General features: G+C 62.3%; 50 protein-coding genes and 2 tRNA genes (1 of these 52 running past the window's edge). 20 read left to right on the top strand and 32 right to left on the bottom strand.

The window, feature by feature from the left end:
* From nusA to JAO85_RS01045, 3 genes are all read right to left on the bottom strand, one after another.
* Positions 1–1087 carry the 5' portion of a transcription termination factor NusA gene (gene nusA, locus JAO85_RS01055; RefSeq protein WP_003063156.1) on the bottom strand. It extends 401 nt beyond the left edge of the window, so 1087 of the gene's 1488 nt are visible here — the first part of the coding sequence; the start codon lies at positions 1085–1087; the stop codon falls past the left edge of the window.
* A gap of 83 nt (positions 1088–1170) precedes the next feature.
* The gene (gene rimP, locus JAO85_RS01050) at positions 1171–1749 is read right to left on the bottom strand and encodes a ribosome maturation factor RimP (RefSeq protein ID WP_087864385.1); all 579 of its coding nucleotides are present in this window, start codon (positions 1747–1749) and stop codon (positions 1171–1173) included.
* A gap of 180 nt (positions 1750–1929) precedes the next feature.
* Positions 1930–2310, bottom strand: a complete 381-nt coding sequence (locus JAO85_RS01045; protein ID WP_034349992.1) for a thioredoxin family protein — start codon at positions 2308–2310, stop codon at positions 1930–1932.
* Between the two features lie 230 nt (positions 2311–2540).
* Here JAO85_RS01045 and JAO85_RS01040 point away from each other — a divergent pair, with 230 nt between their 5' ends.
* Together JAO85_RS01040 and JAO85_RS01035 are read left to right on the top strand one after the other, a co-directional pair.
* Entirely contained in the window at positions 2541–3521 is a 981-nt protein-coding gene (locus JAO85_RS01040; RefSeq protein WP_034361624.1) for a DnaJ C-terminal domain-containing protein, read from the top strand.
* Positions 3522–3532: 11 nt separating this feature from the next.
* On the top strand, positions 3533–3865 hold the full coding sequence (locus JAO85_RS01035; RefSeq protein ID WP_202787254.1) for a chaperone modulator CbpM: 333 nt from the start codon (positions 3533–3535) through the stop codon (positions 3863–3865).
* Between the two features lie 102 nt (positions 3866–3967).
* Here JAO85_RS01035 and JAO85_RS01030 read toward each other — a convergent pair whose 3' ends face one another.
* From JAO85_RS01030 to JAO85_RS01010, 5 genes are all read right to left on the bottom strand, one after another.
* The gene (locus JAO85_RS01030) at positions 3968–4129 is read right to left on the bottom strand and encodes a hypothetical protein (RefSeq protein WP_003056362.1); all 162 of its coding nucleotides are present in this window, start codon (positions 4127–4129) and stop codon (positions 3968–3970) included.
* 197 nt (positions 4130–4326) lie between these two features.
* Positions 4327–5982: an ABC transporter ATP-binding protein gene (locus JAO85_RS01025; RefSeq protein WP_202787253.1), complete on the bottom strand. Its 1656-nt coding sequence runs from the start codon at positions 5980–5982 to the stop codon at positions 4327–4329.
* The gene (locus tag JAO85_RS01020; protein ID WP_054074075.1) at positions 5979–7079 is read right to left on the bottom strand and encodes an ABC transporter permease; all 1101 of its coding nucleotides are present in this window, start codon (positions 7077–7079) and stop codon (positions 5979–5981) included. The genes JAO85_RS01025 and JAO85_RS01020 overlap by 4 nt, the downstream gene beginning before the upstream one ends.
* A gap of 48 nt (positions 7080–7127) precedes the next feature.
* Entirely contained in the window at positions 7128–8156 is a 1029-nt protein-coding gene (locus tag JAO85_RS01015; protein ID WP_012837909.1) for a microcin C ABC transporter permease YejB, read from the bottom strand.
* Positions 8157–8454: 298 nt separating this feature from the next.
* Positions 8455–10269: an extracellular solute-binding protein gene (locus JAO85_RS01010; RefSeq protein WP_202787252.1), complete on the bottom strand. Its 1815-nt coding sequence runs from the start codon at positions 10267–10269 to the stop codon at positions 8455–8457.
* Positions 10270–10389: 120 nt separating this feature from the next.
* Between JAO85_RS01010 and fabI the strand changes: the two genes are divergently transcribed.
* From fabI to JAO85_RS00995, 3 genes are all read left to right on the top strand, one after another.
* Complete coding sequence (fabI, locus tag JAO85_RS01005; protein ID WP_003063172.1) at positions 10390–11190, top strand: enoyl-ACP reductase FabI; 801 nt, start codon at positions 10390–10392, stop codon at positions 11188–11190.
* 172 nt (positions 11191–11362) lie between these two features.
* On the top strand, positions 11363–11884 hold the full coding sequence (locus JAO85_RS01000; protein WP_012837907.1) for a superoxide dismutase family protein: 522 nt from the start codon (positions 11363–11365) through the stop codon (positions 11882–11884).
* Between the two features lie 179 nt (positions 11885–12063).
* Entirely contained in the window at positions 12064–12969 is a 906-nt protein-coding gene (locus tag JAO85_RS00995; RefSeq protein ID WP_255538856.1) for a DNA ligase, read from the top strand.
* A 61-nt stretch (positions 12970–13030) separates the two neighbouring features.
* Here the strand turns inward: JAO85_RS00995 and JAO85_RS00990 are convergent, their stop codons facing one another.
* Positions 13031–13759, bottom strand: coding sequence for an IclR family transcriptional regulator (locus JAO85_RS00990; RefSeq protein ID WP_202787251.1), 729 nt, complete (start codon positions 13757–13759; stop codon positions 13031–13033).
* Positions 13760–13900: 141 nt separating this feature from the next.
* Between JAO85_RS00990 and JAO85_RS00985 the strand changes: the two genes are divergently transcribed.
* The 3 genes from JAO85_RS00985 (at position 13901) to JAO85_RS00975 (ending at position 17218) form a co-directional block, all read left to right on the top strand.
* Complete coding sequence (locus tag JAO85_RS00985; RefSeq protein WP_202787250.1) at positions 13901–14836, top strand: hydroxymethylglutaryl-CoA lyase; 936 nt, start codon at positions 13901–13903, stop codon at positions 14834–14836.
* Positions 14837–14881: 45 nt separating this feature from the next.
* Positions 14882–16096 carry a CaiB/BaiF CoA-transferase family protein gene (locus JAO85_RS00980; RefSeq protein WP_202787249.1) on the top strand — a complete coding sequence of 405 codons (1215 nt, stop codon included), beginning with the start codon at positions 14882–14884 and terminating at the stop codon, positions 16094–16096.
* Positions 16097–16255: 159 nt separating this feature from the next.
* On the top strand, positions 16256–17218 hold the full coding sequence (locus JAO85_RS00975) for a tripartite tricarboxylate transporter substrate binding protein (RefSeq protein ID WP_237734694.1): 963 nt from the start codon (positions 16256–16258) through the stop codon (positions 17216–17218).
* A 91-nt stretch (positions 17219–17309) separates the two neighbouring features.
* Here JAO85_RS00975 and JAO85_RS00970 read toward each other — a convergent pair whose 3' ends face one another.
* Both JAO85_RS00970 and JAO85_RS00965 read right to left on the bottom strand, forming a co-directional pair.
* Positions 17310–17753, bottom strand: a complete 444-nt coding sequence (locus JAO85_RS00970; protein ID WP_202787247.1) for a VanZ family protein — start codon at positions 17751–17753, stop codon at positions 17310–17312.
* A gap of 89 nt (positions 17754–17842) precedes the next feature.
* The gene (locus JAO85_RS00965; RefSeq protein ID WP_202787246.1) at positions 17843–20338 is read right to left on the bottom strand and encodes an arginine/lysine/ornithine decarboxylase; all 2496 of its coding nucleotides are present in this window, start codon (positions 20336–20338) and stop codon (positions 17843–17845) included.
* 139 nt (positions 20339–20477) lie between these two features.
* On the opposite strand from JAO85_RS00965, the gene JAO85_RS00960 reads away from it, so the two are divergent.
* The 4 genes from JAO85_RS00960 (at position 20478) to JAO85_RS00945 (ending at position 22255) form a co-directional block, all read left to right on the top strand.
* Positions 20478–20903 (top strand): NfeD family protein, encoded by a 426-nt coding sequence (locus tag JAO85_RS00960; RefSeq protein WP_063660854.1) that lies wholly within the window; start codon positions 20478–20480, stop codon positions 20901–20903.
* 90 nt (positions 20904–20993) lie between these two features.
* Positions 20994–21914: an SPFH domain-containing protein gene (locus tag JAO85_RS00955; protein ID WP_003063190.1), complete on the top strand. Its 921-nt coding sequence runs from the start codon at positions 20994–20996 to the stop codon at positions 21912–21914.
* A 92-nt stretch (positions 21915–22006) separates the two neighbouring features.
* Positions 22007–22097 (top strand) — tRNA-Ser (locus JAO85_RS00950).
* A 67-nt stretch (positions 22098–22164) separates the two neighbouring features.
* Positions 22165–22255 (top strand) — tRNA-Ser (locus JAO85_RS00945).
* Between the two features lie 315 nt (positions 22256–22570).
* On the opposite strand, the gene JAO85_RS00940 is transcribed toward JAO85_RS00945, so the two are convergent.
* The 6 genes from JAO85_RS00940 to JAO85_RS00915 all read right to left on the bottom strand — a co-directional run bounded on the left by JAO85_RS00940 (position 22571) and on the right by JAO85_RS00915 (position 32811).
* Positions 22571–24820: a TonB-dependent siderophore receptor gene (locus JAO85_RS00940; protein ID WP_370552183.1), complete on the bottom strand. Its 2250-nt coding sequence runs from the start codon at positions 24818–24820 to the stop codon at positions 22571–22573.
* Positions 24821–25169: 349 nt separating this feature from the next.
* The gene (locus tag JAO85_RS00935; protein WP_052263657.1) at positions 25170–26186 is read right to left on the bottom strand and encodes a FecR domain-containing protein; all 1017 of its coding nucleotides are present in this window, start codon (positions 26184–26186) and stop codon (positions 25170–25172) included.
* Between the two features lie 3 nt (positions 26187–26189).
* Positions 26190–26681 carry a sigma-70 family RNA polymerase sigma factor gene (locus JAO85_RS00930; protein WP_012837896.1) on the bottom strand — a complete coding sequence of 164 codons (492 nt, stop codon included), beginning with the start codon at positions 26679–26681 and terminating at the stop codon, positions 26190–26192.
* 328 nt (positions 26682–27009) lie between these two features.
* Entirely contained in the window at positions 27010–28425 is a 1416-nt protein-coding gene (locus JAO85_RS00925) for an efflux transporter outer membrane subunit (protein ID WP_202787245.1), read from the bottom strand.
* Complete coding sequence (locus tag JAO85_RS00920) at positions 28422–31568, bottom strand: efflux RND transporter permease subunit (RefSeq protein ID WP_054073993.1); 3147 nt, start codon at positions 31566–31568, stop codon at positions 28422–28424. The genes JAO85_RS00925 and JAO85_RS00920 overlap by 4 nt, the downstream gene beginning before the upstream one ends.
* Positions 31569–31632: 64 nt before the next feature.
* Entirely contained in the window at positions 31633–32811 is a 1179-nt protein-coding gene (locus tag JAO85_RS00915) for an efflux RND transporter periplasmic adaptor subunit (RefSeq protein WP_034393084.1), read from the bottom strand.
* 193 nt (positions 32812–33004) lie between these two features.
* Between JAO85_RS00915 and JAO85_RS00910 the strand changes: the two genes are divergently transcribed.
* Together JAO85_RS00910 and JAO85_RS00905 are read left to right on the top strand one after the other, a co-directional pair.
* Positions 33005–33568 (top strand): TetR/AcrR family transcriptional regulator, encoded by a 564-nt coding sequence (locus JAO85_RS00910; RefSeq protein WP_054073992.1) that lies wholly within the window; start codon positions 33005–33007, stop codon positions 33566–33568.
* Positions 33569–33697: 129 nt separating this feature from the next.
* Positions 33698–34090 carry a VOC family protein gene (locus JAO85_RS00905; protein ID WP_057092062.1) on the top strand — a complete coding sequence of 131 codons (393 nt, stop codon included), beginning with the start codon at positions 33698–33700 and terminating at the stop codon, positions 34088–34090.
* A 53-nt stretch (positions 34091–34143) separates the two neighbouring features.
* Here JAO85_RS00905 and JAO85_RS00900 read toward each other — a convergent pair whose 3' ends face one another.
* The 5 genes from JAO85_RS00900 to phaR form a co-directional block, all read right to left on the bottom strand.
* The gene (locus tag JAO85_RS00900; protein WP_237734649.1) at positions 34144–35400 is read right to left on the bottom strand and encodes a tetratricopeptide repeat protein; all 1257 of its coding nucleotides are present in this window, start codon (positions 35398–35400) and stop codon (positions 34144–34146) included.
* A gap of 420 nt (positions 35401–35820) precedes the next feature.
* Positions 35821–36213, bottom strand: coding sequence for a VOC family protein (locus JAO85_RS00895; RefSeq protein WP_003063209.1), 393 nt, complete (start codon positions 36211–36213; stop codon positions 35821–35823).
* Positions 36214–36362: 149 nt separating this feature from the next.
* Positions 36363–37127: an SDR family oxidoreductase gene (locus JAO85_RS00890; RefSeq protein WP_003063214.1), complete on the bottom strand. Its 765-nt coding sequence runs from the start codon at positions 37125–37127 to the stop codon at positions 36363–36365.
* Positions 37128–37271: 144 nt separating this feature from the next.
* Positions 37272–38654, bottom strand: coding sequence for a DUF1329 domain-containing protein (locus JAO85_RS00885; RefSeq protein WP_202787243.1), 1383 nt, complete (start codon positions 38652–38654; stop codon positions 37272–37274).
* Between the two features lie 215 nt (positions 38655–38869).
* Positions 38870–39415: a polyhydroxyalkanoate synthesis repressor PhaR gene (phaR, locus tag JAO85_RS00880; protein WP_012837888.1), complete on the bottom strand. Its 546-nt coding sequence runs from the start codon at positions 39413–39415 to the stop codon at positions 38870–38872.
* 262 nt (positions 39416–39677) lie between these two features.
* On the opposite strand from phaR, the gene JAO85_RS00875 reads away from it, so the two are divergent.
* Positions 39678–40169 carry a hypothetical protein gene (locus JAO85_RS00875; protein WP_003063220.1) on the top strand — a complete coding sequence of 164 codons (492 nt, stop codon included), beginning with the start codon at positions 39678–39680 and terminating at the stop codon, positions 40167–40169.
* A 60-nt stretch (positions 40170–40229) separates the two neighbouring features.
* On the opposite strand, the gene murB is transcribed toward JAO85_RS00875, so the two are convergent.
* Positions 40230–41327, bottom strand: a complete 1098-nt coding sequence (gene murB / locus JAO85_RS00870) for a UDP-N-acetylmuramate dehydrogenase (protein WP_039048477.1) — start codon at positions 41325–41327, stop codon at positions 40230–40232.
* Between the two features lie 103 nt (positions 41328–41430).
* Between murB and JAO85_RS00865 the strand changes: the two genes are divergently transcribed.
* The 3 genes from JAO85_RS00865 to JAO85_RS00855 all read left to right on the top strand — a co-directional run bounded on the left by JAO85_RS00865 (position 41431) and on the right by JAO85_RS00855 (position 43689).
* The gene (locus JAO85_RS00865; RefSeq protein ID WP_003063225.1) at positions 41431–41916 is read left to right on the top strand and encodes a YajQ family cyclic di-GMP-binding protein; all 486 of its coding nucleotides are present in this window, start codon (positions 41431–41433) and stop codon (positions 41914–41916) included.
* A gap of 135 nt (positions 41917–42051) precedes the next feature.
* On the top strand, positions 42052–42681 hold the full coding sequence (locus JAO85_RS00860) for a TIGR02281 family clan AA aspartic protease (RefSeq protein WP_237734648.1): 630 nt from the start codon (positions 42052–42054) through the stop codon (positions 42679–42681).
* A gap of 15 nt (positions 42682–42696) precedes the next feature.
* Positions 42697–43689, top strand: coding sequence for an HD-GYP domain-containing protein (locus JAO85_RS00855; protein ID WP_087864873.1), 993 nt, complete (start codon positions 42697–42699; stop codon positions 43687–43689).
* Between the two features lie 6 nt (positions 43690–43695).
* On the opposite strand, the gene JAO85_RS00850 is transcribed toward JAO85_RS00855, so the two are convergent.
* The 7 genes from JAO85_RS00850 to JAO85_RS00820 form a co-directional block, all read right to left on the bottom strand.
* Complete coding sequence (locus JAO85_RS00850; RefSeq protein WP_202787242.1) at positions 43696–45432, bottom strand: FAD/NAD(P)-binding protein; 1737 nt, start codon at positions 45430–45432, stop codon at positions 43696–43698.
* Positions 45432–46982 (bottom strand): polyamine aminopropyltransferase, encoded by a 1551-nt coding sequence (locus JAO85_RS00845; RefSeq protein WP_202787241.1) that lies wholly within the window; start codon positions 46980–46982, stop codon positions 45432–45434. Before JAO85_RS00845 ends, JAO85_RS00850 begins: the two co-directional genes overlap by 1 nt.
* A 196-nt stretch (positions 46983–47178) precedes the next feature.
* Positions 47179–47397 (bottom strand): DUF350 domain-containing protein, encoded by a 219-nt coding sequence (locus JAO85_RS00840; protein ID WP_003063240.1) that lies wholly within the window; start codon positions 47395–47397, stop codon positions 47179–47181.
* Between the two features lie 51 nt (positions 47398–47448).
* A complete protein-coding gene (locus JAO85_RS00835; RefSeq protein WP_202787240.1) occupies positions 47449–48975 on the bottom strand; it encodes a DUF4178 domain-containing protein in 1527 nt (508 codons plus the stop codon).
* 84 nt (positions 48976–49059) lie between these two features.
* A complete protein-coding gene (gene plsY / locus JAO85_RS00830; RefSeq protein ID WP_003063247.1) occupies positions 49060–49746 on the bottom strand; it encodes a glycerol-3-phosphate 1-O-acyltransferase PlsY in 687 nt (228 codons plus the stop codon).
* A 196-nt stretch (positions 49747–49942) separates the two neighbouring features.
* Positions 49943–50443 carry a Cys-tRNA(Pro) deacylase gene (gene ybaK / locus JAO85_RS00825; protein WP_003063251.1) on the bottom strand — a complete coding sequence of 167 codons (501 nt, stop codon included), beginning with the start codon at positions 50441–50443 and terminating at the stop codon, positions 49943–49945.
* Positions 50444–50512: 69 nt separating this feature from the next.
* Entirely contained in the window at positions 50513–51574 is a 1062-nt protein-coding gene (locus tag JAO85_RS00820; protein WP_202787495.1) for an aldo/keto reductase, read from the bottom strand.
* A 157-nt stretch (positions 51575–51731) separates the two neighbouring features.
* Between JAO85_RS00820 and JAO85_RS00815 the strand changes: the two genes are divergently transcribed.
* Entirely contained in the window at positions 51732–52712 is a 981-nt protein-coding gene (locus tag JAO85_RS00815) for an alpha/beta fold hydrolase (RefSeq protein ID WP_202787239.1), read from the top strand.
* A 127-nt stretch (positions 52713–52839) separates the two neighbouring features.
* Here the strand turns inward: JAO85_RS00815 and JAO85_RS00810 are convergent, their stop codons facing one another.
* The gene (locus JAO85_RS00810; protein ID WP_237734647.1) at positions 52840–55413 is read right to left on the bottom strand and encodes a penicillin acylase family protein; all 2574 of its coding nucleotides are present in this window, start codon (positions 55411–55413) and stop codon (positions 52840–52842) included.
* Positions 55414–55877: 464 nt separating this feature from the next.
* On the opposite strand from JAO85_RS00810, the gene JAO85_RS00805 reads away from it, so the two are divergent.
* Positions 55878–56270, top strand: coding sequence for a hypothetical protein (locus JAO85_RS00805; RefSeq protein WP_202787237.1), 393 nt, complete (start codon positions 55878–55880; stop codon positions 56268–56270).
* 29 nt (positions 56271–56299) lie between these two features.
* On the opposite strand, the gene JAO85_RS00800 is transcribed toward JAO85_RS00805, so the two are convergent.
* Positions 56300–56545 (bottom strand): hypothetical protein, encoded by a 246-nt coding sequence (locus JAO85_RS00800; protein ID WP_003063265.1) that lies wholly within the window; start codon positions 56543–56545, stop codon positions 56300–56302.
* Positions 56546–56591: the final 46 nt, after the last annotated feature.

Here is a 56591-nt window from a genome sequence, read left to right as displayed (position 1 = left end):
CCATGAACAGCTTGCGCGAGACAGCCGACTCGTCGGCCTGCTTCTGGGCAGACTCTGCAGCGTCCATGATGTTGATCTTCCAGCCTGTCAGCTCGGAGGCCAGACGCACGTTCTGACCGCCGCGACCGATGGCGATGGCCAGATTTTCCTCGTCCACCACCACGTCCATGGCGTGCTTTTCCTCATCCACAACGATGGAAGAGACATTGGCAGGAGCCAGGGCACCGATCACGAACTGGGCGGGGTCTTCGGACCACAGCACGATATCCACACGCTCGCCGGCCAGTTCGTTGGTCACGGCATTCACGCGGGTGCCGCGCACGCCGACGCAGGTGCCGATGGGGTCCACGCGCTTGTCGTGGCTGAGCACGGCGATCTTGGCACGAGAGCCGGCGTCACGGGCGCAGCTCTTGATCTCCAGCAGGCCTTGCTCGATCTCGGGCACTTCATTGCGGAACAACTCCACCATGAATTCGGGAGCCGAGCGCGACAGCAGGATGGGAGCGCCGCGCAAGGTGGCATCGACTTCCATGATCATGGCGCGCACGCGGTCGCCATTGCGCAGATTTTCCTTGGGGATCATCTCGCCGCGCTTGAGTCGGCCTTCCACACGGCCGGATTCGACAATGATGTCGCCCTTGTCCATGCGCTTGACGGTACCGGTGAAAATCTTCTCGCCACGGGCCAGGAATTCGTTGAGCAGCATTTCGCGCTCGGCGTCGCGAATCTTCTGCAGGATGACCTGCTTGGCAGCCATGGCACCGATACGGCCGATGGGCAGCGACTCGATCTGCTCTTCAATGAACTCACCAATTTGAATGCCGGGCACGCGGTCTTCCGCATCCATCAGCATTTCTTCGGCGTCGGGGTTCTGCAGACCGGCATCGTCAGACACCACCACCCAGCGGCGGAAGGTGTCGTAGTCGCCGCTTTCGCGATCGATGGACACGCGGATGTCTACTTCACCTTGGTACAGCTTCTTGGTGGCCTGTGCCAGTGCGGATTCCACGGCACCAAAAACCACATCGCGTTCCACGTTCTTTTCACGCGAAATGGCTTCAACCAACATCAACAGTTCGCGATTCATGCGACGACTCTCCTATTTCAATCACACAAAGAGGATTTGCATGCGACCTCTTTGCCCCAAAAGATTCAAACGCTTCAGCTGCCTCATTCGGGCTTGGCTGCGCGTCCTTTGAAATTCACAATCGGTGCCAGACGAGCTTCGCGCAACTCGTCAAGCGTAAAGCCCATCGCGTTCAACGGCGCAGGCTCACGCTTCTTGCTGACGCGCACGCCCGGCTTGGGAGGCGGCTCATCGCTCCAGACGATCTGCCAGCCACCTTCTTCAGTCCGCTCCAGCGTGCCACGAAATTTCTTGCGGTTTGCATTGATCTTGTCGCCACCCGCAGTCCCGATGGGAGCCTTGAGCGTCAGATCCACCTCCGAGCCTTCAAAGCGGATGAAGTCCTGCTCATGGCGCAGCAAACGATCAATGCCTGGAGAAGAGACCTCCAGGCGGGCGTAGTCCGCACCATCGACTTCCAGCGCAAACTGAAGCTGGCGCGTGACCTTTTCGCAGTCTTCCACTGTCACGAACTGCTCGGGCAGCTCAGGCGCACCTTCCTCCGGCGCCTGCCAAGGCAAATCAATCGTGATGCGCAGCAGGCCGCCGGCCGAGCGCTCGATTTCAACCAGGTCATAGCCCAGACCTGTCACGGTTTGTTCAACGATTTGCTGTAGTGCCACGTGTATTCAGTTCAATCCCGAAAAATCTGTCAAATCATGGACTTAGCTCTGCCAAAAACAGGTTTCGCCATGAATTGCCCAAAAAAAACGGGCGGTATGTACCCGCCCGTTTGGTCGTGAAGCCGTGATTGTAGCCGCAAACCACTGTTTTCGCAAAAAGTGTCTCGCATAAAACAGCGATCAACGCAAGACTTCCTGCAGGTCATCAGCGCGCAACAATCGCTGCAGCAAATCCTGGGCCTCCTGCACATCGGCGGGCCTCGCCGCCGCATCTGCGGGCAGGGATTGCAGCATCCGCGCCAGCACCCCCGTCTGCGGAAGCACAGGCCCCAGAAATCTGGCCTGCTCGCCCTGCGCCACCAAAATGGACGGAAAGGTTTCTATGTCCAGATCGCCAGCGACATCCTCACGGTCTTCCACATCGAGCCAGACAAAACGCATCTGTGGAAACTGGGCAGCAAGAGCCTCGAAGGGCTGCCGGTACTGTTTACAGGTACCGCACCAGTCAGCACAGAGGCAGACAACCAGCCATGCGTCTGCTTTTGTAATTTCTTGTTTCATTTCACGAACTCTGGGCAGGCCTTCGCACACGCCCCTGCATTGATCCCGGCAATGGTAGCGCCAGATGCCCCCAAGGACTCAAACCCCGGTCATCACCCCACCAGCGCGCATTGAGACCCTTGAAGCTGCCGCACTCTATCCCTATTATTTTCCTGAATGCGGGCGCAGCAATGGCAGCAGCCAAGGCAACAGTCTTGCGCCCATCTTTTGACAAGAAGATTGGTGACTCCATGGATTACAAGGACTATTACAAGATACTTGGCGTGGACAAAAAGGCCTCCACCGAGGACATCAAAAAGGCCTATCGCAAACTCGCCCGCAAATACCACCCCGACATCAGCAAGGAAAAAGACGCGGCTGCTCGCATGGCCGAGGTCAACGAAGCCAACACCGTGCTCTCCGACCCCGAAAAGCGCGCCGCCTACGACGCCATGGGCGACGAGATGCAGTTTGCTCAAAATGCCAGAGCTCAGGGCAAGGGAGGCTTTCGCCCGCCGCCCGACTGGGATCAGCAGGACTTTCACTTCAGCAGCCAGGGCGATGCCGGCAGCGACGCCGATTTCAGCGACTTTTTCTCGCAGATGTTCGGCCAGGCCGCTCGTGCACGGCGCCATCAGGGCCAGCAAGGCGCGCGCAGCACCCCAGACATGCGCGGCCAGGACCAGCATGCCAGCATAGAGCTGGATCTGCAGGACAGCTATAGCGGCGCCGTGCGCTCGCTGCATCTGCGCAGCACCGTGCTCGACGACCAGGGCATCCCCACCCACAAGGACAAGGAGCTGCAGGTCACCATTCCCAAGGGCGTGCGCGAGGGCCAGATGATTCGCCTTGCCGGTCAGGGCAACCCGGGTCTGGGCAAGGGTGCTCCAGGCGATCTGCTGCTGGAGGTGCACTTCCGTAGCGATCCGCGCTGGTGGTCCGAAGGCAAGGATGTCTACCAGCGAGTGCCGCTCGCGCCCTGGGAAGCCGAGCTCGGTGGCCCCGTCCCCTTCAAGACGCTGGCCGGGGAACTGGAAGTCACCGTGCCCGCCGGCTATCGCTCGGGTCGCAAGCTGCGCCTCAAGGGCAAGGGCCTGCCCGCCGCCACGCCGGGTGATCTGTACCTGGTGCTGGATGTGGTCTTCCCACCCGCGGCGACACCCGCGCAAAAGCAGGCTTATGCCGACTTTGCCAGGGCCTTCCCGCAGTTCGATGCCCGCAGCCTGAGTTGAAAGGTTTTCCCATGAGCCCCTCCCACTACCCTTTCTACGCGCCTGCCGAGCTGCTGGAACAGGCCGTGCTCGATCTGCACGAGCTGGCGCGCCATTGCTGCACCAGCCCGCAATGGGTGATCGAGCATGTGCAGACAGGCGTCATCAGCTACGACAACGAAGGTCAGCTGCGCGAGATCAGCCACGAGCAATGGCGCTTCAGCAGCCAGACGCTGGTGCGTGCACGCCGCATTGCCCAGCTGGAACACAGCTTCGACGCCGACCCTCAGCTCGCCGCCCTGACCACCGATCTCATCGAGGAAGTGCAGCAGCTGCGCCGCAAGCTGAAAAATCTTCAGGGATGAGCAAACCAACGATCTGAAGCCGTGAAAAGCAAAAAGCCCTCGCACCGAAGTGACGAGGGCTTTTTTGCGGGCCGCGCACCAGGGCGCAGCCTGCCGCAGGAATTAGCCGTGGCGCTTGCCGGGCTGCTTCTTGCTGCGAGTGTGCGAACCACGCTCCAGGCTCACGCGCTGGCCACGGCCGGGAGTGGGCAGGGTCACGCCATTGGGTGCCTGGGGACGGGGAGTGGCCTTGCGGTCTGCTTCGGTAACGATCTTATTGCCCATGTCGAATTCTCAATTGGGAGGTTGAAAAGGATCAATTAGGCCACAGCCAGAGAATTCGCGCCAAATAAATACAAACTTTCGAGTGCGGATTCAGTGTTTTTCAGCGAATGCCTGCCTCGCGAATCAGTGAACCGACAGCAATTGCAGGCATTCAAAGCCTCAAACCTTTGAAGGGAAGGCGCTGCTCGCCATCACATTCAGACCGCCGGAGGCTCGGCAACGACCCCGGCGGCCTCGACCAACTGGCGCGTGTATGCCTGCCTCGGCGCAGTCAGCACCGCCTGCACATCGCCCTGCTCCACGATCTGCCCGTCCTTCATGACCAGCACCTCATGGGCCATGGCGCGAATCACGTCCACATCGTGGGTGATGAGCAGATAGGCCAGGCCACGCTCCTTCTGCAGCCGCTGCAACAGGGCCAGCACCTGCTGCTGAATGGTGACGTCGAGTGCACTCGTGGGCTCGTCCAGCACCAGGACCTCGGGCTCCATGATGAGCGCGCGTGAAATCGCCAGGCGCTGCCGCTGCCCGCCCGAGAATTCATGCGGATAGCGCTGCAGCAGGCCGGGAAACTGGGCCTCGGTCAAGCCCACCTCTTCGAGCATCTTGAGCACGCGCTCGCGCCGCGGCCCGGCAGCGAGCTCAGGGGCATGGATCTGCAGGCCTTCGCCGACGATCTCCTCCACCGTCATGCGCGGCGACAGCGAGGAAAACGGATCCTGGAACACCACCTGGATCTTGCGCCGCAGCGCCAGATTGGCGGCGCTGTTGCGGATTGCCGGCTGCTGCCATTGCCTGCCGGCCACCTGCAGCCCCCCGGCCGCAGGCAACAACCCCAGCACGGCCTGGGCCAGCGTGGATTTACCGGAGCCCGATTCACCGATCACGCCCAGGGTACGGCCGGGCCGCAGCAGCATATCCGCGCCCTTGACCGCGACGAACGCGCCCTTTTTGAACCAGCCGCGAATGCCGGGCAAGGGCGTGGCATAGCTCACCTGCAAGGCCCGGGTCTGCACCACGGCAGCCTCACCGGCCGGCACGGTCTCATCCGCCACATTGCGCACCGGCCGGCTGGCCAGCAACTTGCGGGTATAGGCATGCTGCGGGTTCCGCATCAGCTCGGCCACCGCGCCCTGCTCCACGAGACGGCCTTTTTCCATGACGGCCACGCGGTCGGCAAAGCGGCGCACCAGGTTCAGGTCATGCGTGATCATCAGCACGGCCATGCCGGTCTGCCGCTGCAGATCGGCCAGCAAATCCAGGATCTGGCCACGCAGCGTCACATCCAGCGCCGTTGTCGGCTCGTCGGCCAGCAGCAGCCGGGGACGACTGGCCAGGGCCATGGCGATCATGGCGCGCTGACGCTGGCCACCGCTGAGCTGGTGCGGAAAGCTCTGCGCGCGACGCTCTGGCTCAGGGATGCCAGTAGTGGCCAGCAGCTCGACGGCCTGCTTCAAGGCCTGCGCCCGGCTCAAGGCCTGCTTGAGCTGCAGCACCTCCGCCACCTGCGCGCCGACAGTCATCAGCGGGTTCAGCGCCGTCATCGGCTCCTGAAAGATCATGGCGATATCGCCGCCGCGTATGCCCTGCATCTCGCGCTCCGAAAGCTGCAGCAGATCGCGCCCGTCCAGCAGGGCCCGGCCACCCAATTGCGCATCGCCCACCAGGCGCAGCAGCGACAGCGCCGTGACCGACTTGCCCGAGCCGGACTCCCCCACCAGCGCCAGCTTTTCACCGGCAGCCATCTCGAAGCTCACACCCTGCACCACGGGCTTGCCCGCAAAAGACACGCTCAGATCGTGCACGCTCAGCAACTGGCTGCGGCTCTCAATCCCATACTTTTCCTGGCTCATGGCTTGCCTCCTGCGCGCTTTGCAGCCCCGGTGTGCGCCTGCTTGCGCGGGTCCAGCGCATCGCGCAGGGCGTCGCCCATAAAGGTCAGCAACAGCAGCGTGATGACCAGCACGCCAAAGGTGGACAGGGAAATCCACCAGGCATCGATATTGTTCTTGCCCTGGCTCAGCAGCTCGCCCAGGCTGGGCGTGCCTGGCGGGACGCCCAGACCCAGAAAATCGAGCGAGGTCAGCGCCAGGATGGCCCCGCTCATGCGAAACGGCAAAAAGGTGATCACCGGCGTCATGCTGTTGGGCAGAATGTGGCGAAAGATGATGGAACGATTGCTGGCACCCAGGGCCTGGGCGGATTTCACATAGTCGAGCTGGCGATTGCGCAGAAACTCGGCTCTCACATAGTCGGCCAGCCCCATCCAGCCGAACAGGCTCAGCAGGATCAGCAGCAGCGAGACACTGGGCGCAAACAGCGCGCTGAAGATGATGAGCAGGTAGAGCTCGGGCATGGAGCCCCAGATTTCCGTCAGGCGCTGAAAGGCCAGATCCGTCTTGCCGCCAAAAAAGCCCTGCACCGCTCCCGCCAGCACGCCCAGCAGCACGCCCACGGCCGTCAGCGCCAGGCCGAACAGCACGCTGACGCGAAAACCGTAGATGAGCTGCGCCAGCAGATCGCGCCCCCGGTCGTCGGTGCCCAGCCAGTTGTCGGCCGACGGCGCAGAAGGATTGGGCGACTTGGCAAAGTAGTTGATGGTGGACTTGCCATAGCGGTTGATGGGGAAGATCGCCCAGTTGTCGCCCTCGCCGAGCCTTTGCTGGATGAAGGGATCGAGGTAATCGGTCGGCGTATGGAAATCGCCGCCAAACGTGGTTTCCGGGTAATCGTGCAGCAGCGGCAGATAGGTCTGCCCCTCGTAGCGCACGATGAGCGGCTTGTCGTTGGACAGCAGTTCGGCAAACAGGCTGAGCAGCACCAGCACCGAGAAGATCAGCAGGCTGACAAAGCCCAGCCGGTTGGATTTGAAACGCCGCCAGGCCCGGCGCCCCGGGGACTCGGATTTGGCAGCAGGCGCCGCCGGCACACGCTCCACTCCTGTATTCATAGCTTCTTGCGCTTGCAGGGCATTGGTTTGAGGCTTATTTTGCATAAATCAGTCAAACTTGACCCGGGGGTCCACCCAGACATAGCAAAGATCGCTGATGAGCTTGGTCACCAGGCCGATCAGCGTGAACAGATACAGCGTGCCCAGCACCACGGGAAAGTCGCGCCGGATCACGCTTTCATAGCTGAGCAGACCCAGGCCGTCGAGCGAGAACAGGGTCTCGATCAGCAGCGCGCCGGCAAAGAAGGCGCCGATGAAAGCCGAGGGAAAGCCCGTGACGATGGGAATCAGCGCATTGCGAAACACATGTTTGTAGAGCACCTGGCGCTCGGACAGGCCCTTGGCGCGGGCCGTCAGCACATATTGCTTGCGGATCTCTTCGAGAAACGAGTTCTTGGTCAGCATGGCCGTCACGGCAAAGCTGCCAGCCACCATGGCGGTCACAGGCAGCGCGATATGCCAGAGATAGTCCGCCACCTTGCCCATGGTGCTGAGTTCGTCGAAATTGGCCGATGTCAGCCCGCGCAGCGGAAACCACTGCAACTGCCCACCAAAGACGACCAGCAGCGCCACGCCCAGCACAAAGCCCGGGATGGCATAGCCGATGAGAATCACGATTGTGGTCGCCAGATCGAAGCGCGAGCCGGCCCGCACAGCCTTGGCCACGCCAAGGGGCACAGCCACCAGATAGCTGATGAAAAACGTCCACAGCCCCAGGCTGATGGAGACCGGCAGTTTTTCCTTGACCAGCGCCCAGACGCTTTTGTTCTGAAAAAAGCTGGTGCCCAGATCGAAGCGCGCGAACTGACCCAGCATCTGCACAAAGCGTTCTACCGGCGGCTTGTCAAAGCCGTACAGCGCCTTGATCTCTTCGAGCCGCTTGGGGTCCACGCCCTGGCCGCCCCGGTAGCTCATGGCAGCACCTTCGGCGCCGTGTCCGGCACCGGCCTTGGCCTCGGCCAGATACTGCTCCACCGGGCCACCGGGCACGAACTGGATGACCACAAAGGTCAGCAGCAGCACGCCCAGCAGCGTGGGGATCATCAGCAAAATGCGTTTGAGAATATAGGCAAACATCTTCGATCAACCCTTGTTTTCAGCCGCGGCGGCGATGGCCACAGCGCCGGGCCGCCCCAAGCAGGGCCAGCCCCCTTGGGGGGCAGCGACCCGTGCAACAGTGGAGCGTGAGGGCCACTTTACCTGGGCCGCAGCGCCGGGCCGCCCCAAGCAAGGCCAGCCCCTCGGGGAGCAGCGACCCGTGCAACGGCGGAGCGTGGGGGCCACTTTACCTAGGCCGCAGCGCCGGGCCGCCCCAAGCAAGGCCAGCCCCCTCGGGGGGCAGCGACCCGTGCAACGGTGGAGCGTGGGGGTCACCTTACTTGACCCACCAGGCATAGACGGCCCATAGCTCGCCCGGAGAATAGGCTGGAATCTGCCCCGGCAGCGCCAACTTCCAGGCGTCATAGACCATGCGATGCGTGCCCGAGTAATACTGGGGGATCAGGTAATGGCCGTGGACGATGATGCGCTCCAGCGCATGGCAGGCGGGCAGCATCTGCTGCTCGGACTTGGCCGCAGCCATCTGGGCGATGATGGCATCCACGGCCTTGCTCTTGAGACCGACATAGTTCGAGGCCCCCTCCACATCGGCGGCAGCGCTGCCGAACAGCTCGGCATATTCCTGGCCCGGATTGTGCGTGCCGGGCACGTTGAGCGTCACGATGTCGAAATCGTATTTGTCCATGCGCTGCTGATAGAGCGCGTAGTCCACATTGCGCACCTTGAGCGTGATGCCCAGCTTTTCCAGATTGCGCATCCAGCTGCTGACGATCTTGACACCGCTCTCGCTGCTGTCCAGATATTCCAGCACCATGGGCTCGCCCCCGGCATTGCGCAAGGCTCCATCCCTGACCGTCCAGCCGGCATCGGCCAGCAGCTTCTGCGCACGCCGCAGATTGCCGCGCAGGCCATCAGGCCCATCGGTGCGTGGCGGCTGGGCCATCTGCCCCAGCGTGCCTGGCGGCAGACTGCTCTCATAGGGCTTGAGCAGGGCCAACTCGGCATCGCTGGGATCGCCCGTGGTTTCGCAAGCGGTGTTGCCAAACAATCCATGCACGCGCTGATATGCGCCATAGAACATCTGACGGCTCATCCACTCAAAGTCATAAGCCAGGCCCAAGGCCTCGCGCACACGCACATCCTTGAGCAGCTCACGCCGCGTATTCAGGAAAAAACTCTGAAAGCCCGAGGGCAGCTTGTTCTCGAACGCGCCCTTGACCAGTTCGCCCGAGGCGAAGCGCCGCCCCGTCAGACGCCTGGCCCAGTCGCCCGCGCTGTTGATGCGCATGAGATCGAACTCACCGGCCTTGAGTGCCTCCAGCCGCGCCGTGTTGTCCTTGTAGATCTTGATGGTGATTCGGTCAAAATTGGCCAAACCGACACGCACCGGCAAGGCTGCCCCCCAATACTTAGGGTCGCGAACATAGCTGATGTCCTTGCCAAACTTGACCGGCCCTATCTTGTAGGGCCCGCTGCCGATAGGCGTGTCCATCACCACCTGATCGAAGGCCTTGGGCTTGCCATCCGCGCCCAGCCCCCAGTCACGGCTGAACACCGGCAACAGGGCGCCCACGGTCAGCGGCAGGTCTCGGTTGGGCTTTTTGAAGCGAAAGCGCACCGTGCGCTCGTCGAGCACATCACAGGCAGCCACCTCGGCAAACAGCGTCTTGTAGCCGGGCGAGACATATTTGCTCAGCAGCGTCTCGTAGCTGTGCTTCACATCCTGGGCCAGCACGGGCTTTCCGTTGTGAAAGCGCGCCTGCTTGCGCAGTTTGAAGGTCGCGGACAGGCCGTCGGCCGCCACCTCCACATCCTCGGCCAGCAGGCCGTAGCCCGTGGCCGTCTCGTCGAGACTGGGGGTCAACAGGGTCTCGAACAGCATGTCCGCCAGATAGGCAGGCGGCGAGCCCTTGATGGTGAAGGGGTTGTACTTGTCGAAGGTCGAATAGCGCAGATTGCTGACCATACGCAACTCGCCGCCCTTGGGCGCTTGAGGGTTCACATAGTCAAAGTGCCTGAAGTCGGCCGCGTACCTGGGCTGACCCCAGAGCGCATAGCCATGTGCTGCCAGGGCAGGTGTGGCAACTTGGCTGCTGACAATCAGGGCTGAGCAAATCATCCAATGGCGCATGCGACAATTCTGCCCTACCCCGACTGATTCGCACCCAGTTCGAACAGATACGTTTTCAAAGATGGCGCGTCTGCCACAGATGCAGCCATCGTCTCTTTCAATTTTCTTTGGAGAACAACAATGGGTTTTCTCGCCGGTAAAAAGCTGCTGATCACGGGCGTTCTGTCCAACCGTTCCATTGCCTACGGCATTGCCAAGGCCTGCCACGAGCAAGGCGCAGAACTGGCTTTCAGCTATGTGGGCGAACGCTTCAAGGACCGCATCACCGAATTTGCTGCCGACTTCGACTCCAAGCTGGTGTTCGACTGCGACGTGGGCGACGACGCCCAGATCGAAAAGCTGTTCGCCGACCTGGGTGCCACCTGGGGCAAGTTCGACGGCTTTGTGCACTCCATCGGTTTTGCCCCCCGTGAAGCCATTGCCGGCAACTTCCTCGACGGCCTGAGCCGCGAGAACTTCAAGATCGCCCACGATATCAGCGCCTACAGCTTCCCTGCCATGGCCAAGGCAGCCCTGCCTTACCTGAACGACAAGTCCTCGCTGCTGACCCTGTCCTACCTGGGTGCTCTGCGCTCCATCCCCAACTACAACACCATGGGCCTGGCCAAGGCATCGCTGGAAGCATCCGTGCGTTACCTGGCAGAAGCCGTGGGCCGCACTGCCGACGGCCGCGCCATCCGTGCCAACGGCATCTCCGCCGGCCCCATCAAGACCCTGGCTGCCTCCGGCATCAAGGACTTCGGCAAGCTGCTGGGCCGCGTGGCCGACGCCGCTCCTCTGCGCCGCAACGTGACCATTGAAGACGTGGGCAATGTCGCGGCCTTCCTACTGTCCGACCTGGCCTCCGGCGTGACCGCCGAGATCACCTATGTGGACGGCGGCTTCAGCCAGACTGCAGGCCTATCTGCCGATCAGGTCTGAGCCCCAGGCTTTTGACGACACCAGCCCCGCAGGCCTCAGCAGCCTGCGGGGCTTTGTTTTTTGGGGCCGTGCCCGACATCTTGGCCCTTGCCCTACAAGCGCGGCAAAGCACTGACGCTATGGTTCACAGTGTTTTCTCTATGGTTCTGACGAATATTCAAGAGGAGCTTACATGCCATATCGTTTTCTCATCCTGGCCGCATCCGCTGCTGCCCTGACAGCCTGCAGCACCCCCGAGCCCCAGCCCGCCCAGGCCATCGCCAGGCTGCAGGCCACTTCGGGTAGCAAGGTCGGCGGCGATGTGAAATTCACCCAGAAGACCGGCCAGCAGGTGGTGGTCAATGCCGTGATTCACGGCCTCAAGCCCAATTCCGAGCATGGCTTTCACATCCACGACAAGGGCGACTGCGGCGACAACGGCAATGCCGCTGCCGGCCACTTCAACCCGCTGGGCAATCCGCATGGCAAATATGACTCGACCCAGCACCATATGGGCGACCTGCCCAGCCTGAAGGCCGACTCCAACGGCGTGGCCACCGTCAACGTACAGTCGGCGGACATCACCTTGCTGGCCGGCCCTGGCAATGTCATAGGCCGGGCGGTCATCGTCCATGCACAGCCCGACGACTACACCACCCAGCCCACGGGCAATGCCGGCGCGCGCATCGCCTGCGCCGTCATCAGCCGCGACTGAAGGTCTTGCCCCTTTGACAACAGCCGCTGCCTGGCTGCAGCGGCTTTTTCATTGAAATCGCCGTCATTACTGATGGATAAGCCGCTGATAGCCATGCTTTTTTGATATGGGTTCGTACCCGCATCGACAGCATAGGCTTCGCGCTCTAGCATGAGCTGCCTCTTTACCGGGAGATAGCCATGCCTGAGCCACGGCATCGCCCCCTGCGGGAATGCATTCTCTGGCTGGTCTGTGCCTGTCTCTGCATGGGCTTTGTTGCCGTGCGGGCCCAGACCACGACACAGCCGCCTTCGCTGATGCTGGCCCAGGTCTGGCGCAGCGGCCTGCCGCTGCAGGACTATTGGGTCAGCGAGAAACTGGATGGCGTACGCGGCTACTGGAACGGCCACCAGCTCGTCAGCCGTGGCGGGCAGCGGATCGCGACGCCAAAGTGGTTTGTCCGGGACTGGCCGGCCACTCCCATGGATGGCGAGCTCTGGGCCGGACGCGGCCGGTTTGCCCATGCCCAGTCCACCACGGCACAAGCCATCCCGGACGACAGGGCCTGGCACCAGATGAAATTCATGGTGTTTGATCTGCCCGCAGCTCCGGGCAGCTTTGACCAGCGCCTGCCGCTGCTGCAACGCACCGTCGGGGCCATTGCCCAGGACTGGGTGCAGATGGTGGAGCAGCGCAAGCTGGGCTCGGAAGCCGAGTTGCGGCAATGGCTGCACACAGTCGTCAAGGGCGGCGGCGAGGGCTTGATGCTGCACAAAGGCAGCGCCCCCTATCGTCCGGGCCGCAGCGACGATCTGCTCAAGCTCAAGCCTTTCGATGATGCAGAAGCCCGGGTCATAGGCTACAAAAGCGGACGCGGACAATGGCAGGGCATGACGGGTGCGCTGCTGGTGCAGACCCCGGACGGCAAGCAGTTTTCACTGGGCTCCGGACTGACGGCGCAGATGCGCAAAAGTCCGCCCGCGCTCGGCAGCTGGGTCACCTACCGCTACCAGGGCCTGCACGAAAAAAGCGGGCTGCCGCGCTTTGCCCGCTTTTTGCGCGTGCGCAGCGAGCCGGGCTTTCAGCCCGAGCCGGCAGGCCCGTGACTCGGGCTTCATCGCTGCCTGCGACTGCCGGTCCTGCGTCTCAAGCCCAGAGCGCCCAAACCTACGGCAGTTGCGCCCCCAGCTCGCGTGCAGCCTGCAACACGTTTTTGACATAGCGTTCGTCATAGCGATGCGCGGGCATGGTCAGCGTCAAGGCAGCGGCCAGCTCCCCGCTGCGGCGAAAGACCGGGGCCGAGATGCCGGCGATCTCGCTATGCCTGTCGCCCACCAGGGCTTCGTAGCCATCGGCCCGCACACGCGCATAGTGGTTGCGATTCCTCTTCACCCAGTCGCCCAGCTCCGGATCGAAAGCGACCAGCACACGCCCGCCAGCTCCCTTATCCAGAGGGAGCAGATCGCCGGCACGCGCGTGATCGCGTACCGGGTGCGGCGAATCCACGCGGTACAGACACAGGCGTTCGCGCCCCTGGCGCACATGGTAGGCAGCGCTCTCGCCCGTGGCCTGAACCAGTGCGCGCAGCACCGGCATGACCAGCTTATCCAGCGAGAAGCTCTGCTCGTAGACCGCGTGCAGCCTGGCCACGGCCGGGCCCACCGCATAGCGCCCGTCATCCTGGCGCTGAACCCAGCCCCCATGCTCCAGAGAGGCCAGCAGCCTCAGCACCGTGCTCTTGTAGAGCCGGGTGCGCTCGGCCAGCTCGGCCAGGCTCAGCGCGGCATCGCCATCCTGGAATGCACCCAGCACGCTGAGAGCGCGGTCCACTGCAGCCACACCGCCAGGTGCGGCATTTTCGTCGGCTACGGATTCATTCAGGGATTTACGCGGCATGGAAACTCCTGCCCCGCATCTTGACAGGGCATCAGTACGCAAGGCAATATTTCAATAGAAAGAATTAAGTTCTATCAGACAGAACATCATTAAAGCATTGTGCCAGCCGCAATGCAAGCATGAAATCCAAGTGAGGCAACCATGTCATTCCCCCAGCGTTTCGATCTCCTGATCAGCGAAGTCGGCCCCCGCGACGGCCTGCAGTCGATCTCGGCCACCATGAGCACGGCCCACAAACATGCATGGATCGATGCTCTGGTGGCAGCGGGCGTGCAGGAGATCGAGGTCGGCTCCTTTGTCTCGCCCAAACTGCTGCCGCAGATGGCCGACGCCGCCGAGGTCGTGCGCCACGCCATCGCCCATCCCGGCGTCACCATCATGGCCCTGGTGCCCAATCTCAAGGGCGCCGAAGCCGCCATGCGCGCCGGCGCGCACAAGATCACGCTGCCCGTATCGGCCAGCCCCGCGCACTCCATGGCCAATGTGCGCAAGACACCCGCACAGATGGTGGAAGAAGTGCGTGCCATCGCCAGGCTGCGCGACGAGATGGCCCCATCCGTACATATAGAGGCCGGCATCTCCACCGCCTTCGGCTGTACCTTGCAGGGCCTGGTGCCCGAGGACGAGGTCATTGCGCTGGCTGCCGCCTGCGTGGCCGCCGGAGCCGATGAATCGGGGCTGTCCGACACCACGGGCATGGCCAACCCGGCCCAGGTCAAGCGCCTGTTCACGCGCCTGCGCAGCGAACTAGGCGACAAGGCTGGCGCCGCACATATGCACAACACCCGGGGCCTGGGCCTGACCAACTGCCTGGCCGCCTATGAGGCGGGCGTGCGCACTTTCGACGCCTCCCAGGCCGGACTGGGCGGCTGCCCCTATGCCCCCGGCGCCTCGGGCAATGTGGTGACCGAAGATCTGGTCTTCATGTTCGAAGCCATGGGGCTGCGCACCGGCATTGACATTGAACGATTGCTTGCAGCGCGAGAAACGCTGGCCGCCGGCCTGCCGGGCGAGGCGCTCTACGGCATGCTGCCACCCGCAGGCCTGCCCAAGGGCTTTGTGCCTCAGCGCTACTGATCACACAGCGGCTCGCCCATGAGCCGAAGACAAGAAGAGATGAATATGCACGCCTCAACCGAAACCGCCGAGACTTCCTCCCCCCTGCCCTATAGCGGCATCCGCGTGGTGGAGTTCACCCATATGGTCATGGGCCCCAGCTGCGGCCTGATGCTGGCCGACCTGGGCGCCGAAGTCATCAAGGTCGAGCCCGTGGGCCACGGCCGCAACGGCGATGCCACGCGCAAGCTGCTGGGCTCGGGCTCGGGCTTTTTCCCGCTGTTCAACCGCAACAAGAAAAGCCTGACGCTGGATCTGCAGACCCCCGAAGGCAAGGAGGCCGCGCTCAAGCTGATCGCCACGGCCGATGTGGTGACCGAGAACTTCAAGCCCGGCACCATGAAGAAGCTGGGCCTGGACTATGAAAGTCTCAAGCAACAATTCCCACGCCTCATCTATGTGAGTCACAAGGGCTTTCTGCCCGGCCCCTACGAACACCGCACGGCCCTCGACGAGGTGGTGCAGATGATGGGCGGCCTGGCCTATATGACGGGCCGGCCCGGCGACCCGCTGCGCGCGGGCACCAGTGTCAACGACATCATGGGCGGCATGTTCGGTGCCATGGGAGCCATGGCCGCCCTGGCCCAGCGCGAGAAGACCGGCAAGGGCCAGGAAGTGCAGAGCGCACTGTTCGAGAACAATGTGTTTCTGATCGCCCAGCACATGATGCAGTACGCGGTGACCGGCAAGCCTGCAGCACCCATGCCCGCACGCATTTCGGCCTGGGCGATCTACGACGTGTTCGAGGTCCAGGGCGGCGAGCAGATCTTTCTGGCCGTGGTCAGCGACGGAGCATGGCGCGAGTTCTGCAACGCCTTTGGCCTGGAGCAGCTGCGTGACGATCCGCGCCTTGGCAGCAACAACGACCGCGTGCAGGCCCGCAGCTGGCTGATGCCGCTGCTGCGCGAAACCATGGCCGGCTACAGCGCCGCGCATATCGCCAGCGTCTTCGAGGACAAGGGCCTGCCGTTTGCGCCCATCGCCCGCCCGCACGATCTGCTCGAGGACCCGCACCTGAACGCCACCGGTGCGCTGGCCCCCATCACCTTGCCCGACGGCCGCGACAGCAAGACCGTGCTGCTGCCGCTGACCCTGGACGGCAAGCATCTGCAGGTGCGCCTCTCGCCGCCCAAGCTCGGCGAGCACAGCCTGGAGATTCTGACAGCGCTGGGCTATAGCCAGGATCAGGCCCGGGCACTGGCACAGGGCCAGCCCGACTAAGCGGCCCTGCGGGGCCATCGCCCCGCACGACTCATCCCCCCCCCAGAACAGGGCGCCCACGCGCGCCCTGCGGGGATTCTTTCGCCCCATTTCCATCATTCAGGAGACAAAACCATGCCGTACAGCCCCTCTTCCCGACACCCGAACCGCCGCCTGGCGATGGCAGCATGCGCGCTGACGGCCATGACGCTGGCCGCCGGCAGTGCTGCGGCCCAGCCCGGCGAATGGCCTGCCAAGTCGATCCGCATGGTCGTGCCCTTCACGCCTGGCGGCGGCACCGACACGGTGACGCGCCAGATCAGCGAACGCATGGCGACCGCGAATCGCTGGGTCATCGTAGTGGACAACAAGCCCGGCGCGGGGGGCAATATCGGCCTCGATGCCGTCGCCAAGGCGCCGGCCGACGGCTATACCTTCGGCATGGGGCAGACCGCCAATCTGGCCATCAATCCCTCGCTGCTGCCCAGCATGCCGTTCAACGCCAGGACCGATCTGCTTCCCGTGGCGCTGGTGGCCTCGCAGCCCGTGGTGCTGGTCGTGCCCACCGATTCGCCCTGGAAATCACTGCAGGATCTGATCGCCGCGGCCAAGGCCCAGCCTGGAGCCATCAAGCAAGGTCTGGCTTCCACAGGCACCGTGGGCCATCTGGCGGGGGAAATGCTTTCCTACAAGGCCAAGATCGATGTGCTCAACGTGCCCTACAAAGGCGCCGCGCCGGCCGTGACCGACCTGCTGGGCAAGCAGACCCACTATATGTTCGGCACGCCTCAGGCGGTCTACCCCATGATCAAGGGCCAGCGCCTGCGCGCACTGGCCGTGACCTCGGCCAAGCGTCTTGCCATCCTGCCCCAGGTCCCCACCGTGGCCGAGTCCGGCTTTCCGGGCTTTGAAGCCGTGGACTGGAAGCTGATCGTGGCCCCCAGAAACACGCCCGCCGCGCTGGCGCAGAAGATCAACGCCGCAGTGAACACCAGCTTGCAGGACCCTGCCGTGCTCAAGCAGCTGCAATCCGAAGGCAGCACACCCATGGGCGGCAGCCTTCAGGATGCCCAGGCCTATCTGCAAAAGGAGCAGGCCAGCTGGGCCGCGCTGATCCGCGACGCTAAGATCACGCTGGAATAGTCATCAAAAACAGGAGCGGCTTGCGCAATAACCACCTATGTCTCAAATAGGTTCATGCCTATACACAACTCAGGTCAAGCGCAAGCAGCTACTATTTTTGCTTCATGCAGCGCAGCCCCTGAATGAACAGCACGGCCAGGCTCGCGCCCGCGGCATTGGCCAGCGCATCCAGCCACTCGGCTGACCGCGTGGTGGAGAAGCCGGCCTGCAGCAACTCGATCACGCCGCCATAGCCGACACAGACCAGCGCCACGGCCAGTGCTTGCCCGGCGGTCCAGCGCAAGCCCGTAGCATGCGCACGCGCCAGCCCCGCGCAGCAGAGCAAACCCGCCAGCACCGTATGCAGGCCGGCATGCACCAGCTTGTCCGTGTGCGCGAAGCCACGCAGAAACGGGAACAGCCTGAGAATCAGCCCACCGCTGCTGCCTGTCTCATTGAGGCAGCCCCAGAGCATGAACAAGGCCCAGCCCAGGCTGGCTGCCGCCAACAGCTTCCACAGAGGCACGGCGCCAGCCGGTTGCAGGAATGAATGCATGGCAGGGATATGAAAAAGCCCGAAGTGCAGGCACTCCGGGCTGATGTGCAAAAAGGCCGTGATCGCCCCGACCTTGCAAAAGCCAAGGCTTATGCAGCCTTCCTTGCCGTTTTGGCCACAGCCTTCACCGCAGGCTTTGCGACGGACTTGGCTGCCGCCTTTGTTACCGGCTTTTTGGCGGGTGTCTTGGCAACTGTCGTGGCTCCGGGCGCCGCAGCCGTCTTCTTGGCAGCGGGCTTCTTCACCGCAGCAGTCTTCTTCGCTGCCACAGGCTTGGCGCTTTCCTCGGCCACGCAGTCCGCGTAGTAGCGGATTTCGCCGTTTTCGTCTTCCAGCTCGACCAGACCGTGGATATCGGTCTCGAAGCCCGGGCACTCCTTGGCGAATTCGCGCGCGAACACCAGGTAGTCCACGATCTTCTTGTTGAAGACTTCACCGGGGATCAGCAGCGGAATTCCGGGTGGGTAAGGCGTGACCAGACCCACGGTGGTGCGGCCGACCAGATGGTCGATTTCCACGCGCTCGGTCTTGCGCTGCGCGATATGCGCGTAGGCATCCGAGGGCTTCATCGTGGGCTTGAGATCCGACAGATACATCTCGGTCGTCAGGCGTGCGATGTCGTACTTGGCATACAGCTCGTGCACATGCTGGCACAGATCACGCAGGCCCATGCGCTCGTAGCGGCGGTGCTGCTGGCAGAACTCGGGCAGGATGCGCGCCAGCGGCTGATTGCGGTCGTAGTCGTCCTTGAACTGCTGCAGCGCAGTCAGCATGGTGTTCCAGCGGCCCTTGGTAATGCCGATGGTGAACATGATGAAGAAGGAATACAGGCCGGTCTTCTCGACCACCACGCCATGCTCGGCCAGGTACTTGGTGACGATGGACGCGGGAATGCCGGTGTCGGCAAAGTCGCCGTCCAGGTCCAGGCCGGGCGTGACGATCGTGGACTTGATCGGGTCCAGCATGTTGAAGCCGTCGGCCAGATCGCCAAAGCCGTGCCAGTTGTCGAACTCCTTGCCGTTCTTCTTGGAGCGGGTCTTGGTCGATGCGTCCGTGCCGCGGATGATCCAGTCCTGGGCCGTGCCCACGCCTTCCTCGGCCAGAGCTTCAGGACCCCAGACCTCGAACCACCAGTCGTCGTCGCCGAACTCGTCTTCCACCTTGCGCATGGCACGGCGGAAGTCCAGCGCCTCGACAATCGACTCTTCCACCAGCGCCGTGCCGCCGGGCGGCTCCATCATGGCGGCAGCCACGTCGCAGCTGGCAATGATGCTGTACTGGGGGCTGGTCGAGGTGTGCATCAGATACGCCTCGTTGAACAGCGGGTGATCCAGCTTCTCGGTCTGGCTGTCCTGCACCAGCACATGCGAGGCCTGGCTGATGCCGGCGAGCAGCTTGTGGATGGACTGGGTGGCATAGACCACCGAGTGCATCGGGCGCTTGCGCTTCTTGCCCATGGCGTGATAGCTGCCATAGAAGGGATGGAAAGCAGCGTGGGGCAGCCAGGCTTCATCGAAGTGCAGATTGGCCACATAGCCGTCCAACATGCCCTTGATGGTCTCGGTGTTGTAGAGCACGCCGTCGTAGGTGGACTGCGTCAGCGTCAGCACGCGGGGCTTGACGGCCTTGGCATCCACGCCCTTGAGCAGCGGGTTGGCGGCAATCTTGGCCTGAATCGACTCCACGCTGAATTCGCTTTGCGGAATCGGGCCGATGATGCCGAAGTGGTTGCGCGTGGGCTTGAGGAACACCGGAATCGCACCCGTCATGATGATGGAGTGCAGGATGGACTTGTGGCAGTTGCGATCCACCACCACCACATCGCCGGGTGCCACGGTGTGGTGCCAGACGATCTTGTTGGAGGTCGATGTGCCATTGGTCACAAAGTAGCAGTGATCGGCATTGAAGATGCGTGCCGCATTGCGCTCGGACTCGCCGATGGCGCCGTTGTGGTCCAGCAGCTGGCCCAGTTCCTCCACGGCATTGCAGACGTCGGCGCGCAGCATGTTCTCACCGTAGAACTGGTGATACATCTGGCCCACGGGGCTCTTGAGAAAGGCCACGCCACCCGAGTGACCGGGGCAGTGCCAGCTGTAGGAGCCGTCTTCGGCGTAGTCCAGCAGCGCCTTGAAGAACGGGGGCTGCACGCTCTCCAGATAGCTCTTGGCTTCGCGGATGATGTGCTTGGCCACGAACTCGGGCGTGTCCTCGAACATGTGAATGAAGCCATGCAGCTCACGCAGGATGTCGTTGGGCAGGTGACGGCTGGTCTTGGTCTCGCCGTAGATATAGATGGGCACCTCCTCATTCTTGCGGCGCACTTCACCGATGAAGTCGCGCAGGCTGTGAATGATGGGGTCCTTGTCGCCGCCGAGCTGGAACTCCTCGTCGTCGATCGACAAAATAAAGGCACTGGCCCGGCTTTGCTGCTGGGCGAACTGCGACAGATCGCCATAGCTGGTCACGCCCAGGACTTCAAAGCCCTCTTCTTCAATGGCTTGAGCCAGGGCGCGGATGCCCAGTCCCGAGGTGTTCTCGGAACGATAGTCCTCGTCGATGATGACGATGGGAAAGCGAAACTTCATGAACAGCCTCCGTACCAATCAGGCCTAAAAAACGAAACAGCCGCGAAGTGTAAGGAATATCCTTATTGCGGCTTTGAAACAGGCTGTTTTTAACCCAGAATGTGGTGCACTAAATACAGGCCTTAACAGGAGCTCAGGTATGGATCACTCCACCGCGTGGTGGTTGCTTGTCGGTTTGCTGGTCATTGCGGAGCTGTTGACCGGCACTTTCTATCTCCTCATGCTGGCTCTGGGTGCCATTGCCGGAGCGCTTTGCGCTCATTTCGGCCTGGGCACCAGCAACCAGATCGTCGCTGCGGCCCTGCTGGGCTCCGGTGCCGTCCTCGTCTGCTATCTGCTGCGCAAGCGCAGCCCGCGCAGACAGCCCGCCTCCAGCAATCGCGATGTCAACCTGGATGTGGGCGAAACCGTGGTCATCGAACAGTGGAACACCGACGGCACGGCCCAGGTCCGCTATCGCGGCGCCACCTGGACTGTCATGGGACGCCAGGGCGCGCTGCCCATCCCGGGCCCGCATCGCGTGGCCGAAGTCATTGGCAACCGCCTGCTGGTTGACAAGATCTGATCACCGGCCAGCCCCGGCATGGTTATGCTGGACACTGGAACGCTTCGCTCTCTTTCTTCACACCAACGCCCCACAAGGGCTGGAGACAATATGGATTACGCAGTCCCTCTCGCCATCGCCATCATTGCCGTCATCTTCATCGTCCGCTCGATCAAGGTGGTTCCCCAGCAGCATGCATGGGTCAAGGAGCGTCTGGGCAAATACGCAGGCACGCTCACACCCGGCCTGAACTTTCTGATCCCGTTCGTGGACCGAATCGCCTACAAGCACAGTCTCAAGGAAATTCCCCTGGACGTGCCCAGCCAGGTCTGCATTACGCGCGACAACACGCAGCTGACCGTGGACGGCATTCTCTACTTCCAGGTCACCGACCCCATGCGCGCCAGCTATGGTTCGTCCAACTACATCATGGCCGTCACCCAGCTCGCCCAGACCTCGCTGCGCAGCGTGATCGGCAAGCTGGAGCTGGACAAGACCTTTGAAGAGCGCGACATGATCAACGCCCAGGTCGTCAATGCCATCGACGAGGCCGCGCTGAACTGGGGCGTTAAGGTGCTGCGCTACGAAATCAAGGATCTGACGCCACCCGCTGAAATCCTGCGTGCCATGCAGGCCCAGATCACGGCAGAACGCGAAAAGCGCGCCCTGATCGCAGCTTCCGAAGGTCGACGCCAGGAACAGATCAACATCGCCACCGGCGAGCGCGAGGCCTTCATCGCCCGCTCCGAGGGCGAGAAGCAAGCCGCCATCAACAAGGCGCAAGGTGAAGCTGCCGCCATCACCACCGTGGCCGAAGCCACCGGACAGGCGCTGGAGCGCGTGGCCACGGCCATTCGCCAGCCCGGTGGCGAGCAGGCCGTTCAGCTCAAGGTGGCTGAGAGCGCCGTGGAGGCCTACAGCAAGGTGGCAGCGGACTCCAACACCACTCTGGTCATTCCTGCGAACATGACCGAGGTCTCCGGTCTGATTGCCTCTGCCATGAAGATGGTTCAGGTGGGCAAGAGCGCCTGAGCCTGCTTGCTTCAGGCTGCGTGCAGAAAAGAACTTTCTGCACTTTCATTTTGAGGTCGAAATTTCTGGTTAGAATAGCGGCTTCATCACACGGAGCGGTGGATGAGTGGTTTAAGTCGCACGCCTGGAAAGCGTGTGTGGGTTAATAGCCCACCGCGGGTTCGAATCCCGCCTGCTCCGCCAGATTTTAAAATCAAGTCGACCACACTTGGTTTTTTACTTCAGCAATGAAGTATTTTGGGATCGCTGTGGAGCGGTGGATGAGTGGTTTAAGTCGCACGCCTGGAAAGCGTGTGTGGGTTAATAGCCCACCGCGGGTTCGAATCCCGCCTGCTCCGCCAAATGACAAAAGGCCTTGAAGAAATTCAAGGCCTTTTTTCTTTTTGGCGTATTCGACCGTGAATGCGATTTGAATTCACTGTACGGCAATAGCCTCTTGCATATCCTGCCCGGCACCGGCCGATGCCAGGGGCCCGAATCGTAAAAGTCGAGCCCGGCCATTTTCGGGCCGGCCTGAAAAAACGCAGCGCACGATCTGCCTGCCAGCAATGCCCCGAGCACCGGACTGCGTCCCGGGCTCTCGCGCCCGCATTGGCGGGCTTTCACGGGCCAGGGCATCTGCAGGCCGGATCCAGGGTTCGCCTTGAACCAGGCGCTCAGAACCTGCCGCGCAGCGTCAGCATCACATTGCGCGGCTCTCCATAGTAGTTGGAGCCATAGGCCGCCCAGACACGCTGGTAATACACCTTGTCAAAGACATTGTTGACGGTCAGCGTTGCATCCAGATTTTTGTTGAAGCGATAGCCGATCTGCAGTGCAGCCGTAGTCACCGGACCCTGAGAGAACTTCACGTCACCATTGAGGCGGTACATCCGGCTGACGCTGCGCAGACCGCCACCCACACTGAAGCCCTCCAGAGGCCCCGAACCGAACTGGTAGCGTGTCCACAGGTTGAAGCTGTGGCGCGGAGCGATGAAGGTATAGAGCTGAGCCTTCTCGTCCGGTGTTCCTTCCAGCGTTTTGGTCTGTGTGTACGCGTATCCGACAGCGAGATTCCAGCCCGGAGCTATGCGACCGTTGATTTCCGCCTCCACACCCTGACTGCGCATCTTGCCAGCGGCAAGGGAGAACAGCGGATTGGCCGGATCGGTCATTGCACGATTGCTGTCCTCCATGCGGAAAACAGCCGCACGGGCATTGAGCTGTTTGTTCAGCCATTCACCCTTCAGCCCTGCCTCGTACTGCTGGCCCACGCGTGGGCGCAATGTCATGCCCTCAGCGTCGCTGGCGGTCTGCGGCGCGAAAATACGGCTGTAGCTGGCATAGGCAGACAACTGCTCGCTCAGGTCGAACACGATTCCCGCATAGGGAGTGAACTTGCCGCTGATGCGCGTATCGGTTTCGGAGAACTGGTTGAAATAGGCGTTGCGATTGACGGCATGGTTGTCCCACCAGGTCATGCGCCCTCCCATGCTGAGCAACACGCTGCCGGCCGGGCGCAGATTGACCCGCCCATACAGCCCGTACTGCTCGGTTCGGTTGTCGTTGCCGTTGGAGAAGCTGTAATTCGCAGGCTTGGGAACGTTGTTGTCGGGATCGAAGATATTGATGGGAGCACCGTCTCCGCCGCCGTATTTGAAGCTCTTGTGCACCTTGCGATAGTCCGCTCCCAGCGTCAGCTCATTATTGGATGAGCCCAGCGCGGCAAACGGCGTGGTGATGAAGCCGTCCAGGCCATGCGTCTTCCAGTGGCTGCGGTAAGCCCAGCTGATGAGGCAGCTGTCGCCGGTAGCAGGGTCGGCCGCGCAGTCCGACCAGCCGAACAGACGAGAGGGTTCATCCTGCTCCCGGTAGGTCGCATTGAGCTTGATCTGCCCGCCATTGTCCAGGCGATGCTGAAATTCTGCGAAGTACTCGGTGTTGCGTTCGGTGATGTGGTTCCAGATGGGATCCAGATAGCTGGAGCGCGGAATATCCAGCAGGCGTCCATCCGGATAGGCAGGCAGGCCGAAGGCGGGACGCCCCTTGTATTGCTGATGGCTGGCTCCGGCGGTAAGCGTGCTCGAGGGAGTGAGGTCGGCTTCCAGCACGCCATAGATCAACGGCTTCCTGGAGTACACATGATCCACAAAAGAGCCGTGATCCTGATAGGCGGTGACAAGACGCCCGCGTATGCGTCCATCACTGCTCAGAGGCCCGCTCATGTCCGCCTCGGCGTAGTAGCGATTCCAGGAGCCGGCCGATAGTTGCGTGCTGAACTCCCGCTGCGCCTTGGGGCGCTTGCGTACAAGATTGATGGAGCCGCCAGGGTCGCCTGCCCCCTGGAACAGTCCTGCAGGGCCGCGCAGAACCTCAATGCGGTCATACATGGCCATGCCGAATCCGCTGGAAAGATCATTGCCGGTGCTCGCAGGAGTGTTGACGCCGTCGATCTGCACGGTATCTACCGCGTAGCCGCGCAGGTAGAAATTGCCATGATTGCCCCCTGTGCTGCCTGGCTCCACAGTGACGCCAGGCACTGTGCGCATGGCGTCATCGAGACTCTGGATATTCTGGTCCTCGAGCATCTGGCGCGTCACCACCGACACCGACTGCGGAATTTCTCGCAGACTCTGTGCACTCTTGCCGATCGTGACCAGCTGTGCAGCATAGGAACCCGAGCCTTCCGAGAAGGTCGATGCTTCGGCAGCAGCAGTCACCAGCACTTCCGCCAGACTGGGGGCTGCACCCGCCGCCACAGGGGCCTGAGTGCTTTTGCGTAGAATGAAAATACCTGGCTGGGTTTGCGCGACCTCAAGCCCGGTACCACGCAGCAGCTGCGCAAAGCCCTCAGCGACTGCAAATCTGCCATTCAAACCAGCCGTCTGGAGCTCCCCGGTCAGCGCAGAGTCCGCGGATAGCGTCACTCCCGACTCCCCTGCAAAGCGCGCCAGCGCCTGGCTCAATAGTCCCCTGGGGAGGCTGTACTCTCTCGCTTGCGGGCTGCTGGCGAAGCCCTGACTCGACCGGGCTTGGACGCTGCCGGCACCTGCCATCCCGAGCAGCAGGATCAGCGCAGCTTGAACTGCGTTCTGTTTGAGGCCCAGGCTCCCGACGGACACAAAGGAGGATGGGGGCACTGAAATTTGCCCGGAAATATGCTGCGCCAAGACCATGGAGTAACCCTTTTTGAAAAAGCCGATAAATGTGTTGCCTTTCTTGTATGACCGGCGTCCTGGCAAAAAGGGGACATGGAAGGTGAAGAAATCGAGCGTTTCAGCGCGACACGATAGTCACCCAGTAACGCGAGCGCTGCAAGATTCTGATGGGCAGGGAGGCAGCCAGCGCCGCCAGGGCCTGATCCGTATCGCGCAGTTGAAAGGCTCCGCTCACAGGCAGCGCAGCAACCGCCGGATCGCATCGCACGATGCCCGGGCGATAGCGCGAAAGCTCGGCAGCAAAAATCCCCAGCGGTGTCTTTTCCGCATAGAGCACCCCGTGAGTCCAGCCATCGGAGGCCAGGCCGGCTGCTTCGGGTACGCCGACATTCCCCGCGCTCATCTGTGCCTGCTTTCCCGCATCGATGCGCACGCTTGTGTCGTCGTTGACGGGGCTCAACTCCACCGCTCCTTGTTGAACCGCAATGAGACAGCTGTGTTCCGTTCGCGCAAAGGGCGGAGCGATGCGCACGGTAAAACGCGTCCCCAATGCCCGGACCGTTCCTTGCGCTGTCTGAACCAGAAAAGGCCGCAGCGCGGCATCGGCCGCGGTCTGCACCCAGATGGCGCCCGCGCGCAGGATCAGGCGACGCTCCGAAGATGTGAACGCCATGTCGACGGCGCTGCCGGTATCCAGCTGGATTCTGCTGCCGTCGGCCAGCGTCGATTCACGGCTCTCGCCCGTGTCGGTACGCATGTCCGCCGACCATTCATGCCAGGGCGCAAGACGCCAGACCCCATAGCCGAGCGGCCCCGCCACAATCGCTGTCGCCAGCAGCCGCGCGACGGCACGCCGCTGCGAGCGATTCGCCTCGCGCAGCGCCGCAGCGCTCAGGCCGCCCAGCGTATTGCCTGCTTCGGCACTGTTGCCGGCCCGGGTTGCATTCAGTTTGCCAAGAACCAGTTCAGCGCGTTGCCAGGCCATTTCATGACTCGGATCCGAGTTGCGCCAGCGCATGAGTTCGGCATGCACAGTCATGTCGGCATCGCCGGCATGCAGCCGCACAAGCCACTGTGCAGCCTGCCGTGCTGCGCTCGGATCGATATCCAGAGCCGAAGGAGGTACAACGACCATGACTCAAATCACCAGCAAAATGCACTGCTCGAATGCCTGGGCCATATAGCGCTTGACGGTGCGAGACGTGACTCCCAGGCGCTCTGCCACCTGTGCATAGCTCAGACCATCGAGTTGGGATAGTAGAAACGCCTCGCGCACCTTGGGTGGCAAGCCGTTGAGCATGGCATCGACCTGATGCAATGACTCCAGCACCAGCAACTGCTGCTCGGGCGAAGGCGCCAGAGGCTCCGGCAACTGGGCCATCGCGTCCAGCCATGCCTTCTCCAGCGACAGCCGCTGCACATGATTGATGAGCAGATTGCGCGCCACCGTGGTCAGATAGGCACGCGGTTCGCGCAACACCAGCGCGCGCTGCTCCGCCTGGGCAGCCAGCACTCTCACAAAGGTATCTTGCGCAAGATCCGCGGCATGATCAGCTCCGCCGAGCTTGCGCCTCAGCCAGCCCAAAAGCCAGGGGTGATGCTCTCCATAAATCTTGGCCACGTCGGTCAAGGAGCGGAATGGGTATGACAAGATACGATGCGTTACTCATTTTTGATAATGAGAATTATTATCGATCAGAGTCAAAAATGAAATAGATGTGGTTTTTGGGGAATTTCGGCTCGGCCTGTGCTTCGCCTGCCGGCCATCCCCTCATCGCCAACAAATTCACCAGCACCCTGCAAACCGCACGGCTTTCGACGACCGGCTCGGTTCCTTGATTTCAGAGGCCAAGCAAGACTCGGCCCATCCGTCCAATCTGGCTGAGTCTCATGAGCGTTGGAGCGGCTTCATAGGCCACACCAACGCTCCTCTCATGCAGCGAACGGGTTAGGCGCACTCAACCTTGGGTTCCAGGACTGGCCTGCCAGCCACCACCCAAGGCCTTGAACAGCGTGGCCAGGGCCATCTGCCGCTGCGCGCTGACCTCGATCAGTGCCATCTGCTGCGCATAGTCCGTGCGCTGCGCATCCAGATAGCGCAGATGACTGTCCACCCCCGCGCGATAGCGCAGCTCGGCAAGCTTGAGCGTATTCGCGCTGGTCTGCACCAGGCGCTGGCGCGCAAGCTCCTCGCGCCTCAGCGTCTCCACGGAGGCCAGTGCATCGCTGACTTCACGAAACGCCGTCTGAATGCTGCGCTCGTAGCTGGCAACCGCCATGTCCTTGCGTAGCTGCGCGATTTCCAGATTGGCGCGGTTGCGGCCGCCATCGAAAATCGGCAAGCTGAGCTGCGGCATGAAGGACCAGGAGCGCTGGCCGCCGGCAAACAGATCGCCAAGCTCGGCACTGGCCGAGCCATAGGAGCCCGTGAGCGAGATGCGCGGGAAAAACGCGGCCCGCGCCGCGCCTATGCTTGCATTGCGTGAGCGCAGCTGATATTCGGCGGCGCGGATATCGGGGCGCAGCACCAGCAGATCTGAGGGCAGACCCGGGCCTATCTCCTGCACCAGGGGCGTGGCGCTCAGATCCGCTGCCGCCTGGACCCTGCCATCACCCACCAGCCAGTCCAGAGCATTGCCGGCCTGGCGCAGCTCGCGCTCGAAGCGCTCGACTTCGGCGCGCGCCTGCTCGAGCTGGCCTTGAGCCTCCTGCTCGTCAAGGCGGCTGGCCATGCCAGTCTTGCGACGCTCGCCCATCAACTGCCATTCCTTCTCGCGCGCCTGCAAGGTGCGCAGCGCCAGGGCCTGGCGCTGCCGCGCGCTGTCCTGCGCCAGCGAGGCCTGGATCACTTCGGCAACCAGACTGATCTGCACGCTGCGCGCGGCCTCCTCGGTGGCCAGGTATTCCATCAGCGCAGCCTCGGACAGCGAGCTCACGCGGCCGAAGAGATCGAGCTCGAAAGCCATCAGCCCGGCGCCTGCCTGATAGTTGCTCTGCACCCTGGCCGCTCCTGTGCCGCTCAGGTCGGCAGGCAGGCGCTGGCGGTTGCCACTGGCTTGCGCTTCCAGACCGGGCAGTTGGTCCGCACGCTGCACGCGATAGGCCGCTCGTGCTGTCTGCACATTGAGCAGCGTCTGGCGCAGATCGCGGTTGTTGGCCAGCGCCGTTTCGATACGCGAGCGCAGGCGCTCATCGATCACGAAATCCTTCCAGTGCAAGCTCTGCATCGATGCAGCCGAGGCCGATGATGCCGCGCTCCAGTTGCCGGGAATGGGCGCAGCAGGTCTTTCATAGGTCGGTGCAAAAGAGCAGCCGGCAAGCATCGCGGCAATCAGCGTCAGCGTCGCGGTACGCATGGTGTTTCGCCCGTTCATACGGGTTCTCCTTCGGAGTCTGTGTTTTTTTCCTCCGGCACTGCGGGGCGCTTGCGCCGCAGCGAGAGCACGAAGACAAAGAAGATGGGCACGAACAGCACGCCCAGCAAGGTGGCGCTGAGCATGCCGCCGATCACGCCGACACCGATGGCGGCCTGGCTGGAGGCCCCCGCCCCGGTGGCCAGCGCCAGCGGCACCACCCCGAGGATGAAGGCCAGCGAAGTCATCACGATGGGGCGGAAGCGCAAACGGGCTGCCTGCAATGCCGCTTCCGCCAGCGAATGGCCGCGCTCGTGCAGGTCCTTGGCGAACTCCACGATCAGGATGGCGTTCTTGGCCGCCAGGCCGATGATGGTGATCAGGCCGACCTTGAAGTACACGTCGTTCGAGAGACCCAGCGCCGAGGTGGCCAGCACCGAGCCCAGCGCCCCTATGGGCACGATCAGCATCACGGCTGCGGGAATGCTCCAGCTTTCGTACAGGGCCACGAGCAGCAGGAACACCACCACGATGGCCAGTGCGAACAGCTTGGGAGCCTGTGCGCCAGCAGCCTTTTCCTGATAGGACAGCGCCGTCCACTCGTAACCTATGCCGCGCGGCATCTCACCCAGGATGCGTTCGAGCTCGGCCATGGCCTCACCCGTGGTGTGGCCGGGCTTGGCATCGCCCGCGATACGGAAGGCCGGATAGCCGTTGTAGCGCGAGATCTGCACCGGCCCCTGCTCCCACTCCACGCTGGCAAACGAGGCCAGCGGCACCTGCTCGCCCTGGGCATTGGGCACATACAGCCGCAGCAGGGCCTCGGGCGTCATGCGCGCTGCCGTGTCGGCCTGCACCACCACGCGCTGCAGGCGCCCCGCATTCGGAAACTCGTTGATCACGGCCGAGCCATAGGCCGTGGACAGCACGGCACTGATGCTCGCGAAGCTCACGCCCTGGGCCTGGGCCTTGCGCCGGTCTATGTCCAGGCGCAGCTGCGGCGCGTCTTCGAGGTTTTCCATCATCGCGTAGGCGATCACCGGCGAGGCATTGGCCTTCTTCAGCAGTTCGTCGCGCGCGGCAACCAAGGCCTCACGGCCCAGATTGGCGCGGTCCTGCAGACGCAGCGCAAAGCCGCCGGAATTGCCCAGGCCGTCGATGGGTGGCGGGTCCACCGCCATGGCCGCACCGTCGGACAAGCTGCCGAAGCGCTGGTTGAAGGCCTGGACCTCGTCCCACGACGCCTGACCCTTGCCGCGCAAGGACCAGTCCTTGAGCGTGACGAAGGCCATGGCCGCGTTCTGCCCCATGCCCGAAAAGCTGTAGCCCATCAGGAACTCGGCCTGGGCCGTCGCGGGGCGGCTTTGCACATAGGCTTCCATGTCGCGCACCACGGCCTCGGTACGCGCTTCGGTCGCACCAGGAGGCAGTTGCACGCTGACGATGTAGTAGCCCATGTCTTCATAAGGCACAAAGGACTCGGGCATGCGCGTATAGGCAAAGCCCAGCCCGCCCACGATGGCCGCATAGATCAGCATATAGCGGCCTGTGCGCCTGACCAGACGCTGGTTGAGCAGCGAAAAGCGCTCGGTCAGCTTGGCAAAGTGGCGGTTGAACCAGCCGAAGAGGCCTTTTTTCTCCTTGTGGTGATCCTCGGCAACAGGCTTGAGCAGCGTGGCGCACAGCGCCGGCGTGAAAGTCAGCGCCAGCAGGCCAGAAAACAGGATGGAGACCGCCAGCGACAGCGAGAACTGGCGATAGATCACGCCCACCGAGCCGCTCATGAAGGCCAGAGGCAGGAACACGGCCACCAGCACCAGCGTGATGCCGACGATGGCCCCCGAGACCTGTTGCATGGCGCGCACGGTGGCGGCCAGCGGCGAGAGCCCCTCCTCGGCCATGAGACGCTCCACGTTCTCCACCACCACGATGGCATCGTCGACCAGAATGCCGATGGCCAGCACCATGCCGAACATGGTCATCATATTGACCGAGAAGCCCAGCGCATACATCACCGCCAGGGTACCGGCCAGACACACCGGAACCACGATGGTGGGAATCAGCGTATAGCGCAGGTTCTGCAGAAACAGCCACATCACCAGGAACACCAGCACCACGGCCTCGACCAGGGTCTGGATCACCTTGCCGATGGCGACCTCAACAAAGCGCGAGGTGTCGTAGGGCACTGCGTACTGAATATCGTCGGGGAAGTTCTGCGACAGCTCGGCTAGCCTCGCCTTGACCGCCTTGGCGGTCTGCATAGCATTGGCACCAGGTGCCAGTTGCACGGCGGCCGCCACTCCTTTGTGGCCGTCCTCGCGCGAGGCAAAGCTGTAGTCGAGCTGGCCGACTTCGAGACGCGCCACATCGGCCAGGTGCACGGCCGAGCCATCGGCCCTGGCCTGCAACACGATCTGACCGAACTCCTCGGGCGAACTCAGCGTTCCCTTGACGGCAATCGTGGCGCTGAGTTCCTGCTCGGACGATCCGGGCTGGCTGCCGAAGCTGCCCGCCGGCACCTGGGCATTCTGCGCGGCAATGGCCGCATTCACGTCGGCCACCGACAGGCCGTAGCCCAGCAGCTTCTGCGGATCGACCCAGACCCGCATGGCGACATCGGCGCCGAAGTACTGCACCTTGCCCACACCGGGCACGCGGCGGATCTCGTTGTTGATGTTGCGCACCGCATAGTCGGAGAGGCGGACCTCGTTCTTGCCGCTGTCGTCACCCTTGTAGGTCAGCGAATAGATCAGCAGGAAGTTGGCGCTGGCCTGCTCTACCTGCAGACCCATCTGCATCACCGATGCGGGCAGTCTGGCCTCGGCCTTCTTGATGCGGTTCTGCACCTCGACCTGGGCCAGTGCGGGATCGGTGCCCGGCGCGAAGGTGGCCGTGATCTCGGCCAGGCCCGTGGCACCGCTGGACGAGTCGAAGTACAACAGCCCCTTGGTGCCGTTGAGCTCCTCCTCGATGACGCTGGTCACCGATTCCATCACCGTGGTGGCTGACGCCCCCGGATAGGTTGCAGAGATGGAGATCTGCGGCGGCGCCACGTTGGGAAACTGCGCCACGGGCAAGGCCGGGATCGCCAGCAGGCCGGCCAGCAGGATGAAGATCGCAACCACCCAGGCCAGCTTGGGGCGATCAATAAAAAACCGGGACATTGTCTATCCTTGAATAAGGCTTGTCTTCTTGGCATTCAGCGCTTGCAGGACCAGCGCATAGTGCTCATTTCTTTTCCGTGACTTCCGCATCTTTGACAGCGTCAGCGAGATTTGCAGCGGCAGCTCTGATCTGCACCTTGGTGCCGGGCACGGCTGCCGCAAGGCCTCCGACCAACACCCTGGCGTTTTCCTTGAGGCCCTCGGTGATATGCCAGTCGGAGCCGTACATGGCACCGGTGCTCACCTTCTGGGATTGCACAATGTCGTTCTCGTCGAGCACCAGCACATGGGCCAGTCCGTCGGCGCCGCGCTGCACCGCACGCTGAGGCACAAGAATGGCCGCAGGATCCTCGCCCAGGCCCATGGTCACGCGCACATACATGCCGGGCAGCAGCAAGCCATCCTTGTTGGGGAATTCACCGCGCAGTGCAAGCTGGCCGGTGCCGCGATCCACCGTCACATCCGAAAACAGCATGCGTCCCTGGCGCTTATCGTCCAGGCCGTCCGCCACCAGCGTCACTGGAGCACTCTTCTGCGACTGCTCTCCCTGCTGCTGTGAACGCAAGCGCGTGGCCAGCGCTGCGGTCTGGCGGAAATCGGCATAAATGGGGTCAAGCTGCTGTATCACTGCCATCGGTGTGGCCTCCCCCTGGCCGACCAGGGCACCTTCCGTCACCAGCGCACGGCCGATGCGGCCCGCAATCGGGGCCCTCACCGTCGCATAGTCCAGGTTCAGGCGTGCCGCCTCGACTTCGGCCTGGGCCGATTGACGCGTGGCCAAGGCGCTGTGCAGCGCGGCCTTGGCGCTGTCGAAATCCTGGCGACTCACAGCTTCCTGTTCCACCAGCGGCTCGTAACGACGCACCACGGACTGAGCATCGGAGAGCGCGGCCTCGGCTCGCGCCAATTCGCCCCGGGCCCGCGACAGCGCCGCGCGCAGCGGTGCCGGGTCGATGTTGAACAGCACCTCTCCGGCCTTCACATCGGCACCCTCTTTGAAGTTGCGGCTCAGCACGATACCCGGCACCCGCGCACGCACCTCGGCCACACGTACGGGCTCGATGCGCCCGGGCAGCTCAGCGCTGAGGCTCAGCGCCCTGGGCTTGACGGTCACCACATCCACCAGCGGCAATTCCTGAGGCGGTCCGCCCGCTTCCGACTTGATGCAGCCGGCCAACATCATTGCGGCTGCCAATGCGGCCAGGGCCGACCAGGCACGCACATTCTGGCTTTTCTTCTTCATGGCTTTTGAGTCTTGTCAAATCTTGAAAGAAGCGCATGATGCATGAAAATATTTTTTGAATCAAATTTGATTCATTAAGACCTATATTGATTCATGGCATTTTGATACCAAGTAAAGTTGCTATCCCAAGCTTTTAGGCCCGCCGCTTGAATCAAAATAGGTTCATCCGTATCCGCCCCAACCGGAGCCACGAATGACGACCGCCCCCCACGACAACACAGCAATCCTCCCCCCACTGGCCCTGGCCCTGGTCAACCACCCGCGCGCCACGCTGCAAGAGCTGGCCAAGGCCATAGGCATCAGCAAGGCCACGCTCTATCGCTTCTGCCCCACGCGCGATCTGCTGATCAAGCGACTGCTGGAACAAAGCCTGCGCACGCTGGACAATGCGCTGGACGAAGCCCGCATCGAGGAAGGCCCGGTACTCGAGGCCCTCAAGCGCCTCAATGCCAAGCATCTTGAACACCGTGAATTCACGCTGTTCCTGACCTATTACTGGAATGAAGTCGAAAAACCCATGGAGGAAAATGCGATCTGGGAACCCAAGGTAGACGCTTTTTTCCTGCGCGGCCAACAGGAAGGCGTGTTCCGCATCGATTTCAGCGCCGCAACGCTGACCGAGCTGTGGCTGGGAACCGTGATCGCGCTCATCGATGGCGAGCGCCGCGGTCGCATCCCGCGCGCCCCGCTGGCACAGCTTGCCGAGCAGGCGTTTTTGCAGGGAGTCATGCGCCAGGATGGGACGGCGACAGCCTGACAGCATCGACCCCGACTGCAGCCTTACCGGCCATGCCGGCCTCCAGCTGCACCATGGTCATGCCGTTCCCCTGCAACGCGAGTTCGCGTACCTTCACACTCGTTTTCACAACCAGAGAGTAGCCTTGTCATGATCAGTCACCTCGACCACCTGGTTCTCACCACGGCCAACGAAGCCCAATGCATACGCTTTTACACCGAAGTCCTGGGCATGCGGTTGGAATCCTTCATCGGCGGCACCCCGGCCGTGGAGCGCAAGGCCTTTGTGTTCGGCCGGCAGAAGATCAATCTGCATGTGAAAGGGCGCGAGTTCGAGCCCAAGGCCCACACGCCTGTACCCGGTGCCCTTGATCTGTGCTTTCTGGCCTCGGTGCCGCTGGACGAAGTTATCGCGCGTCTGCAGCAGTTGTCGGTTCCCATCGCCGAAGGCCCCGTCATGCGCACTGGAGCCACATCGAAAATCCGCTCCATCTATGTGCGTGACCCCGACCTGAACCTGATCGAGATCTCGGAGCCGGCCTAGCCGCCCTCGCGCTGGCAAGCCGGGGCCTCCGAAAACGGCCCCCGCTTGTCAGCTCAGAGCTGTGCCAAAGCCTTTTTTGCCGGAGCATGGCCTTGCTCTGCGGCGCGCTGCAACCACTCACGAGCCTGCTTGGCATTCTTCTTCACACCCAGACCGTCCCGATACAAAGTTCCCAGCGCGTACTGGGCCGGGGCATCCTGCTGCTCGGCGGCAAGCCGATACCACTTGAGCGCCTGAGCCAGGCTCTTGCCCACACCCTCGCCGTTTTCGTACAAGGTGCCCAGGTTGTACTGGGCCTTGGCATAGCCTTGATTGGCTGCCATGGTGAACCACTTGGCGGCCTCCGTGTAGTTGGGTTGCGCAAAGCCCTTGCCCAGATATTGAAAGACACCGACGTTGTACTGGGCCAGAACATTGCCCTTGAGAGCCGAGTTCAGGTTCTCCATGTATTCCATGGACTGCGCAAACTCTGCGGACTTTGGCGACGAAGCGGAGAGCTGCTCCAACCGCTGCGCAGCCGCTGCATGCTGGTACTTCAGCGCCTGGGTGTAATAGGCAATCGCTTCTTTTTCGTTGCGATACTCGCCCTCTCCCTGCTCGAACAGACGGCCCAGTTCATAGTAAGCCTCGCCCGAGCCGCGGATGGCGGCAGCGTGCAGCAGCAGCACGGCCCGCTTGTAGTCGGGGGCCACACCCTGGCCTTCGAAGCAAATCTTTCCCAGCAGCAATTGGGCTTTCTGCACGCCTTTGTCTGCCAGCGGGGTCAGCCATTTCGCAGCTTCGGCACGATTCTTCTCCACGCCTTCGCCAAGGTAGTACATCTCGGCCACGGTGAACTGTGCAAGCACATCGGCTTGCTGGGCCGCCATCAGATACCAGCGAAACGAGGCCTGCAAATCCTGGGCAAGCAACTCGCCTTTGCGGTAGACAAAGCCCAGGCTATTTTGTGCCGTTGCAGAGCCTTGTTGCGCGGCGCGCTCCAGCCATGCGACACCTGTTGCGGCATCCTTCTCAACCGCTTCGCCTTTTAGATAAATAGTTCCCAGCAGGTTCTGCGCATCGAGATTTCCGGCGTTTGCAGCCTGATGAATGTGTGCCAGGCCTGCCTCAGGATCTTTTTTCACACCCTCGGCACCCAGCACATAGACCAGACCCAGCAGATACTGGGACGGCGCATGATTGTGCTCTGCGGCCAGACGCAGCCAGCGCAAGGCATCGTCGGCATTCTTTTCCACGCCCTTGCCGTAAAGATAGGCTTTTCCCAACTCGTACTGTGCCGCGACATCTCCTGTCTTCGCGGCATTGACCATTTCGCTGGGCTGAGCCTGCGCACAGCCCCAAACTGACAGCCAAGCCGACAGAACCAAAGCACCAGACCATCGCGCAAGCATTGCTTCCCCTGTTCACAGAAAAAATGGGAGTATATAGAAGCAATACCTTGTCCATAAAGCGTTGGCAGCTATCAAAACCATACTGACCCGCCTCAGCACGGAAATGACTGCCGACGGGGCTATTCCTAGACTGCAGCCACAGAGCCGCTATACGCCCGCGAAGTCTCTCTTGTCTCGGGACAGCATTGCTGCTCGAGGCTCCCCCAGGTCAGGCAACACAGAGATCTGCCCGGTCAAACTCCGCCGGGGTGCAATTTGCGTCGCATGTTCGCGATATTGCAAACAGTGCGAAAAGCCAGGCCCGGACCTTGCGCCTTTGCGGGCAAGCATCTCTGCGGATCAGCCAGCCATGGGCGTACAAAGCTCCACCACGCAGCCGTCGGGGCAACGCAGATAAGACACCATCTGACCCCAGGGCTTGGCCGTCGGAGCGGCCATCTCGATGGCGCCGGCGCTCAGCGCGCTCCGATGAGCCTGCTCGACATCCTCCGTGACCAGCGCGATTTCAAATCCCAATGGCTTGGCAGAGCTGTGCGCTTCGACATGGCCTCCAGGAAAATTCAACGCGCCCAGCTCATGGGCGGCAAATGCCAGCGTGGTCTGCCCTGTCTCGAGCTCGCCATAGGTTCCGGACTCATGCAGAAAACGCTGTTGTATGCCGAATGCCCGGCTAAAAAATTCCAGCGATGCCGAGACATCCGGGACGTAGATGATTGTGTAACCCAATTTCATGAAGGCATCCTCTCAAAACCCAACCGAATTTGAACGGTCGCATCTTTACCGCTCAAGACCATTGACTGCATCATCCTACTCAGCAAAAACGGCAAAGGCCTTGAAACGCTTCAAGGCCTTCCGGGGAGCGGTCAGATTCAAACTTTCATCTATAGCCCCATGCCCAGAATCGAGTTATCGGCATGCAGCTCGCTACCGCTCATGACGCTGGACTCGTCGCTGGCCAGGAACAGCACCAGTTGCGCGATGCGCTCGGGCATATAGGCGCGGCCGGCGCGGTTGAGTTTGGGGTCATGCAAGATCATTTCCTTGCTCACGCCCTTTGGCAGCGAAGCCTGCATCATGGGCGTATAAATGCCATCGGGATGAATGGAGTTGACGCGAATCGCATAGCCTTGCTTGCGACAGTTCAGCGCGGCGGCGCGCGTCAGCGCGGACACTGCAGCCTTGCTGGCGCTGTAGCCGGCATATTGCTCCACGGGCAGCCAGCTGGATACCGACGCCATATTGATGATGGAGCCACCGGCCTGCTTCATCGCCGCAATGCCCTGCTGGCAACCGATGAAGACCGACTCGGTGTTGATCTTGAGCAGGCGGCTGAAATCCTCCAGACGCCCTGTTTCCATATCACCAGGCAGCAGGATGCCGGCATTGTTGACCAGCACATCGAGCCTGCCAAGACGTTGCTGCACCGCCGCCATCACAAGCGTCCAGTCCGTCTCGCTGCTCACGTCATGGCGGACGAACATGGAGCCTTCGCCCAATTCAGCCGCCAGTTGCTGCCCCGCCGTTTCATTGATATCGCTGAATGCGACCTTGGCGCCTTCACCAAGAAGCAACTTCACCACCTCCAGACCCACACCGCTGGCACCACCAGTGACCAGCGCCACCTTGCCCTGCAAACGATTTGTCATCTACGTCTCCTCTTGTTTTTCCAAGCCCTGAGCAGGGCATTGCTACTGCCACATAAAAAAGGAGGCGCAAGCGCCTCCTGACTTGAATGGCAAAAGCCCGCAGCCACAGAAACTACGCCACAAGCTGTTTGCCGGATTCATTTTTTAGTTGCCTGCGTTACGTGCTGCTTCGGGCGTAAACATGGCTGCAGTCATATTGCCCTTGTTCAAGACGGGACCCTGGGGGCGCTCCTGGAACAGGTTGTAGGCCACATAGCCGCCAGAGTTCAGGTCGTGATAGAAGCTGGTGCCCGCATGCCAGATCCTTGCGTCGAAGGCGTAGTAATGATTGACCACCGCCTGCAGCCACAGCTGGCCGCGTGCATCGTAGTAATCGCTCATAAGTGCCTGACCGGTATCTTCGTCGAGGAACAGCACGCGCTTGCCGAACATGTGGCGGTAGCCATCCTTGAGCGAAGCCTCCAGCACCCAGACCCGGCGCAGCTCGTAGCGCATGTAGTCGGGGTTTTCATGACCGAGTTTGAGCAGATCGGCATACTTCACGTTGCTGCCGTGAATCTTGTAGGCATTGGCCGGCACATAGACTTCCTTCTTGCCCAGCGACTTCCAGTTGTAGCGCTCGGGCGAGCCGTTGAACAGGCGATCGGAGTCAATCGTCAGCTTGCCACCGGTGCCCGACAATGGCTGGTCAAAACCGTACTCTGGAATCTGGCGCACACGACGTGTGCCGGGGTCATAGCTCCAGCCCAGGCGCTTTTCCTTGCCAAATTCAACCGGCTCGGACACCACGCTGACGCCGCCTTTCTCGCGTTCGGGCAACTTGACCGCATTCATGCCCTGGGACATGGGACTGCCCAGTGGCTGCCCTGCGTTGGCCGGGTCGTTGATCTGACTGAAAGCGCGATTATCGGCACGACCCCAGACGATGCTGCCATCGGCCAACACATTGGCGTTGTCACGCAGCGTGTGTTCGGTGAAAGCCCGCGAAGGCAGCAGATTGTTGAAGGCCAGCTCAAGTCCATTTCTGGGGAACGGGAAGGGCAGCGCCCCCTTGACCGCACCCGTTGTGCCCTGACCGTCTGCGTTCATCACCGCATCCTGGGCATTCTTTCTGGCCGCCGCGCAGACGGCATCCGAGAAGCGAAAGTCACGGTGGCCCTGATAGACCGGAATACGATAGGTCTTGGGGTATTTGGCAAACATGGCCTTCTGCCCCTCGCTCAGACGCTCGCCATACTGCGCCAGGTTCTCAGCCGTGATGGTGAGCAACGGCTTTTCACCGGCATAGGGGTCCACCGGGTGCTGGCCAGCATGCGGGTTGTATTGAATGCCGGGCGGCGTACCCAGCCATTTGCCCGTGAACTCGGGCACACCACTGGCTGTACCCGCTTTCTCTCCTCCCGTGCAGGTCAGGGACTTGCCCAGCCTGGCCAGCTCATCGGGCGTCGCCTTGGCCCAAGCCCCCCCCACAAACAATACACCTGCAGCCAAGACCGCCAGCAAACGGGGGCCCTCTCCTAACTTCATGCCTAGTCTCCTTGGATGCATCCGCCATGCATCTACCTGTCATTGAACTTCTTTTATCGTTCTTCTTCCTTGCCCACTCGCGATTCCGAAGCAACGGAATCATTGTTCGACCGGCGACAATCGCAAACATCGTCAATTAGGACTAGCGCAGGCAGAAGCCAGCAACAGACACAAAAAAGCGGGCCATTGGCCCGCTCGGGAAAAGCAGTTTTCGTTCAGCGCTTGATGCCGAACACGCCCAGCATCTGCTCCGTCTGCTTTTGCATCTGCTCCTGCATCTGCGTGAACATGTTCTGGGACTGCTCCATATAGCTGCCCATCAAACCCTGCATGGCTTGAGGCTGCATGCTCATGAACTGCTTCCAGGCCTCGGGGTTCATGCCCTGGGACTGGCCCGCAAGCTTGCTTTGGAAGTCCGTGAACATCTGCACGTTCTTTTCGATGTAACTCCCCATGAAGCCCTGCATGGCATGACCATAGAAGCGAATGATGTTGGCCAGCATTGCCTCGGAGAACATGGGAGCCCCGCCCGCTTCTTCTTCCAGAATGATCTGCAGCAGGATGGAACGCGTCAGGTCTTCATTGGTCTTGGCATCCCTGATGACCACCGGCTCGCTATCCATGACCAGTTGCTTGACCTCGGCCAGAGTGATGTATGAAGAGGTATTGGTGTCGTAGAGGCGGCGATTGGGATACTTCTTGATGATTCGCTGGCTCCCCACCTGGACATCACCCTCTTTGCCCTCTTTGCTTTCTTGCATCGCAAGTCCTTTATGTTCTGGGGGTCGGCCCCGTCGTCAATTGAGCTATTGCAGTGCAACAGATTTTAGGCAGTGCACAAGCCTCACCGGCAAGCAGTAACCCTGACAACCCAGCTTGTCCGTGTTGCAACAAAGTCGCACCACCGTCACAGCCAGCATCAGGTCTTTGCCATTTATTCACAAAAAACAATTTGCCGTCTATCGAAATCAAGCTTGCAGAAGGTTTACAGTGCCTCTCGTTGTTTGACGAAAGGCTCAACGGATGATTACCACCAAAACACGCAATGCTGTTTGTCTGACCGCCCTGCTGGCTGCCGCCGGCTTCATGACTGCAGCACAGGCCCAGCCCGATGCTGCTGCGACCGATGCCGCCAAGGCTGCTGCGCCACAGGCAGCACCCGCAGCCCAGGCAGTCCCTGCCAATGTGGATGCCGCTGCTGCAGACGCCGCATTGCGCAAGCGCCTGCAGGCAGTTGTCGCAGCCATGGACGGCAAGTCCAAGCTCGCTGCCAACAATTTCAACGAGGAGTTCCTCAAGAACTCCCCCATCGACACCGTGCAGAAAGCTCTGGACTCCGTGCGCACCGGCGTCGGCAGCTGCCAGACGGTTGGCCGCATGGAAAGCTCCACACCTCTGGCCACCAGCGTGCTGCTGAGCTGTACCAAGGGCTTTGTGCCCATGGAACTGGCGGTCGAGCCCAAGGCTCCTTACCGTATTTCGGGCATTTTGCTGCGCCCGGCCTTCTGGAAATAAGCACTTTTCACCATCAAAAATGGAGCCTCCTGGCTCCATTTTTTGTTGGTACCGACAAAGTCAGATCACCACCGGCTCGGGCTCCAGGCGAATGCCAAAGCGCTCGTAGACACTGGTCTGAATTGCCCCTGCAAGCGTCATCACCTCGCCGCCGGTCACGCTGGCATCGAGGCTGTGGCGATCTCCGCGATTGACCAGCACCAGCGCCTGCTTGTCGTAGACGCCCGCGCGGCCCATGGTCTTGCCTTTCCAACCGCAGGCATCGATCAGCCAGCCGGCCGCCAGCTTGATGGAGCCGTCATCCATGGGATAGTGAACAATCTTGGGCTCGCGCGCGATGATGTCCGCGCATTGCTCGGTCGTCACCGTGGGATTCTTGAAGAAGCTACCCGCATTGCCGATGACGTCGGGGTCCGGCAGCTTGGCACGACGAATCTCGCAGACCCATTCAAAGATCTGCTGTGCAGTCGGCTGCTCTATGCCTTTTTCCGCCTGCTTGCGCTGCAGATCCAGGTAGCCCAGATCCGGTTGCCAGCTCTTGGGCAGCGCCAGACGCACCCGGGTGATCACCGCCCGCCCTTTGAGACCCAGGCCGCGCGGGACAGCCGTCGAGCCCGTCACGGGCCAGTACTTGGGCTGAGCCGGTGCATGTTTGAACACCGAGTCACGGTAGCCGAAGGCACATTGCGCGGCATTGAGGCTGAACTGCTCGCCGGTGACCAGATCGATCGCGTCCAGGGAGTCGAAGCGATCCTGCAGCTCCATCCCGTAAGCGCCGATGTTCTGCACCGGGGCCGCGCCTACCGTGCCTGGAATCAGGGCCATGTTTTCAAGGCCTGTATAGCCCTGGGCCAGCGTCCATGCCACCATGTCATGCCAGCGCTCGCCCGCCCCGATCTCGACAATCCAGTGCTTGTCGGTTTCGCGCAGCAGCCGCATGCCCATGATTTCCATCTTGAGCACCACGGGGGCCACGTCGCCCGTCAGCACCACATTGCTGCCACCGCCAAGGACGAACACAGGCTGCCGCCCCCATAGCGGGTCGGCGAGAAACTGACGGATATCGTCCTGGCTACGAATGCGCACCAGCGTTTCGGCGCGCGCGGCAATGCCAAAGGTGTTGCAATGCTGCAGGGGAACATTTTTCTCGACTAACATCCATCCAATTGTCGCACTGCGCCTGCTCTGCTGCTGGCAAGCCGCACATCACGGCCCGGCGCACTGTGGCTGTTTACCGCTCTGATACTGATAGGAATTACACATGCCTTCTTTTGACACTGTTTGCGAAGCCGATTTCGTCGAAGTGAAGAACGCCGTTGACAACGCCACCAAGGAAATTGGCACCCGTTTCGACTTCAAGGGCACATCGGCCGCCGTCGAACTCAAGGACAAGGAAATCACCATTTACGGCGATGCCGAGTTCCAGCTGCAGCAAGTCGAGGACCTGCTGCGCAACAAGCTGACCAAGCGCAATGTCGATGTGCGCTTCCTGGACATCCAGAAGGCACAGAAGATTGGCGGCGACAAGGTCAAGCAGCTCATCAAGGTCAAGAACGGCATCGAGTCCGAGCTGGCCAAGAAGATCCAGAAGCTGATGAAGGAAAGCAAGCTCAAGGTGCAGGCGGCCATTCAGGAAGAGAAGGTCCGCATCACCGGAGCCAAGCGTGACGATCTGCAGGCGGCCATGGCATTGATCCGCAAGGATCTGGCCGACCACCCTCTGTCGTTCAACAACTTCCGCGATTGAATGAAGCCCCCCCTGCGCAGCTCCGCTGCTTTCCCTTCCCTCGCCTTGCGGGAGGGGAGTGAGGCCGTTGCCACAGGGCGACGCGGCCAGCCCAGCTCCTTGCCCCGCGCCTCTCGCCTGCGTCGCATGGGGCTCATGCTTTCAGTCGCTGTGGCCTCCAGCAGTGCCTTTGGACAGTCCGTAGCCCTGACCGGCGTGCTGGGCAGCAAGGCCTTGCTGGTCATTGATGGCAGTGCCCCCAAGGCGCTGGCCGTCAACGAAAGCCACAAGGAGGTGCGCCTGCTGCAGATCAGCGGCGACTCCGCCGTGGTGGATATCAAGGGCCAGCGCCAGACCGTGCACCTGGGAGCAGCTCCGGTCAGCGTGGGCAGCCGGGGCGGCATTGGCGGCGCTGCGCGCTCGGGCCGGCTGGTCCTGATCGCCGACTCGCGCGGCCATTTTGTGGATCGCGGCTATATCAATGGAAAAACCATGCAGTACATGGTGGACACCGGCGCCAGCACCATTGCCATAGGCCGCGCCGATGCCGATCGCATGGGCCTGCCCTACGAGCAGGGTGCCCCCGTCCTGATGCGCACGGCCAACGGCACTGCCCAGGGCTGGCGCATCAAGCTCGACAGCGTCAAACTGGGCGAGATGGAGGTCTACGGCATAGAGGCCGTCGTTGCCCCCCAGTCCATGCCCTATGTGCTGCTGGGCAACAGTCTGCTGACCCGGTTTCAGATGACCCGCAAGGGCAATGAGATGGTTCTGGAAAAGAACTGAACCCGCCTCTCGCCCATGCACGCACGCTACGACGACCCCTATGAAGACCTGCTGGGCCTATGGTCGGATCTGGAGGCCGCACTCGCGGTTTTGCTGACCGAGCCGCTGCGCATCCCCGGCTTTGCCATCAAGCTGCACCAGCTTGATCTATGGCTGCAAGACCTCATCACGCAGGACAGCGATGCCGCGTTGTATCTGATGTTTCAGCGAGCCAGCTCGACAACCGTGGGCTATAGCCCGTCTCACGCCGTGGTCTGCGCGGGCCTGTGCCATATCCTTGCCAAGGAGCTTGACCTGCCTCAATCCGAGCGCGACACGCTGATCCAGGCCGCTCTGACCATGAACATCGGCATGACCGTGCTGCAGAACCAACTGGCCGAGCAGCGTACACCGCTGAGCAGCCAGCAGGCCGAAGCCGTCAAGCAGCACCCCACAGAGGGCCGGCTGATGCTGGAGCGGCTCATGGTGCGTGACCGACTTTGGCTGGACAGCGTGCAATACCACCATGTGGTGCTGCAGCCCGCGCCGCTGGCACAGTTGCAGCCGCTGGAGCGTCTGGTACGCATTCTGGGCACGGTAGACCGTTATGCTGCCCTGATCAGCCCGCGCAAGACCCGTAGCGGCCGCTCGGCCACCGAGTCTCTGCAAGTGCTGCAGCAGGGCGGCCAATACGCCGATGAGGTCAAGCAGGCCTTGATCGATGTCGTGGGCCTGTACCCGCCCGGCACCTACGTGCAGCTGGACAATGGCGAAGTGGCCGTGGTGCTGCGCCGCGGAAAAAGTCTGGAAGAACCCGAAATTGCCAGCGTGATCGACCGTGACGGCCACAGCATGTACCCGCCCATCTGGCATCTGGAGGGGCGCAGGCCGGCCATCACCTCCGCGCTGGCGCGTTCCTCGCTGACGCTGGATCTGGACCTGCGCTCCATGGCACAGCTGGGCATTCACAGTGCACGCGGCAACGCCGAGCTGTACCGCATGGTCAAGCTGCCGGGCAGCAGACGCTGACCCCTTCTAAACGCCTTGTGCAGCAATCAGGCCGGCATGGTGGCCACGCGTGAACGCCTCTTCCAGCACCGAATAGCCGGCCCAGTCCGAATGCGCAAAGCTCAGCCGCGCCGTCGCAGGCGTGGGCAGGCCCTGCACTCGCTCCCCATTCAATAGCAGATTGCGCTTGCTGGCACTGAACTTGACGGCTATTTCGCTCAATATCTGCTGATCGCCAGGACGCGGAATCGCCATGGCATGGCCATAGCGGGTGATTTCCATGCGTGTGGCTTGCTGCAGCAGGTCTGGGTGCGGCTCGCTCAGCGTGTTCACGATGCGCTCGCGCCAGAAGGCAAACGGCTGCTGCATCAATTGCCTGCGCCCATCGGCCCAGTCGCCCAGCGCCTGGTAGTAGCTCAGCACCGTAGGCTGGCTGCGGATGCGGTCCAGTCGCTGATTGCCCGCATCCACATAGCCCAGCCCGCCCGCATTGCCATCGCGGTACAGCACATTGTCCCAGGCGGGCTCGGCGCCGGGGTAGTCGGCCAGCGGTCGGTCGATATGGATGTTCGCCACCAGCCAGGGAGCCCAGTCCAGGCGAGCCGCCACGGCACGCAGAAAATCGGGCGCATTGCGCAGCACTCTTGCAGCAACAAAGCTGGGCAGCGCCATCACGCAATGGCGCGCCAGCCAGCGTTCATGCTGCTGGCGGCCATGGTGATAAACCTCGATCTGCACACCGCCCGCGTCCTCGGTGACGGCAAGCACGCTGCAATCGGTCTGCAGTTGCGTGGCTTTCAGTCCCGCCGCCAGTTGCTGCGCCAGCCAGCCATTGCCCTGGGGCCAGGTCAGCACCTGCTCGCCATCCGCTTCGCTCTCATGCTCGGACTGCAGGCGCGGCGCGTGGAAACCATGGCGGCTGGCGAAATAATGAATCCCCGCCCAGGCCGAGACGCGGCTCAGACCGGCACCGAAATCATCGCGGCAGCTGTAGTCCAGATACCAGAGCAGACGCTCGTCATCGAGGCCCTGCACCGCCAGCCATTGGTCGAAACGCTGTGCATCGAGCACCGCATGAGAGGCAGGCAAACCCGCTTCGCGCTGCCAGACACGGATGGAAGGCATGGCAAAGGCCGCTGCCTGAGCCGCTGCCTCGACCTGCTTTTCAAACAGCGCATATTGCTCCAGCGTGCGCTGGCTCACGCCCTGCACGGGCAGCAGTCCCTCATGCCAGCCACCCTGCCAGTACAGGCGCTCCTGAGGGCTATGGCAGAGATAGCGCTCGTCATAGCGCCAGCGGCCAGCGAAGCGCTGGCGCACGCCCAGCTCCTCCAGCCAGTCCTGCACCTCATGGGCATCGTCGCCGGGAACGGGCAGATAGTGGGCACCCAGGGGGCAGGCAATGCCCTTGACTTGCCCGCCCTGGCTGTTGCCTCCCATGACGGCCTGGGTATCGAGCAAGGCTGCGCCCTGCACGCCAGCCAGTTCAAGCGCGCGTGCCGCCGCCAGCCCGGCCATGCCCCCGCCCGCAATCACTACCGGCGCCTGGTGTACCACCGCAGGTGCAGGCAGCTCCAGCCCCTGTGCCAGGCGCTGCCAGAAAGGGCGCAGGCCATGACCACGCTCCAGCGCCACGCCGCTGAAGCCGCCAGGCAAGTCCTCCAGTCTGGGCGCTGGCTGCTTGCAGCCGGCCAGGCCCGCTGCGCCCAAAGCGCTGGCGGCCGCCAGCCCGAGCCAGTCGCGCCGCTTCAGATCGGCCCGCATCAATGCTCCACCTTGCCCCACTCGCGCTCATAGGTGTTGACCAGCACCTGATTCGAGAGGCGATTCACCTCGGTCGGCACGCGCGCCATATCGAGAGGGAAGTCAAACATCAGGCGCAGCGTGGGCAGAGTCAGAAAACGCATGCCGGCGGGCAAAGCCTCGGGCTCGCGCCAGGGACGGTGGCTGGCCAGCACAAAACCCCATTCGCCAAAACTGGGCACATGCACGTGATAGGGCCGTGCCCTGAGACCCACGGACTCCACGGTCTGCACCACGGTCCAAAAGCTCTGGCGCGCAATCAGCGGCGAGGTGGTCTGAATCACGGCATAGCCGCTGGCCGCCAGACGCTTGTCCAGCAGCGAATAAAAACTATTGGTGAACAGCTTGCCTATGGCGAAATTCGTGGGATCGGGAAAGTCCACCACGATCACATCGAAGGTGTCCGCAGTCTCCTGCAACCAGTGAAAGGCGTCGGTGTTGACGATGCTCACGCGGGCATCGTTGAGTGCATTGCCATTGAGCGCCGTCATCATGGCGTTGCTCTTGAACAGGCCGGTCATGGCCGGGTCCAGCTCCACCAGCACCACGGACTCCACGCCGGGGTACTTGAGCACCTCGCGCACGGCCATGCCGTCGCCGCCGCCCAGCACCGCCACCTTCCTCGGTGCACCATGTGCGGCCATGGCAGGGTGGACCAGCGCTTCGTGATAGCGGTACTCGTCGCTCTGGGCAAACTGCAGATTGCCGTTCAGGTACAGCCGCGCGCCCTGGCGTCCCTGTGTCACCACGATGCGCTGGTAGGGCGAGCTGCTGCTCAGCACGATGCGGTCCTGGTAGAAATGGTCGTCGGCCAGCCGGGTCAGCTGATCCGCGCCCGCGATGCCGCCGCCCAGGGCCAGCAGCACCAGCGCACAGGCCCAGGCATGGGCACGCAGATTGCGCAGCTCATGCTTGAACAGCACCAGGGCCCACACGGCAATGGCCGCGTTCATGAAGCCGAACAGCAGACCTGTGCGCACCAGGCCCAGCTTGGGCACCAGCACGATGGGAAACGCCAGCGACACGGCCAAGGCCCCCAGATAGTCGAAGGTCAGCACCTTGGAGACCAGATCCTTGAGCGATGCATTGCGCTTGAGAATGCGCATGACAAGCGGAATCTCCAGCCCCACCAGCGTGCCCACCACCATCACCATGCCGTAGAGCAGAAAGCGGAACGCGCCCGGCGCATAGGCATTGGCCAGAAACAGCACGGCCGGCAAGGCACCGCCGACCAGTGCCACCATCAGCTCCACACGCAGAAAATGCGCGGGCAGTTGGTCTTCGAAATAGCGCGACAGCCACGAGCCTATGCCCATGGCAAACAGATAGGTGCCGATGATGGTGGAGAACTGCAGCACCGAATCACCGAGCAGATAGGATGCCAGCGCACCTGCCGCCAACTCGTAGAGCAGGCCGCAGGCCGCAATCACGAAGACGCTGGCCAGCAGCGCCACATCAATGGGCCTAGGCCCCAGGCCAGCGCTGTCCTGCTCGGCCACCATCGAAGTCATCAAAGGTACTTTCTATCTAGTTCAGCACACCATCGGCCTGCACTCCTCAGGAATCAGCACTTCCCATTGGACTCTGAAGCTCAGACCCGGCGCGCTGCAAACGAGGGACTGCCAGCAAGCGCCGCCGCGCAGCGATGCAGTCGTCCCCCTCCCGCGTAGCGAGAGAGGGGGAAGGCGCGGGCGCCTCAGGGGGTGTTTAGTGAATCGCCGCAGCGACGATGATGCTGATCCCCAGGCACATGGCCGCCACCACCATGGCCAGTGCCTTGTTGTGCTTCTCCACGATCTCGGCCCACATGTCCACGGGCGTGATCTTGTCGATGATGATGAAGCACAGCCAGAACACCACCACGCCCACCAGGGCGTAGATGATGGAGCCAAAGAAGTTCTGGGCGCTGAACCAGTCGAAATTCATGATGTCTCTCCTGTAATGAGATAGGGGGCCTGCCTGTGAGAGCAGCGACGCTTATTTATGGCTGCCACCGGAGGTGTAACCACCGTAGGAACCGCTGCTGGAGCGGCTGTACGTGCAGTTGGGATCTGTGCGCGGGTCGCAGTTGGGACTGGACATGCAGGCACGCAGGAACGGCAGGATGAACAGCAGCAGGAACAACCAGAACAGAATCGTGCCCCAGCTGAAGCCGCTGCCCGACAGAGGACTGACCTGGGAGCGATCCTTGAGCTTGGCCGTGCCGAACGCCTTGGCCACCGTCTCAGCCGAAACGCGCTGGCCATGGGTCCAGGTCGTTTCCTGATTGGCGGTCTCCAGCGCCAGCGTGGACTGCTTGCCGCCATTGGCAAAGTCCACATTGCTGGACTTGGCGCCCTTGAAGACGGGCCAGTAGAACTCGCCCTCTGCATATTCCGTCTCCGCCAGGTAGGCGTAGTCGCGCTGGTATTTGCGCTGCAGATAGGTCGCAGTGGCGCCGTTCTTGCTGAGCTTGGGAGCACCCGTGATGACGCGGGCCGTGCTCCAGCCGTCTTCCGAATCGACGATGAACGAAAAGCCCGCCTTCTTGTTGTAGAGCAGGTACTCGTCCCAGGTGAAGCTGTCGTCCTCATCTTCGCCCAGACCACGCCCGCTGCGCCTCTGAAAACCCACGACCTGCCATTTCAGGCCGTCGAGCGTGCCTTCGCTGCCCAGCGGGATCAGAGGCTTGACCTTTCTGCGCTGCTCGGCATAGCTCAGCTCCGCCCCCATTCCCTTGGACATGTCGATCAGGCTTCCGCAGCTGGGGCAGCTCAGGGCCTTGGTGGTGTCGAAGCGCACGGGCACCACGGCACCGCACTTGGGACAGTTGAAGTGGCGCCCCTGGGCTTTCTGCTGGGCGCTGCTGCGCAGGCCCTGCATCTGCAAAGCCTCCAGCGCCACGGCTGCCCCCAGACTGAAGGCCGGTGTCTTGTCGCTGAAGTCGATGGAGAGAATCTGGTTCTTGTCGCTGCGCAGCTCCACCAGCTTGAAGCTCTTGCCGAGCTGGGGCAACTGGGGCAGCTCGCCCTGAGCCGCCATCAGTTGCGCATCCTGAATGCTGGTGACGGTAAAGGATTCCGTGCCTGCCTTGAGCTCGCGGCCCATGCGCCATTCGCGCTGCTGGAACTCTTTCACGTTCCAGCCCAGCGGCTGCCAGTTCACGGCAAAGACAAAGCTGCCGTTGTCCTCGCTCAGCCAGGCCAGCTCGCCGTTGCTGAGCGCAGCCACCCACTCCGACCAGTTGCCGGCCGCGCTTTTGTACTGCGCGCGGCCCACGATGGTGAAGGGCTCGGGCTTGCCGTTGCGCTTGACCATGCCCGAGGCGCCCAGCTGCAGCGGGCTGTAGTCCTCGAACACCTCGGCCATGGAGCCAATGCGCTTGAGCGTCTCGCCATCGCGCAACACGGTGCTGCGGCAAAACTCGCAGACGGCAAAACTCGATTGCGCACTGGCGAAGTGGACCGGCGCGCCACAACCAGGACAGGGAGCGCTGTAATCGCGCTGCGATGGGCTGGAAGCCATATTTTTTGCTATTTAATCAGGAGCTTCTTGCGCTTGAATGGAAAAGGCCTGAAGGCGGCCTCGGAGAAATGCAGCAGCCGCGCCCTAGCGATGCTTGCTCTTACCGCTCTTGCGGGCAGCGCCCTCTGCAGGCTTGGAGCCATCGGTCTTTTTCTGTCCCAGCCTGGATTCCTTGCCGGCGATCAGGCGCTGAATGTTTTCGCGATGACGCCAGACCAGCAGGATCGCCATCACGACAATCGCGGCAGTGATGGGCGTTTCCGCATCCCAGACAATGCCGCTGCACAGCACGTAATACACGGGCGCGAACACCGATGCCACCAGCGCGGCCAGGGAGGAATAGCGGAAGAACACGGCCACTATGACCCAGGTCAGCGCCGTCGCCAGACCCAGCCAGCCGCTGATGCCCAGCAGCACGCCCAGCGCCGTGGCCACACCCTTGCCCCCCTTGAAGCCAAAGAACACCGGGTACAGATGGCCCAGGAAAGCAGCCAGGCCGACCAGCGCGACCGTGCTGTCGCCCAGCCCGAACTGCGCGCCGAAGGCTTTGACCAGCACCACGGGCACCAGGCCCTTGAGCGCATCCAGCAGCAGCGTGACAGCCGCTGCCGCCTTGCTGCCCGAGCGCAGCACATTGGTGGCCCCGGGGTTGCCGCTGCCATAGGTGCGCGGGTCGTTCAGGCCCATGACGCGGCTGACGATGACGGCAAAGGACAGCGAACCAATCAGATAGGCCGCGATGACGGCGATAACGGGATAGAGGGCGTTCAAAGGAATTCCTCGGCCAGAGACTGGCCCTTAGGCTCGCCAACCAAGGTCGACGGCACCGATTGTTGTCACGACTTGCGCAACCCGGATCAGGCAGGGCGGTTTGTAGACCGTCATGCCCGTTGTACATCCTGGTTGGCGTAAGTCCTTGTTGTTTGCGTTTTTTGCCAGCCGGCGTCTGCCCCGGCTGGCTAGCCCCCTATTCTGCCAGCGCGCAGTGCACCGGCCGGGCATCGAGCAGACGGGTACAAACCTCAGGCGCCAGTTGCACCAGATAGCCGCGCCGCCCGCCGTTGATGGCAATGCGTGGCAGCGCGAGTATGGTTTCCTCGATATAGACCGGCATCTCGCGCCTGGTGCCGAAGGGTGAGGTGCCGCCCACCAGATAGCCGCTGTGGCGGTTGGCCACGTCGGGTTTGCAAGGCTCCACGCTCTTGGCCCCGATCTGGCGCGCCAGGTTCTTGGTCGATACCTTGCAATCGCCATGCATGAGCACGATCAGCGGCTTGGCATCCTGATCCTGCATCACCAGGGTCTTGACCACTGCGTGCTCGTCCAGCCCCAGCTGGCGCGCTGACTCTTCAGTGCCTCCATGCTCCACATAGTCATAGGGGTGCTCGGTGAACTCCACCTTGTGGGCCCTGAGCATCTGCGTGGCTGGAGTCTCGCTCACATGGGCGTTTTTGTCTTTTTTTGCCATGATTCAATTTTGATAGCTAGTGGCGCATGCCCGATATGGGCCATCCGCCATTCTCCCTCAATAAAGCGATCAGACAGCGGGATCGCGCATCTCCCAGCGGATGCGGTCGATCTCGGCCAGCAGCTCGGCAGACAGCTTGGTTCCCCAGGCATCGAGATCCTCGTCGAGCTGGGCTACCGAAGTCACACCGATGATGGTGCTGGCCACCTGCCACTTGGTGTAGCAGAAGGCCAATGCCAGCTGCGTGGGAGTGAGGCCGTGCTCGCGCGCCAGCGCGTTGTAGCGGCGCGCTGCGGCCAGCGCATCGGGGCGACCCCAGCGCTGTTTCTGCACGGATTCATACCTGGCAATGCGTGCCTCCTTGGGGGCACCGGCCTCGGTCGGTGCAAACTGATCGAACTTGCCCGTCAGCAGGCCGAAAGCCAGCGGCGAATAGGCCAGCAGCGACACCTCGAGACGGTGACAGCTTTCGTCCAGCCCGTTCTCATAGCTGCGGTTGATCAGGCAGTAAGGGTTCTGGATCGCAGCCACACGCGGCAGTCCATGCTGCTCTGCCAGGCGCACGAACTCGTGCACGCCATAAGGCGTCTCATTCGACAGACCGATATGGCGGATCTTGCCCTGCCTGACCAGACCGGCCAGCGCCTGCAGCTGCTCGTGGATGGGCGTGAGCGAGCTTTCCTTCTGCGGGTCGTAATACATGGTGCCGAAGGCTGGTACATGACGCTCGGGCCAGTGGATCTGGTAGAGGTCGATCACCTCGGTCTGCAGGCGCTCAAGGCTGGCGTCGCAGGAACGAATAATGTCATCCGCCGACAGGCCCGAGCCTTCGCGGATCCAGGGCATGCCGCGCGAGGGGCCGGCCACCTTGCTGGCCAGCGTGATCCGCTCGCGCATGCCGGGGCGGGCCTTGAGCCAGCGGCCGATGATGGACTCCGTCGCGCCACAGGTGGCCTCACGGGCCGGCACGGCATACATTTCGGCCGTATCGAAAAAATCCACACCGCGTTCCACGGCGCGGTCCATGATGCGCCAGGCTTCGGCTTCGTCGACCTGCTCGCCAAACGTCATGGTGCCCAGACAGATGGGGCTGACGCGCAGATCGCTCTGCCCCAGAGCGACGGGATTCATGGAAAGACGGGAAGTGGATGCAGCAGAAGTCATGCTTCCAAGTTTAGAGCCTGACAGTACAAGATCAGGGCAGACTCCTTGTTTTTGCTGACACAGCTGTCCCGTGCACGACGGGCCATGCTGCAAGCGCAGCAATAATCAAAACAACGGAGACAATATGACAACGCACAACCCCACGCTGACCGGCCAGCTCACCGATATCCCGCCCTATCAGCCGCGCCGCCAGTGGCGCTCACAGATGCTGCCCGTGCGCAATATGCACTACCACCAGCGCAGTTGGGAGCCCGAGCCAATTTCGGGAATCGATCCCGAGTTGCCCGTGCTGGTGCTGGCCCATGGCTGGATGGATGTGGCCGCCTCCTACCAGTTTGTGGTCGACGCCTTCAGCGACGCCTTTGTGCAGGGCCGCCGTATCCTTGCTCACGACTGGCGCGGCTTCGGCCTGAGCCGCAGCGCCGAGCCCTGCGACAGCTACTACTTCACCGACTACCTGGCCGACCTGGACATGCTGCTGGAGCAGATTTCGCCCGATCGGCCCATCGACCTGGTCGGCCACAGCATGGGCGGCAATATCTCCTGCATGTATGCGGGCGCGCGGCCCGAGCGCATACGCCGCTTTGTCAATCTCGAAGGCTTCGGCATGGCGCCCACCAGGCCCGACCAGGCCCCCGGACGTCTGGCCCAATGGATGGATCAGCTGCGCGAGCAGCGGGCGGGCGGCATGGGTCTCGCCCCCTACGACAGCGTGGAGGCCGTGGCCAATCGCCTGCAGAAAACCAATCGCCGCCTGCCCCGCGACAAGGCCCTATGGCTGGCTCATCACTGGTCGGCCCCGGATGTCCAGGGCCGCTGGCATATTCTGGGCGACGCCGCACACAAGCTCTCCAACCCCTATCTGTATCGCGTGGATGAAGCACTTGCCTGCCTGGCCGCCATCAGCGCACCTACCTTGTCGGTCGAAGCTTCGGACGACAGCCTGGGCCATTGGCACCAGGGCCGTTACACGCTGGAGCAATACCACGAACGCATTCGCCACATCCCGCAATGCGATATCGCCCGCGTGCAGGACGCCGGCCATATGCTGCACCACGACCAGCCCGAGGCCGTGGCCAGGCTGATCGAGGACTTTCTGCGCTGAAAGACTGCTACTACTGAGACTACGACTACCGCTTGCTATCTATACAGGAGCTTGTAGCGCATACATTCATTGATTTTCAATATTATTTAAATATGAAATCAATATTACACATGCGCTACAAGCTCACTTATTTATAGCTATTCACGCCCTGTCCAGTCTGCAGTTCCAGCACATGGCGCCAGCGCCTCGGCTGCATTTGCAGCTTTCGGTAGCGGCCATCGGCCCACTCCGTACTCATGTCCGCATAGCGGGCCGACAGCGCCAGCCCGCTCTGCCCGGTCTGGTAGATGAACTGCGAGGACTCCGGATCGCCGAGGTCGTAGATGGCGCGCAGCGAGGGCGCGTGGCGGCTGACAAAACGTCCGGCCAGCGGTCCTTTGGCATCGGAGGGCGGCGGGTTGGCGTTGTACTGCCCGACATTGACGCTATAGGCATCGCCGCCCGAGGCCACGCTCACATTGAAGACCCCCGCCAGTGCCGCCACCGCGCCCAGAGGCTTGTGCGCGCTGAGCGCCGGATGCGCCGCGCCCCAGCGCCATTGGCGCGGATCATTGCCGTAAGCCGACTGCAGCTTGTCCAGCGTGCGGGTCAGCGCCTGTCCGGCCTGTTGCTCGCAGCTCAGCGGCGCGCACCACCAGGCGTCATTGCGCGCCAGCATTCCCTCCAGCCCGGCACGGAAGTCCCGCTTGCCGTAGCTCATGACAAAGCGCTGCTCGCCAATACGCGGAATCACCAGGCCGCGCGTCAGCTCGTCGACCCAGACCGAGAAGATCAGCGGCTCGGGCCTGTCCCGCTCCATCAGCCCATCAAAGCCCGCCAGCAGTTGCTGCGCCTGCGCTGCCTGGGCGTGGCTCGATTGAGCCTTGCGCAGCACGGGCAGCAAGGCCCGGGTGGCCAGGGACTGCACATCGTTCTGAATCGCCGCCATGCTGGCCACGTCATGCTCGCTGCCTGCCGCCAGCAACTGCTCTATGCGCTGGTGGCGGTAGGGCAGGCTCCAGTCCTGGGTCAGAAAATGCGCATAGCCGGCTTCCGTCACGCGCTGGTTGGCCGTGGCCACAAAGCCACGCGTTCCGCCATCGTCCTGCGGCGTCTGCTCGTAGCTCAGCCAGCCCTGCCAGTCATAGCGCGCATCCCAGCCGGGCGCCGGCGCCACGCCGCGCAAGTCATTGCCGGGCGCACGCACCGGCACCCTGCCCGCGGCCTTGAAGCCGATATGTCCCTGCACATCGGCCGCCACAATGCTTTGCATGGGCGAGTGGTAGATGGAGAATGCCTCGAACAATTCGGACACGGTCTGCGCCCCGTTGGCCCTGATACCGGCCTCCACCGTGCGGTTGTCCGTGTCCAGCGCCGCCCAGCGCAGGGCCAGCGCATAGCGATCGGTATTGATGACCTTGCCGTATTGCTGCTGCGCGTCGCTGATCACCGGGCCGTGGCGCGTGCTGCGCAGCGTCACCCTGACATCGCTCTGGCCCTTGACCTTGAAGACTTCCTCGCGCACGACAAACTTTTCCCAGCCCGTGGGCGTGCGGTACTGGCTGGCATCGGCCGGGTTGATCTGTTCCAGATACAGATCCTGCACATCGGGGTTGGTGTTGGTAAAGCCCCAGGCCACCTGCGCCGTACGGCCCAGCACCACGAAAGGCATGCCGGGCAAGGTGGCCCCTGTCACATCCAGCGCGCTCAGGGCGCTGCCATCGCTGGCCCGGCCCTCTGGCGACTGAAGACGCGCGAAGTACCAGATGGCCGGAGCGCTCAGCCCCAGATGCGGATCGTTGGCCAGCAAGGGCTTGCCGCTTCGGGTCTTGCTGCCGGCCACCACCCAGTTATTGCTGCCCAGTCCGTCATTCGTGCCCATATCCCTCGCCATGGAGGCCGCCCATTGCTGTAGGGCAGATTCAATCTGCTGCACCGGGACAGAGAGCTTCTGCGACGCATCGGCCTCGCGGTACACGCCCAACTGGCGGTAAAGCTGGGCTAGATCAACCGCCGTCGCGGGCTGCTCGCCCGGATAGGCCGGCATCAGCTGCCACAGTTGCTCGGTGCTCAGGACCTGCAGCAGATTCAGCCGCGCGAACTCGTTGCCCCAGTTGCCGCCCAGATCCAGCGCCATCATCAGCGCCCAGCCCACAGAGTCTTCAGGCTCCCAGGTCGATGGCCCTCCTGCTCCGGCCCTGGTGCCCAGCAGCAGGAACTCCGGCGCTGCAGCCTGCGAAGGCCTGGCGTAAAAGGCGGCTATACCCTGGCTATAGGCCTGCAAGGCCTCCTGCACCGAGGGCGGCAGCGCCGCGTACTGGCGACGCGCCGCACCATGGATATCGAGAGCACGCATCAGCTTGTCCAGCTCCAGCGTGGCCGGCCCCAGGATCTCCGACAACCGCCCCTGCATAAGGCGGCGGTTGAACTCCAGCTGCCAGCCGCGCTCCTGCGCATGGACAAAGCCCAGGGCCCGCCAGACATCCTGCGGCGACTGGGCGCTGATATGCGTGACATCGGACTCGTCGCGCCTGACCCACACGCTGCGCTCAAGCCCGGCGAGGACCAGCTTGCCATCCATGCGCGGCTGGGCCCGCACGCCATAGACCGCCAACGCGGCCCCGGCCAGCAAAACCAGCCCGGTGGCCGCAGCCGCCAGATGCCATGTGCGCCTGAGCCAAGGGTGGGCGGAAGGTCCTGCCGCCAAAGTGATGTCTCCCATATCGCCTCTTGTCATGCGTCCGGTGCGCAACATCCACATGCTGATCGCGTCCAGCCATGGGCGACAATACCTGTTTGGGCCACGGCCCGTAGAACGTGTTTACGATCTCCTCGCGCCGCGACAGTGGCTTTGCGGGATGGAATGCTAGGCGCGATACCGCAGCAATAGCTCTGCTATTGCGAGGATTCGCAACAACGCAGACCGCCCCTGACCGGGCGTCCGCAAAGACACTGTCCCGAAGGGTTGGAGCGAAATCGGGCGATTTACTGCGCGCTGTCTCTTGCTTGCACCCCGGTGCAAGCGGCGAGCCATCGCTTCGAACTCATCCCGATTGCGCTCCAACGCGGCTGCGTAGAGATCGTAAACACGTTCTTAGTAAAACGACTTACGCAGATTCGGATCAGGCATGGCGCTCCATGACTGTCGTGCTTCCCTGTTTGCGTCAGTCCCAAGGAATTCAACGCATGTGGCCCTTCAGTCTGTTCAAGAAACTCAGCCAGGACCCCGCCGTGGGTCAGACCCGGGGCGACTATATCAGCTGCTATCTGCTGGGCACGCATACCAGCGGGCGCGACGATGACATCAGCTATATCTCGCTGGCCACCACGCGCGAGCAGCTTGAGCTGGATGCGCGCCAGTATCTGCAGGAGTTCCTGGAGCAGCATCCGCAGCTGAACGAAGCGGAGCGCCTTGCCCTGCAGGATCTGCTGGAGCACTGGAATACGCGCGCCGATGCCCACCTGGCCCAGGACGGCGGCAAGCCCGGCCAGCCCCTGGCCGTGCAGGGCGGCAGCGAGCTGTTCCTGCGCACCGGCATGCGGGCACGCAAAAAGGAAAAAGGCGTTTATCTGGAATAGGCGCGCGGGCGGTTGCCGCAGCCCTGCCGCTACTGTGTGAAGTTCATGTCAAAGCCGGCTTCGGTCAGACGCACCTCGCCGCCTGCCTTTTGCAGCCAGCCCCTGGCGACGGCCCAGTCCAGCGCAGACTGACGCTCGCCGTCGAAGATGCCATGCTTTTGCAGGTCGGCAGCAAGCGCTTTCTCGCTCATTCCTTCGCCGGCACGCAAGCTTTGCTCCACCACCAGGATGTAGACCATCTTGTGGGCTGCGATCTGAATGCTCTGCTCTGTCATGTTCACAAGTCCTTGTTCTTGAATGAAGGGAAAGCCGGGTGCCCGC

The sequence above is a fragment of the Comamonas sp. NyZ500 genome (assembly GCF_016772095.1).
Lineage (GTDB): Bacteria > Pseudomonadota > Gammaproteobacteria > Burkholderiales > Burkholderiaceae_C > Comamonas > Comamonas thiooxydans.
The sequence above is the reverse complement of the archived record's forward strand: the minus strand, read 5'-3'. Positions and strand labels throughout refer to the sequence as shown.

What these genes read in the sequence shown, in the direction of transcription:
- JAO85_RS00850 (WP_202787242.1), bottom strand. Translation starts at nt 45,432, where the DNA reads ATGCGGGCCGATCTGAAGCGGCGCGACTGGCTCGGGCTGGCGGCCGCC.
- JAO85_RS00890 (WP_003063214.1), bottom strand. Translation starts at nt 37,127, where the DNA reads ATGACAAATCGTTTGCAGGGCAAGGTGGCGCTGGTCACTGGTGGTGCC.
- JAO85_RS00895 (WP_003063209.1), bottom strand. Translation starts at nt 36,213, where the DNA reads ATGAAATTGGGTTACACAATCATCTACGTCCCGGATGTCTCGGCATCG.
- JAO85_RS00865 (WP_003063225.1), top strand. Translation starts at nt 41,431, where the DNA reads ATGCCTTCTTTTGACACTGTTTGCGAAGCCGATTTCGTCGAAGTGAAG.
- JAO85_RS00885 (WP_202787243.1), bottom strand. Translation starts at nt 38,654, where the DNA reads ATGAAGTTAGGAGAGGGCCCCCGTTTGCTGGCGGTCTTGGCTGCAGGT.
- JAO85_RS00820 (WP_202787495.1), bottom strand. Translation starts at nt 51,574, where the DNA reads ATGAATCCCGTCGCTCTGGGGCAGAGCGATCTGCGCGTCAGCCCCATC.
- phaR (WP_012837888.1), bottom strand. Translation starts at nt 39,415, where the DNA reads ATGCAAGAAAGCAAAGAGGGCAAAGAGGGTGATGTCCAGGTGGGGAGC.
- JAO85_RS00905 (WP_057092062.1), top strand. Translation starts at nt 33,698, where the DNA reads ATGATCAGTCACCTCGACCACCTGGTTCTCACCACGGCCAACGAAGCC.
- JAO85_RS00925 (WP_202787245.1), bottom strand. Translation starts at nt 28,425, where the DNA reads ATGAACGGGCGAAACACCATGCGTACCGCGACGCTGACGCTGATTGCC.
- JAO85_RS00935 (WP_052263657.1), bottom strand. Translation starts at nt 26,186, where the DNA reads ATGGTCGTTGTACCTCCTTCGGCTCTGGATATCGATCCGAGCGCAGCA.
- JAO85_RS00815 (WP_202787239.1), top strand. Translation starts at nt 51,732, where the DNA reads ATGACAACGCACAACCCCACGCTGACCGGCCAGCTCACCGATATCCCG.
- JAO85_RS00835 (WP_202787240.1), bottom strand. Translation starts at nt 48,975, where the DNA reads ATGGCTTCCAGCCCATCGCAGCGCGATTACAGCGCTCCCTGTCCTGGT.
- JAO85_RS00960 (WP_063660854.1), top strand. Translation starts at nt 20,478, where the DNA reads ATGGATCACTCCACCGCGTGGTGGTTGCTTGTCGGTTTGCTGGTCATT.
- JAO85_RS00860 (WP_237734648.1), top strand. Translation starts at nt 42,052, where the DNA reads ATGCTTTCAGTCGCTGTGGCCTCCAGCAGTGCCTTTGGACAGTCCGTA.
- JAO85_RS01010 (WP_202787252.1), bottom strand. Translation starts at nt 10,269, where the DNA reads ATGCGCCATTGGATGATTTGCTCAGCCCTGATTGTCAGCAGCCAAGTT.
- murB (WP_039048477.1), bottom strand. Translation starts at nt 41,327, where the DNA reads ATGTTAGTCGAGAAAAATGTTCCCCTGCAGCATTGCAACACCTTTGGC.
- JAO85_RS00810 (WP_237734647.1), bottom strand. Translation starts at nt 55,413, where the DNA reads ATGGGAGACATCACTTTGGCGGCAGGACCTTCCGCCCACCCTTGGCTC.
- JAO85_RS01045 (WP_034349992.1), bottom strand. Translation starts at nt 2,310, where the DNA reads ATGAAACAAGAAATTACAAAAGCAGACGCATGGCTGGTTGTCTGCCTC.
- JAO85_RS01015 (WP_012837909.1), bottom strand. Translation starts at nt 8,156, where the DNA reads ATGTTTGCCTATATTCTCAAACGCATTTTGCTGATGATCCCCACGCTG.
- JAO85_RS01040 (WP_034361624.1), top strand. Translation starts at nt 2,541, where the DNA reads ATGGATTACAAGGACTATTACAAGATACTTGGCGTGGACAAAAAGGCC.
- JAO85_RS00955 (WP_003063190.1), top strand. Translation starts at nt 20,994, where the DNA reads ATGGATTACGCAGTCCCTCTCGCCATCGCCATCATTGCCGTCATCTTC.
- JAO85_RS00985 (WP_202787250.1), top strand. Translation starts at nt 13,901, where the DNA reads ATGTCATTCCCCCAGCGTTTCGATCTCCTGATCAGCGAAGTCGGCCCC.
- JAO85_RS01000 (WP_012837907.1), top strand. Translation starts at nt 11,363, where the DNA reads ATGCCATATCGTTTTCTCATCCTGGCCGCATCCGCTGCTGCCCTGACA.
- JAO85_RS00840 (WP_003063240.1), bottom strand. Translation starts at nt 47,397, where the DNA reads ATGAATTTCGACTGGTTCAGCGCCCAGAACTTCTTTGGCTCCATCATC.
- JAO85_RS00855 (WP_087864873.1), top strand. Translation starts at nt 42,697, where the DNA reads ATGCACGCACGCTACGACGACCCCTATGAAGACCTGCTGGGCCTATGG.
- JAO85_RS00980 (WP_202787249.1), top strand. Translation starts at nt 14,882, where the DNA reads ATGCACGCCTCAACCGAAACCGCCGAGACTTCCTCCCCCCTGCCCTAT.
- JAO85_RS00975 (WP_237734694.1), top strand. Translation starts at nt 16,256, where the DNA reads ATGGCAGCATGCGCGCTGACGGCCATGACGCTGGCCGCCGGCAGTGCT.
- JAO85_RS01030 (WP_003056362.1), bottom strand. Translation starts at nt 4,129, where the DNA reads ATGGGCAATAAGATCGTTACCGAAGCAGACCGCAAGGCCACTCCCCGT.
- JAO85_RS00900 (WP_237734649.1), bottom strand. Translation starts at nt 35,400, where the DNA reads ATGGTCAATGCCGCGAAGACAGGAGATGTCGCGGCACAGTACGAGTTG.
- JAO85_RS01035 (WP_202787254.1), top strand. Translation starts at nt 3,533, where the DNA reads ATGAGCCCCTCCCACTACCCTTTCTACGCGCCTGCCGAGCTGCTGGAA.
- JAO85_RS00970 (WP_202787247.1), bottom strand. Translation starts at nt 17,753, where the DNA reads ATGCATTCATTCCTGCAACCGGCTGGCGCCGTGCCTCTGTGGAAGCTG.
- JAO85_RS00875 (WP_003063220.1), top strand. Translation starts at nt 39,678, where the DNA reads ATGATTACCACCAAAACACGCAATGCTGTTTGTCTGACCGCCCTGCTG.
- fabI (WP_003063172.1), top strand. Translation starts at nt 10,390, where the DNA reads ATGGGTTTTCTCGCCGGTAAAAAGCTGCTGATCACGGGCGTTCTGTCC.
- JAO85_RS00920 (WP_054073993.1), bottom strand. Translation starts at nt 31,568, where the DNA reads ATGTCCCGGTTTTTTATTGATCGCCCCAAGCTGGCCTGGGTGGTTGCG.
- JAO85_RS00800 (WP_003063265.1), bottom strand. Translation starts at nt 56,545, where the DNA reads ATGACAGAGCAGAGCATTCAGATCGCAGCCCACAAGATGGTCTACATC.
- JAO85_RS00995 (WP_255538856.1), top strand. Translation starts at nt 12,064, where the DNA reads ATGCCTGAGCCACGGCATCGCCCCCTGCGGGAATGCATTCTCTGGCTG.
- JAO85_RS01020 (WP_054074075.1), bottom strand. Translation starts at nt 7,079, where the DNA reads ATGAATACAGGAGTGGAGCGTGTGCCGGCGGCGCCTGCTGCCAAATCC.
- ybaK (WP_003063251.1), bottom strand. Translation starts at nt 50,443, where the DNA reads ATGGCAAAAAAAGACAAAAACGCCCATGTGAGCGAGACTCCAGCCACG.
- JAO85_RS00910 (WP_054073992.1), top strand. Translation starts at nt 33,005, where the DNA reads ATGACGACCGCCCCCCACGACAACACAGCAATCCTCCCCCCACTGGCC.
- JAO85_RS00990 (WP_202787251.1), bottom strand. Translation starts at nt 13,759, where the DNA reads ATGCCGCGTAAATCCCTGAATGAATCCGTAGCCGACGAAAATGCCGCA.
- JAO85_RS00805 (WP_202787237.1), top strand. Translation starts at nt 55,878, where the DNA reads ATGTGGCCCTTCAGTCTGTTCAAGAAACTCAGCCAGGACCCCGCCGTG.
- JAO85_RS01025 (WP_202787253.1), bottom strand. Translation starts at nt 5,982, where the DNA reads ATGAGCCAGGAAAAGTATGGGATTGAGAGCCGCAGCCAGTTGCTGAGC.
- JAO85_RS00915 (WP_034393084.1), bottom strand. Translation starts at nt 32,811, where the DNA reads ATGAAGAAGAAAAGCCAGAATGTGCGTGCCTGGTCGGCCCTGGCCGCA.
- JAO85_RS00965 (WP_202787246.1), bottom strand. Translation starts at nt 20,338, where the DNA reads ATGAAGTTTCGCTTTCCCATCGTCATCATCGACGAGGACTATCGTTCC.
- JAO85_RS00845 (WP_202787241.1), bottom strand. Translation starts at nt 46,982, where the DNA reads ATGACTTCGATGGTGGCCGAGCAGGACAGCGCTGGCCTGGGGCCTAGG.